Genomic DNA, 57,671 nt, shown 5'->3' on the forward strand with positions numbered 1-57,671 from the left:
GATGGTAGTGTGGAGTTTCTCCATGTGAGAGTAGGTCATCGTCAGGCACTTATACCGAACCGCCCCTGCAGCCCAGCTGCAGGGGCGGTTCTCTTTGTGAGTGAGAAAAGTCGTGCTCTCAGAAGGTTGTGCGAGAGAGGACCATGGATAAGCGAAGCCCGCTGAAACATTGACTCAAGAAGCCGCTATCATTTTCGTGATAGCGGCTTTCTTGTTTATTGATCAGTGCGGAGGGTGAAGTACGGCAGTACTCTGCTGATGATCAGTCTCATGGGCAGGCATTCCACGTTCTCGGGGGATATTCTCTCTACTGCAGAACCTGATCGATGATTGCGATGTCATTGAATACCACGCACGGGACTATTCGTGAACGCGCGCAAGGAGGCGGCATGTCGAAATACTTTTCATTTATCCCATCAAGGTCATTGCTGGCAGCGTTGATGGTGCTCTTGATAGGTCTGACGGCTTCAGGAGCAGCATCTGCTGGTGAGCGTGAAGAGAAGATAAAACGTTGCCAGTTCATCAAGAACAAGATCGAATATTATACCGCCATGCGTCGTGGCGGTGGGTCTTCAGGCCAGATGCGTAGTTGGCAGTCTCAGCGCAATGACTACAAGCAGCGTTATCGGGACGAGAACTGTACGCGGGTCCGAACGGCACTGAAGTGATCTGCATCTCGTGGCAATGGCGGTGGTTGCAGCACGACCCCTTGGCTGCAAGTCAGAACAAACGATGCCCCTCAAGAGTGCTTCTCAAGAGGGGCATCGTCGTTCCATCGATCGTTCAGGAGCGTTGGCGCAGGCGCGTCAGCCCTTCCTGAGCGCTGGACGCGACCAATTCGCCATGGCGATTGTAGAGGCTGCCGCGCGAGAAGCTGCGAGCACCGCCTGCCCACGGGCTATCCATCTCGTACAGCAACCAGTCGTTGACGCGAACATCCTGGTGGAACCAGAGTGAGTGATCCAGGCTGGCCATCTGCAGCTCCGGGGAGCCGAAGCGGACACCGTGTCCTCCCAGCGCAGTGGCCAGCAGGTTGAAGTCGGAGCTGTAGGTCAGGAGATAACGGTGCAGAGCATCATCTTCCGGCAGCTCGCCTGAAAGACGGAACCAGAGGCGCTGACGAGGTGGCGCTGATGACGCGCCCTCGCTTGTCGTAGCCGGGGCCTTCATGCGCAGGAACTCGATGGGATGGCCCTCGTAACGTTCGATGCGTGCCCCCTGTTCGATCAACTGCTCAGGGGATTCGATATCGGGCATGGCGAGCTGATGCGTGAAGCCCTCTTCCTTGCCATGGAAGGAGGCGCTGCAGAAGAAGATGGTCTTGCCGTTCTGGATGGCGCTGATGCGTCGGGTCGTGAAGCTGCCGCCATCACGTACGCCATCGACCTGGTAGACGACTGGCTTGTGAGCATCCCCCGGGCGAAGAAAGTAGCCATGCAGCGAATGCACCTTCCGTTCCGAGGGGACGGTGCGTGTCGCGGCGGACAACGCTTGGCCAAGTACCTGCCCCCCGAACAGTTGTGGAAAGCCGAGATCCTGGCTGTGACCCCGGAAGAGATTCTCTTCCAGAGTTTCCAGCCCCAGCAAGGTGACGAGTGATTCAAGCGGTGTCGGTGAAGCGTCGGTCATCGTCCCATCCTTCAGGAAAAAGAGTCACGGCAAGCGGCTTTGATACGAGCAAATGAGCGCGTTGGTATTAGTCGGTATCATGTCGCTTGCGCCAATGACATCAGGATACCGGAGAATGACGGTGAGCGACGAGAGCGTGAGGTCTGAGGCGGCGATGCCTCGCAAGGATCAGTACTACATGCACCGCGCCCTGGATCAGGCGCGGCTGGCATTGGATGTTGGAGAGGTGCCGGTGGGGGCCGTCGTGGTGAACCCACAGGGGGAGATCATCGGGAGCGGGTTCAATGCCCCGGTCGGGACTCCGGATCCGACGGCACACGCTGAGATTCAGGCACTGCGTTCAGCAGCGGCCCGGCTTGGCAACTATCGGCTTGATGACTGCACGCTCTATGTCACCCTCGAGCCCTGCATGATGTGCAGTGGTGCCCTGATCCATGCCCGTGTGGCGCGCGTGGTATATGGTGCCGCTGAGCCGAAGACGGGGATGGTGGAGTCTCGGGCCAACCTCTTCGTGCAGCCGTGGCATAACCATCAGGTACAGATAGAAGGTGGGGTGCTGGCTGCCCAGGCGAAACGCCTGCTCAAGCAGTTCTTTGCCGAGCGGCGCGCTGCCGCGTTGCCAACCGATGCGTCACCCTGACTCGGCGCTTGCCATGACCCTGCGATGAAGCCGGTGCTTCAAGGGAGCATGAGGCTTCAGGCGGCGACCTGGACCTGATTGCGCCCACTGGACTTGGCGCGATACAGCGCCTCATCCGCCGCCTGGAGCAGTGCTTCCAGTCGCAGAGGTGCTCTGGCCACGCAGGCCATGCCAACCGAGACGGTGACGACACTGTCCGTGGCAGGCTGGGGGAGACCTGCCGCCTGTACGGCACGACGCAGCTCTTCCGCGAGCGTCCGGCCGACAGCACGAGGGCATTCGGGGATGCAGACGACGAATTCCTCGCCGCCGAAACGTGCCAGAATCCCTCCTGCTGCCTCGACAGGCGCTCGCGATACCGAGGCTATCTTCTGCAGATAGCGATCGCCCTCGAGGTGCCCCAGCTTGTCGTTGATCGATTTGAAGAAATCGATGTCCAGTATCATCACCGTCAGTGGCATCTGGCCATTGAAGGTCTGCACCTGCTCGAGGAAATAACGGCGATTGGGGAGCTGGGTCAGCTCATCATGACGTGCCAGCCATTGTATCTCGTTCTGCAGTCGCTCTCGGCGCGTCATCTCTTCCTTCAGGGCATCGTTGGCTTGCTTGACGATGCCATGCTCCTGGGAGACGCGGCGGTACATGTAGACCACCAGGAAGAGCAGATACGAGAGCATGATGCCGGTCAGGAGCGTGACTTCTGGCAGGCGGCCACGGCTTGCTGCGAGGTAATGCTGCGTCGGCTGCAAGCCCAGCGTCAGGTCCGTGGCGGGAAGTTCGATGGGGATTCGATGCCCCCAGGGAGCAAGACGGCTTTCCGGGCCTACATGAATGTAGACATTACTGCGTTCTGACAACGTGATGGCAAAGGCATCATTGCGGGCGGCATCCAGTGCCTGGTCCAGCAGCGGTGCCAGATCTACCACCATGGCGATGGCGCCGAGGATGTCTCCATCACGCGGATTGCGTACAGGCAGGTAGGACACCATGCCCTTGCCGCCCTGCAGGAGATCGATGATGCCGGTGTGGCCTTCAATGCCCAGCTCCAGCGGATTGCGCAGGGGGGTATCTGGCTGGGCATCAAATAGCCTCACGCCCAGCAGATCATGGTTGCCGCCCTTGTCGGGGAATACCAGAGTCACCACGCTGTCGGGATCAATGAAGGCGATATTCTGGAAGTAATTGAAATCATTGTAATAATTTCGTGCCAGACGTTGCCATTCACCCCGTGAAGGTGTCTGCCCCATCAGGCTCCAGAAGCCGGCGAAGCGCCGCATGGCATTGAGTTGATCATCGATCTCGCGTGACAGCTGTGTCGCGATCTTGTCGCCCAGTACATAGGTCGCCTGGTTGATGCGGTTGTTCTCATCCTTGGTCTGCTGTTGCCACGCCAGAAGACAGACGAGCGTGATGGAGGCAGAGATGGCCAGGGGTAGTACGTTGCGTCGCCACATGCGAGTGAGCGCTGGCAGCAGATCCAGCCATTGTGCAGCCAGAAGCAAGCCCAGGAAGGCAAGCAGCGTGGTTCGCTCCACCCCTACCAGCGGCATGCTGGCCACGGAGAGACTCGGGTCGGCGATGATGGCGAAGATCAGTATGAGAGTCGTCTGCGCCAGCTGTATCGTGGCGCCGAAGCCCAGGCGCATCCGCAAGAGAGAACAGCAGTTGAGCCCCAGGCATGCCAGCAGAATCAGAATCGGAGGGCGAATGTTGGCGACATGCCAGTCACCGGGCAGGGCGGTCAGCAACGCGCCCCAATGATCGACACCGACCCAGCTTTCCGGCAAGAGAAAGGTGCAGGTAAGCACCAGGTTGATGAGCAGGGACATGCCGAGAAACAGTGGACTGAGGAACAGGTTTCGCCAGTGCCACGCAGTCTGCCCTGCCGCCTGCAATGTCAGCATGATCAACAGCAGTGCATTGGCTTCGTGGCCGGCGCGAGGCCAGAGGCCCAGCAAGGCGACGCCGAAGGCAAGCAGGCCAAGCAACATCAAGATGAATCTGCGTGTCATTCCCTGTCCTTAGAAGCTCCTGATGCACCACGCCCCGTGCGCGCTTTTCTCGCCTGTCACGAGTCGCCGACAGGTTTCCCACTACCTTGTTCATGGATCACAGGATCGGGGGGACGGTATCGAAGGGGTTGTTGTCCCCTTCATCATCGGTTATCTGGCGCTCATTCAGCTGATAGAACTGCTGCTGACTGCGGTAAACATAGTTGAGTATTTCATAATACCGCCGGATGTTGCGTACATAGATGACAGGCTCACCACCGCGGGCATAGCCATAACGTACCTGTTGATACCATTGGCGTTTCTGCAGCAGAGGCAATGCCTCGCGCACATCCTTCCAGTGGTCGGGGTTGCCACCTTTCATGCGCACGATGCGCCTGGCATCCAGCAGGTGCCCGAGACCGACATTGTAGGCTGCCAATGTCATCCAGGTCCGGTCCGGCTCCTGAATCCCTTCGGGAAGACGCCCCTTTATACTCACAAGATAGCGTGACCCGCCATCGATACTCTGGACGGGGTCCAAACGATTGGCCACGTTCATCTCGCGGGCGGTGGCGTTGGTCAGCATCATCAGCCCACGTACCCCGGTAGGTGACGTCGCTTTCGGTTGCCAATGGGATTCCTGGTACCCCACCGCCGCCAGCAGTTTCCAATCGATGCCGGTATCGCGAGCGGCTTGCTTGAAGGTATCGATGTAGCGCGGGAGCCGCTCTCGTGCCTGGCGGATGAAGGTGCGAGCGCCCACATATTCCAGATAGTCATCATGCCCGAAGTACTGGTCGACCAGCTGGTCCAGGGTGCCATCCTCGCTGCGTGTCTCGAGAAAATCGTTGGCAGCGCTCAGCAAGGAGATATCTCCCTGCGCCGGGAAGGCCCAGGCCAGAGTCAATGGGTCCCCCACGGTGAAACCGTTCTCCACATTGGGGAAGAACAGCCGATTGAGCTTGAACTGGTGGGCGTAGACGACCGCCACGTCCAGGCTATCTTCTTCGATGCGCTGCAGGAGGTCGGCCACCTCGAGTTCGCCGGTTTCCTTCCAGCTGAGCTCGGGAAGCTGCTGTTGAAGCTCATGCAGAATCAGGCTGGTACCGGCTCCCTTGATGACGCCGATCCGCTTGCCGACCAGATCTTCAAGCTCTCTGGGCGGTTGCATTCCGCGTCGATAGACCACCATCGCCTGCAGTTCGAGAATCGGTCGAGTGAAGCGCAGCCCCTGCTCTGACAGGTCAAGAGGGAGGGTGGCGGCGGCAAAATCGGCCTGATCATCACGCACGCTTCGGGTGAGGGATTCGATATTGTGTTCTGCATCCATCGACAGGCTGACGCCGAGGTAGTCGGCAAAGTCTCGCGCCAGCTCATACTCGAAACCGGTGGGGCCCTGACGGCCACGGTAGTAGGTGGTCGGGCTGTTGCGAGTCACCACCTGAAGGAAGTCGCGCGTGCGAACATCGTCAAGCCGGGAGGGCGGGGCGATCAGGGTCTTTTCCGGCAACAGCAGGGCCAGCGCCATCACCACGAGCGCAAGCCACCGGCGCGAATGGCGCAGCAGTGCTTGCAGGGGCGTGATGAGGGAGGAAAGCGAGGTCTTGAGCATGCGTCAGCATCATTCACGGCAGGGGTTTCACCATACCGACAGCGCTTCACACTGTCATCCAACGCATGTGACTGTCGGGCTTCGTTCACGGGCGGCTTTCACGTATGATATGCGCTTGCTGCCGCCGCTCGGCGGTTGTCCGTTCACGCTGCTTCAGAGGCTTTCCCTGACCATGCTCGAACTGCGAGGCGCGCCTGCCCTTTCCGCCTTCCGTCACTCCCGTCTACTGGCTGCATTGCGCGAGCTGGTGCCGGAGGTGGAATCCCTTCATGCCGAGTACCTGCATCTGGCCGAGGTCGATGGTGAACTGAGCAGTACCGACCGGACCACGCTCGAGCGTCTGCTGGACTACGGCCCCAGTCGCGACGAGAGTTCTCCCGAAGGTCATCTCTTCCTCGTCGTTCCCCGCCTCGGCACGCTGTCGCCCTGGTCTTCCAAGGCCACCGACATCGCTGCCAACTGTGGTCTCCCGCAAGTCTGCCGCCTCGAACGTGGCATCGCCTATCGCATCAAGCTCGACGCCCCTCTGAGCGAAGAACTCTTCGCCACGCTGTCTTCCCGCCTGCACGACCGCATGACCGAAACGGTGCTGACGCGTACTCAGGACGCGGCGCGCCTCTTCCAGCATCAGGCCCCGGCAAAGCTTGCCCATGTCGACATCCTCGGCGGTGGTCGTGACGCACTGGTGCAGGCCAATGGCTCTCTGGGCCTGGCACTGGCGGATGACGAGATCGATTATCTGGTCGAGTCCTTCAAGACTCTGGGCCGCAATCCTGCCGACATCGAACTGATGATGTTCGCCCAGGCGAACTCCGAGCATTGCCGCCACAAGATCTTCAATGCGGACTGGACCATCGACGGCGAAGCGCAGTCGCACTCGCTGTTCAAGATGATCAAGAACACCTACCAGCATCATCCGGATGGCGTGCTGTCCGCCTACAGTGACAATGCCGCCGTCATGGCAGGCCCGACTGCCGGGCGTTACTTCCCGACAGGCGAAGGTCACATCTATACCTATCATCAGGAACCGATCAACATCCTGATGAAGGTCGAGACTCACAACCACCCGACCGCCATCGCCCCCTATCCGGGCGCCGCGACCGGTGCCGGTGGCGAGATTCGTGATGAAGGCGCGACCGGTGTCGGCTCCAAGCCGAAAGCGGGTCTGACCGGCTTCAGCGTCTCCAACCTGCGTATCCCGGGCTTCGAACAGCCGTGGGAGCACGACTACGGCAAGCCGGAGCGCATCAAGACCGCCTACGACATCATGCTCGAAGGTCCGATCGGGGGCGCTGCCTTCAACAACGAATTCGGCCGCCCCAACCTCAACGGCTACTTCCGTACCTATGAGCAGGATGCCTTCGGCGCCGGTGGTATCGAGCGTCGCGGCTATCACAAGCCGATCATGCTGGCGGGCGGCTACGGCAACATCCGCAGTCAGCACGTCGAGAAGGGCGACATTCCGGTCGGTGCCAAGCTGATCGTGATGGGTGGCCCGGCGATGCTGATCGGTCTGGGTGGCGGTGCCGCCTCTTCCATGGCCTCCGGCAGCTCCAGCGAAGACCTCGACTTCGCCTCCGTGCAGCGTGACAACGCCGAGATGGAGCGTCGCGTGCAGGAAGTCATCGATCGCTGCTGGGCGCTGGATGACAAGAACCCGATCTGCTTCATCCACGATGTCGGCGCGGGCGGTCTGTCCAACGCACTGCCGGAGCTGGTCAAGGATGGCGGTCGCGGTGGTCTGTTCGACCTGCGCGCCGTGCCGAGCGCCGAATCCGGCATGAGCCCGCTGGAAATCTGGTGCAACGAATCCCAGGAGCGCTACGTGCTGGCGGTGGCGCCGGAGAATCTGGCCACCTTCGAAGCGCTGTGCGAGCGTGAGCGCTGCCTCTACGCCGTGGTCGGGGAAGCACTGGAAGAGCACGAGCTGATCGTCAAGGATGGTCACTTCGATACGCGTCCGGTCGACCTGCCGATGGACGTGCTGTTCGGCAAGCCGCCCAAGATGTCACGCAGCTTCGAGCGTCAGGCGCTGGAACTGCCGGCACTGGCACTGGACAACCTCGACCCGCGTGAAGCGATGACCCGTGTGCTGCAGCTGCCCACCGTCGCCTCCAAGAAATTCCTGATCACCATCGGTGACCGCTCGATCACCGGCATGGTCGCGCGTGACCAGATGGTCGGTCCGTGGCAGGTGCCGGTGGCGGATTGCGCCGTCACCACCAGCTCCCTCGACAGCCACGTCGGTGAAGCGATGGCGATGGGCGAGCGCACGCCGGTCGCGCTGATCTCGCCGGCCGCCTCCGCGCGTCTGGCCGTGGCCGAGGTGATCACCAACCTCGCTGCCGCGCCGATCGCCAAGCTGTCTGACATCAAGCTCTCCGCCAATTGGATGAGCGCTGCCGATCACACCGGCGAGAATCAGGCGCTGTTTGATGCCGTCCACGCCGTCGGCATGGAACTGTGCCCGGCGCTGGATCTGACCATTCCGGTCGGCAAGGACTCCATGTCCATGCGTACCGCCTGGCAGGACGAGAACGGCGAAGACAAGTCGATCACCGCGCCGCTGTCGCTGGTGATGACAGGCTTCGCGCCGGTCACCGACGCCATGCGTACCCTCACGCCGCAGCTGCGTCGCACGCTGAATGGTGAGGCCGTGGAGACGGACCTGATCCTGATCGATCTCGGCCATGGCGCTCACCGTCTCGGTGGCTCCGCGCTGGCGCAGGTCTATGGACAGGTCGGCAATGACGCGCCGGATCTTGCCAAGCCGGAAGACCTCAAGCACTTCTTCGAGGCCATCCAGCGCTTCAATGTCGAAGGCAAGCTGCTGGCCTATCACGACCGCAGCGACGGTGGCCTGTTGACCACCCTGATGGAAATGTCCTTCGCGGGGCGTGTCGGTCTCGACATCTCCCTCGACTGGACCGCCGCCGAGCCGGGTCAGGCCACCGGCGCGCTGTTCGCGGAAGAGCTGGGTGCCGTGGTGCAGGTGCGTCGCGAGCACACCGAGTCCATTCTCGCCGAGCTCAAGGCCGTGGGTCTCGAGCACAGTGGTGTGATCGCCACGCCGCGTCATGATGAGCAGATCAACATCACGCTGCTGGGCCAGAACCTGCTCTCCACCACGCGTGCCAGTGCCGAGCGTCTGTGGGCCGAGACCAGCTATCGCATGCAGGCCGCGCGTGACAACGCCGATTGTGCCAAGAGCGAATTCGAGTCCATCAACGACGTGCGTGATCCGGGCCTCTCCGTCCAGGCCACCTTCGACGTCAACGAGGACATCGCGGCGCCGTACCTGAACACCGGTGCACGTCCGCGCATGGCGATCCTGCGTGAGCAGGGCGTCAATGGTCAGCTCGAGATGGCGGCAAGCTTCGACCGCGCCGGCTTCGAGGCGGTGGACGTCCACATGAGCGACATCCTTGAAGGGCGTGTCGATCTGGACACCATGCGGGGTCTGGTCGCCTGTGGCGGCTTCTCCTACGGTGACGTGCTGGGCGCCGGCGGCGGCTGGGCCAAGTCGGTGCTGTTCAATGCGCGTGCGCGTGAACAGTTCGAGCGCTTCTTCCAGCGTGACGACAGCTTCGCGCTGGGCGTCTGCAACGGTTGCCAGATGCTCTCCCAGCTCAAGGAGCTGATCCCGGGGGCCGAGGCCTGGCCGCGCTTCGTGCGCAACGAGTCCGAGCAGTTCGAGGCGCGTGTCGCGATGGTCGAGGTCGAGAAGAGCGCCTCGCTGTTCCTCGATGGCATGGAAGGCTCGCGCCTGCCGATCGCCATCGCGCATGGTGAAGGGCGTGCCGAGTTCCGCGACAGCGCTCACCTGCGCAAGATGCAGAGCAGCGGCCAGGTGGCACTGCGCTACGTCGACAACTACGGCCAGACCACCACGCGTTATCCGGCCAACCCGAACGGCTCGCCGTCCGGTATCACCGGTCTCACCACCAACGACGGGCGCGTCACCATCATGATGCCGCACCCGGAGCGTGTGGCGCGCGCCGTCACCAACTCCTGGCGTCCGGATGACTGGGAGCAGGATGGCGCCTGGTTGCGCATGTTCCGCAATGCACGTCGTTGGGTCGATTGATCCCGCGAGAGCGCGCAATGCACAGGTGATGATTGCCTGACCGACGCCCCCATGGTGAACGCCATGGGGGCGTCTTGCGTTCTGACTGACGCGCGAGCCGATTGGCTGGCGGCATCTGGCTCCCTCAACGTGGCGTTCCACGTCGGGAGCTGGGTGTCGGACGCCGGGTGGCTTAAGGTGGGGGATGCCTCGAGGTCTGGGGCACGAATCCCTGCCTGACACATTACAAGGATGTCGTGATGAAGCTGAAATGGTCGCTGTTGCCGCGTTATTCCGTCTTTCTGCTCTGTGTGCTGGGGGCTCTCGTCTGTCTGCTTCTGACGATGCAGACCCCCTGGGTGTGGCCGCTGGCCGTGATCTTTCTGCTGTTGGTCGCCGTCGGCATCAACGACATGCGGCAGTCGGATTACGCCGTGCGGCGCAACTACCCGGTGATCGGCAACATGCGCTATCTGTTCAAGGCGCTGCGCCCGGAGATGCGTCAGTACCTGTTCGAGTCGGATACCGACCAGCTACCGTTCTCCCACAAGCAACGTGAGCTGGTCTATGCCCGCGGACGCCAGCGCAATTCCTCGCAGCCCTTCGGTACCTTGCTGGATGTCTACTCCGACAGTTACGAATTCATCGGACACTCGATGCAGACCTCCGAAGTGCCTGACTTTCGTGACTTCCGTCTGACGATCGGCAATACGCAGTGTGCGCAGCCCTACAGTGCCTCGCTGTTCAACATCTCGGCGATGAGTTTCGGTTCGCTGAGTGGCAATGCCATCCGTGCGCTCAACAAGGGCGCGATGCTGGGAGGATTCGCGCACGATACCGGCGAGGGCAGCATCAGCCCCTACCATCGCGAATTCGCCGGCGATCTGATCTGGGAGCTGGGCAGTGGCTATTTCGGCTGCCGCACCGAGCAGGGGGGCTTCGATGCCGAGAAGTTCGCCCGTCAGGCGGCCAGCGAGCAAGTGAAGATGATCGAGATAAAGCTGAGCCAGGGAGCCAAGCCGGGGCATGGCGGTGTGCTGCCAGCCAGCAAGATCAGCCGCGAGATCGCCGAGACGCGTGACATTCCGATGGGCGAGGACTGCATCTCGCCGGCCAGTCACAGCGCCTTCAGTACCCCTGTCGAGTTGCTGGAGTTCATCCAGCGGCTGAGAGAGCTGTCCGGTGGCAAGCCGGTCGGGTTCAAGATGTGTCTGGGCCAGCCCTGGGAGTTCATGGCCATCGTCAAGGCAATGCGCGAAACGGGAATCGTGCCGGACTTCATCGTGGTGGATGGCAGCGAGGGCGGCACCGGAGCCGCGCCGACGGAATTCACCGATCACCTCGGGACACCGCTGCGCGAAGGGCTGCTGTTCGTCCACAACACCCTGGTGGGCGCGGGGCTGCGTGATGACGTGCGCATCGGCGCCAGTGGCAAGATCATCAGTGCCTTCGATATCGCCTGCGTGCTGGCCTTGGGGGCGGATTGGGTCAATGCCGCGCGCGGTTACATGTTCGCCCTGGGCTGCATCCAGTCGCTGAGCTGTCATACCAACAAGTGCCCGACGGGCATCGCCACCCAGGATGATTTGCGACAGAAGTCGCTGGTAGTGGAAGACAAGGCCGAGCAGGTCCGGCACTTCCACCACAACACCCTGCATGCGCTGGCGGAAATCATCGCGGCCTCGGGGCTCTCGACCCCGTGGCAGATCACTCCAGACCATCTCGTGCATCGCGTGTCGGAGAATGAGGTGCGTCTGTTCTCGCACCTGCACCCCTTCCTGACGCCCGGCGCCTTGCTCAAGGAAGCGGATGATTTCCCCTTCTATCGCCGCGTGTGGGCGATGGCTCAGGCGGACAGCTTCCAGTCACGCTCGCTGGCAGACGTCTCGGGTGCCAAGCGCGAATAGACGTCATGCAAGAGGGTGCCGTGTGATGTCGATTGGCCGGGTGTGGACCTTCTGCGACCAAACGACCGTTTCATGATGGCGTGCGGACAGCCACACTGGACCTCGAGATTGCGCTATCTGTCAGGTGTCTCGCAGATACCTCATGTCGACATGGGCATTGGCTGCCCGTCGTGTCTCGTGAGCAATCGCTGACCGCCGTTTCATTCGCCGTTCGAGGGAGCCGCCATGAGTGATGCCGCAAAGTGCCCGTCCGCACGCCGCGTGACAGTGATGATCAATGAGCATGTCGCCGATGTGCGCCTCAATCGACCCGACAAGCACAATGGACTCGACTGGGCGATGATCGATGCCATCCTCGGTGCCCAGGCAGAGTTGCGGGCACGTGCCGAGGAGGGAGGGCTGCGAGCCATCGTGCTATCCGGAGAAGGCGCCAGTTTCTGCGCGGGGCTCGACATGGCCGCCATCATGGGAGAGGCATCGCGGGTGCCGCAGTTGCTCGTCGCGGGGGCCAATGGCTGCACGCCTGAGCGCAATACCGTTCAGCAGCTGGCACTGGGCTGGCGGGATGCCGGCGTACCGGTGATCGCGGCCCTGCAGGGCAATGTCTTCGGGGGCGGGCTGCAGATCGCGCTGGGAGCGGATGTCCGGCTGTGTGATCCGGATGCGCGCCTGGCGGTGCTCGAGATCGCCTGGGGCATCATTCCTGACATGGGCATCAGCGTCACGGCACGTGGAGTGCGTCCTGACTGGTTGCATGAACTGAGCTGGAGCGGCCGCAAGGTTGCCGCCCGCGAGGCCCAGGAAGCCGGGCTCGTGACGCGCCTGGTCTCCAATCCGCGGGAAGAGGCACTGGCGCTCGCGCGGGAGATCGCGACACGTTCTCCCAGGGCGATTCGCTGCATCACCCGGCTGTATGCCGAGGCGCTGGCGGCACCGGAGGGCGAGGCACTTGCCCTGGAGGCCAGGCTGCAATCCGGCTTGCTCGGCCAGCCGGAGCACATGGAATGTGTTGGCGCCAGGCTTGAAGGCCGCACGCCGCGCTTCTGAGCGCACCTGACCTTCATTCGGGTTATCCACACCCGGTCGCTTTACCGCCGAGGGGCGGGATCAGGATAATGGGTCTTCTGCAGGTGGATGGCTGCCTCACCCCTCATGGGCGGCCATTGCCCCTCAACCTGTGCCCCTTTTCCGTGACCCGGCGAGCTCTCATGTCTGCACCACTCTTTCTGATCATGCCGCTGCCCATGGCTGGCCCACGTGTCCTTGCAGGGAACGGCCGGCATGTTTGAGCTACGTCCCTATCAGCAGGAAGCCGTCCGGCGCACCGTGGAGCATTTCCGCAAGAGTGACGAGGCGGCGGTGGTCGTGCTGCCCACCGGTAGCGGCAAGTCACTGGTGATCGCGGAGCTTGCGCGTATCGCGCGCGGGCGCGTGCTGGTGCTGGCGCATGTGCGCGAGCTGGTCGAGCAGAATCACGCCAAGTACGAATCCTATGGCAAGGAGGCCGACATCTTCAGTGCCGGCCTCAAGCGCAAGCAGGCCGCGCGTCAGGTGGTGTTCGGCTCGGTGCAGTCGGTGGTGCGCAATCTCGCGGCCTTCACGCTGGGTGAGCAGACAGGTGCGTTCACGCTGCTGGTGATCGACGAGTGTCACCGGGTCTCGCTGGAGAAGGACGCCAGCTATCGCAAGGTCATCCATCATCTACGTGAGCAAAATCCACGCCTCAAGGTGCTGGGACTGACGGCGACGCCGTATCGCCTCGGGCAGGGCTTCATCTTCCATCGTCATTATCACGGCATGGTGCGCGGTGATGACGACTGCTTCTTCCGTGACTGCGTGTTCGAGCAACCGTTGCGCCTGATGGTGCGCCAGGGCTTTCTGAGCGAGCCGCGGCGTGTCGATGTCGCCGTGGCGCGCTATGACTTCTCGCAGCTGGCACCGGGGATCGGCGGCAGCTTCCAGGAAGCCGAGCTCAACGAGGTGGTGCAGGGCTCACGCGCGACGCCAGGCATCGTGTTGGATATCGTCGCCCAGGCACGCGAGCGACGTGGGGTGATGGTGTTCTGTTCCACCGTCGAGCATGCCGAGGAGGTCACGGGGCTCCTGCCCGAGGGTGAGGCGGCGTTGATCACCGGTGAGACGCCCGGCGATGAGCGCGAGCGCCTGATCCATGCCTTCAAGGCGCAGCAGCTCAAGTATCTGGTCAACGTGGCGGTGCTCACCACCGGCTTCGATGCCCCGCACGTGGACCTGATCGCCATCCTGCGGCCCACCGAGTCCGTCAGTCTCTATCAGCAGATCGTCGGGCGTGGGCTGCGCCTGAGTCCCGGCAAGACGGACTGCCTGATTCTCGATTACGCCGGCAATCCCTGGGATCTCTACGCGCCGGAAGTCGCCACACCCAAACCAGCAGGGGATACCGAGATCGTGCAGGTCGAGTGTCCCGTGTGCGGCAATGCCAACCTGTTCTGGGGGCGCAAGGATGGGGAGCTGGTGGTGGAGCACTTCGGGCGGCGCTGTCAGGGGCTGGTGGAGTCGCCCGACGGCGAGGGCAAGCCGCTGGTGCAGTGTGATTTCCGCTATCGCGCCAAGGCCTGTCCGCAGTGTGGCGAGGCCAATGACATCGCCGCGCGCCATTGTCACGCCTGTCAGGCGCGGCTGGTGGACCCTGATGACAAGCTGCGCGATGCGCTCAAGCTGCGTGATGCACGGGTGCTGCGCGTCAGCGGCTGGCAGCTGGAGGAGACGCGCAACGGGCGGGGACTGCCGCGTCTGAAAGTGACCTATTACGACGAGGATGGCACCGATCTGTCAGAGTGGTTCGCGCTCGAGACGTCCGCTCAGCGCCATGCCTTTCGCCTGAGTTTTCTCGCCCGGCACCTGCGGGCGCCGGGCAGTGACTGGGCGCCGAAGGACATCGCCGAGGTATTGGCCGGTGAGGAGCGCCTCAAGGCCCCTGACTTCGTCATCGGGCGCAAGAGCGGCCGCTACTGGCAGATTCGTGACAAGCTGTTCGATTACGCCGGGCGCTATCGCACCGGCATCGCGGCGGGGTGAGTCGTCTGCGTGACGCAGAGCATGACGCCCCCCGTACGAGACACGACGTCACGGGGATGCTGATCGGGGGCCGGGATTGGTAGACTGGCCGCTTCATACGTTTCAGGGAGAACTCACAAGGTGAGTGCCACCGATACCTCGGCCAGGCTGGTGTCCGGCTTACGCCCCAGCGGACACCTGACGCTCGGACACTATCATGCCGTGATCCGACGCTGGACCGAGCTGCAGTACCACCACGATGCCTATTTTCTGATCGCCGACTGGAACGCGCTGGCGGTCAGTGGGCATGCGCCCCATGAAATCGAGCAGTACAGCTGGGCCATGGTCATCGATTGCCTTGCCTGTGGGATCAACCCCAAGGTCGCCACCCTGTTCATCCAGTCCTGGGTGCCGGAGCTGACCGACGTGCACATGATCCTGTCCAGCGTGACGCCCAAGGCATGGCTGGAGCGTCTGCCCAGCTATCGTGAGATGGTGGCGGGACTCGGTGAGCAGCAGGGGGCCAGTTTCGCGATGCTGGGTGCCCCTCTGATGCAGGCGGCCGACATCCTGGCGCTGCGGGGCGAGGTCGTGCCCGCCGGACCGGAACAGCGCGCGCACATCGAGTTCACCCGCGAGGTGGCGAGGCGCTTCAACCATCGTTACGGACGCGACGCCGGCTTCGAGGAGCAGGCGGAGCGGGCCATCGCGCGACTCGGCAAGAAGAGTGGTCGCCTGTATCGCGAATGGCTGAGTGACTATCAGGAAGAGGGTGATCTTGAGGCCTTCGAGCGCGCGCGTGGACTGCTGGCCGAGACCAGCAAGCTCAACCGCAATCAGCAGGAGCGCCTGCTCGGCTATCTGGAAGGCGGCGGGCGGCGCATCCTCGGTGAGCCGGAACACTGGCAGGGGGACAGCCAGCCGCTGCTGGGCATGGAACTCAAGACCCGGCTATCGTCGCATGAGGAGGCCATCTTCCTGCGCAGTGGGCGTGCCGAGATAGATGCCAGCGTGCGCGAGATGCCCACCGACCCCGCGCGGGTGCGGCGCAGTGATCCGGGCGACCCTGAACGTTGCCCGCTGTGGAGTCTGCATGAAAGCTTCACTCCCGAAGCGGACCGCAAGTGGGCGGCCGCAGGCTGTCGTGAGGCCAGTATCGGCTGCCTGGACTGCAAGGGCTGTCTGGTCGAGCATATCGATGCCACCCTGACGCCGATCCGCGATCGCGCCGAGGCGCTGGAAGGCGAGCATGGCAAGGTACGTACCATGATGACCGAGGGTGCCGAGCGTGCCCGGGACACCGTTCGCGATACTCTGGATGAGCTGCGACGCGTGATCGGCCTCACCTATCGGTGATCGGCCTTGTACAGGGCCTCGCGAATCCGGCAGGTCCCCGCGCCACCATGACCTTCGATCCCATCGTGACTCTCGGTACCATCATGCTCTCGGTACCATCATGACTCTCGGTACCATCATGACTTGGGGGATGGGCCCTGAACGGCTAGAATGCCCGTCCCCCGGTCGCCGTGCGGCTCGATGGTGCCTCCGACGACCTGGTGCATCCTCCGCCCTGGTTCTCCCGACTTCAGCCTCCTGCAGGAGACTTCATGAGCGACCTGCTCGAAGGCGCCAGCTTTTCCCTGACCGATGGGCATCAGCCCGCTCCGCTGATCACCGCACCTGCAGCGGGATCGGCCGTGCTGGCGCGCGTCAACGACACGCCGCTCACTGAGATGCCGCAGGATCTCTACATCCCGCCTGAGGCACTGCGGGTCTTTCTCGAGACCTTCGAGGGGCCGCTGGATCTGCTGCTGTATCTCATCCGTCGTCAGAACCTCGACATCCTCGCCATCAACGTCGCGGCCATCACGCATCAGTACATCGAGTACGTCGAGCTGATGCACGCCATGCAGATCGACCTTGCCGGGGAATATCTGCTGATGGCCGCCATGCTGGCGGAGATCAAGTCGCGCAGCCTGCTGCCGCGCCAGCCGAAGGAGAGTGATGATGACGAGGAAGAGGACCCGCGCGCCGAGCTGATCCGGCGTCTGCAGGAGTACGAGCAGACCAAGCTGGCCGCCGAAGGGCTGGACGAGATGCCACGCCAGGGGCGTGACTGGTTCGTCGCCACGGCGGAGCTGCCGGAGCTGGAGACGCGTGTCGTCCACCCTGAAGTGGACCTCTCGGAGCTGCTCGGCGCGCTGTCCGGTCTCCTGCGTCAGGCGGATCTCGTCCAGGCGCACACCATCTCGCGTGAGGTGATGTCGACCCGTGAGCGCATGCTGGCGATCATGAATCTGCTGAGCCACGAGCACTTCACGCCCTTCGAGAGACTGTTCACGCTCGAAGAGGGGCGTGCCGGCGTGGTGGTCAGCTTCATGGCGATTCTGGAGCTGGCCAAGGAGGCGCTGATCGAGGTCGTGCAGAATGCGCCGCTGTCGCCCATTCACGTGCGTGCTCGTACGCCGGAGCCTGACAGCGAGGACGACGAGGACTGGCTGGCACTGGAATTCGCCGACGAAGACGAGGTGGCGGCCGACCAGGGGGCGTTCGATGACGCAGCGTACGATGACGCGGCGTTCGAGGATGCGCAGACGTCACCTTCCTTCCCCCCATCCGACGAGCAGGAGAACGCGCCGTCATGAGTTCGCGCGATGCCCCCCTCGACCAGATCATCGAAGCGGCACTGCTGGCTGCCGGTGAGCCGCTGACGCTGGAGCGTCTGGCGGGATTGTTCGATGAATATTCAAGCCCCACCAAGCCTGCGCTGCGTGAGGCACTGGGCCGGCTGGGAGAGCGCCATCCGGCCGACGCCAGTGCGTTGGAGCTGATCGAGACCGCCAGTGGCTGGCGGCTGCGTGTTCGCCAGCAGTTCTCTCCCTGGGTGTCACGGCTGTGGGAAGAACGCCCGCAGCGCTATTCTCGCGCTCTGCTGGAGACGCTGGCGCTGGTGGCCTATCGTCAACCGGTGACCCGTGGTGATATCGAGCAGGTGCGTGGCGTGACGGTCAGCTCTTCCATCATGCGTACCCTGGTCGAGCGCGGCTGGGTGCGGGTGGTCGGGCACCGTGACGTGCCGGGGCGGCCGGCGGTCTTCGCCACCACGCGCCAGTTTCTTGACGACTTCGGGCTCAAGACATTGGAAGAGCTGCCGCCGGTGCATGAACTGAAAGGCTTCGAAGGACTCGAACAGCTGGAAGCGGAGCTGTATGATGTGCCGCCCTCACAGACCTTGCCGCTGCCGGAAGACCCGGATGGCGAGGGCGACGGGGAGGCATCGGCCGATGATGCGCCGGATTCCGCTCCGTCAGGTCCTGATGCGACAGCCGTTGATGCGGCAGCCGCTGATGCGACAGCCGTTGATACGGCAGCCGCTGATGCGCCGTCAGCCGAGACTTTCTCGGACGAGACGTCTTCAGACGAGACATCGTCAGAGACGACGGGGGCTCAGGTGCCCGCCGACTGGCAGCCGCCGGAGATCACCGCCGAGCAGCTGGAGGAGGCGCTGAAGGCGCGCGCGCTCGATGTCGCGGATGATTCACCGAATACCGCAGGACCCTCCGCCTCACAGGCGGAACATGATCACGCCGGGATGGCGTCCACCGGCTCGGGGTTCGACTTCGCCACGATCGAAGCGCGCCTCAGCCAACGTTTGCGCGGTGCAGAAGATGAGGACGGGGCTGGCGATACGCCACCCAATGACTCCTCCGCTGCCGGGACCGTCGATGATGACGACCCTGCGTAAGCGAAATTCCTATTGATGAAATGGTTCATGTCATGAGCAAGACAGACACTGATAAGCGCAAGGCGTCACGCCAGAACGACGGCAAGTCGACCACTGGCAAGGCCTTCGCGGGCGGCAAGGCGACGGACAGCAAGGCGGCTGGCAAGCACGCTGCCAGCAAGGACGGCGCACAGCCGCGTCGCGACATGGGCAAGTCCACCCGTGGCAGCAAGGCCAATGTCGGCAAGAAGCCGGCCGCCGCCGAAGCCCCGGAATTGCGTCCGCTGCCGCCGCAGGCCAAGGGCGACAAGCTGGCCGACGACGAGAAGCTGCAGAAGGTGCTGGCGCGCTCCGGTCTCGGCTCACGCCGTGAGATGGAAGTCGCGATCAGCGCTGGCCGCGTCAAGGTCAACGGCAAGGTCGCCCAGCTGGGAGACCGCGTCGGCCCCAACGACCAGGTCAGCCTCGATGATCGCCCGCAGAACCTCAAGGGTGCCGAGGAAAGTGCGCGCCGCGTCATCATGTACAACAAGCCGGAAGGCGAGCTGTGCACGCGCAAGGACCCGGAAGGCCGTCGTACCGTCTTCGAGCGTCTGCCGCGCCTGAAAGGTGAGCGCTGGATCGCCATCGGTCGTCTGGACATCAACACCAGCGGTCTGTTGCTGTTCACCACCGATGGTGAGCTGGCCAACCGTCTGATGCACCCGTCGACCCAGATCGAGCGTGAATACGCCGTGCGTGTCATGGGTGAGGTCAAGCGCGAGCACGTCGTCAACATGGTCAATGGCGTCATGCTGGAAGATGGCCCGGCGCGTTTCACCGACGTGCAGGAATTCGGCGGCGAAGGCATCAACAGCTGGTTCCACGTGGTGATCATGGAAGGCCGCAACCGTGAGGTTCGTCGTCTGTGGGACTCCCAGGGGCTGACCGTCAGCCGCCTGAAGCGCGTGCGCTACGGCAACATCTTCCTCGACAAGCGCGCTCGCGCCGGTGAGTGGGTGGAGATGGAGCAGAGCGAGATCGATGAACTGTCCACGCTGGCAGGTCTCGAGCACCGCAAGGCGCCGGCCCTGACGCCGGACGAGCAGAACCGCTGGAGCCGCGACAAGCAGAAGCGTCGTCCAGTGCGCGCCATGAAGAAGCCACCGCAGCGCACACGCAAGCCGCGCTGAGGCTCTGCGGAGATCGCGTGCCTTGCGCTCGCCATCTCCGGCTGGCCTTCCGTGGGCCTGACGTGCATGTCAGCCTCGACATGCCGTCGGCAAGTCTCGCAAGCCCGCGCCTGTCGCGGGCTTGCGTGCATCTGGACGGTGGATGGCGTGGGGCTCTCGGGGCGCCATGAGCGGTCAAGCTGGTCATTTGCTTGAAGTTTTTTTGCAAAAGACTTGCGTCGTCTCAGGAATGGCGGTATCTTACGCCCCGCTTCGCAAGGGTCGTTAGCTCAGTGGTAGAGCAGTTGGCTTTTAACCAATTGGTCGAAGGTTCGAATCCCTCACGACCCACCATTTCTCGAAATGGTCTCTTGCAAAGCACCCGGCGGCGGGTCGTTAGCTCAGTGGTAGAGCAGTTGGCTTTTAACCAATTGGTCGAAGGTTCGAATCCCTCACGACCCACCATCCGCCACCCAGTTTTGGGTCGTTAGCTCAGTGGTAGAGCAGTTGGCTTTTAACCAATTGGTCGAAGGTTCGAATCCCTCACGACCCACCAGATCTTGCCCCGTGCCTTCATTGGCGCGGGGCAATTTTTGTTATGCGTCAGAAAGATTCCGCGGCGTTGCCTCGACCTCACGCCCGGGTACCTGGCGTGAGGTCGACTGGAGCGGGGAGCGTGGCAGGCGTATCCTTGTGCGCGAGCCACGGCTCATGTCCTTCAGAGGATGACGCTCGACAGGACACCGCCAAGGGCGATAGACGCCCAAGGCACCAGTTGCAGTCTGGGGAGCCCAGCTGCAGCGCAAGGGAGGGCCGCCACGCGCCGTTCGTGCTCATGGCCGGGCCCTGACCCACTCAGCACAGGGGGAGCCCCTGTGGGCTAGGTGAGAGACACATGAACAGCCTGACAAATGCCATGCCGGGTCGTGAGGCCCACGATAGCGTCCGCGAGCAGGTGCGAGAGCACCTCGCCCGTGCGTACTGCCCGACCCGTCCCGCGGCAGGGGATGCCGCGCTGATCGCCGAGATCAAGCAGCTGCTCATCAAGCGTGATGCCGTGCTGGTCGCCCATTACTATTGCGATGACGCCATCCAGCAGCTTGCCGAGGACACCGGCGGCTGTGTCGCGGATTCCCTCGAGATGGCGCGCTTCGGCGCCCGTCATGACGCCTCGACGTTGATCGTCGCCGGCGTTCGCTTCATGGGCGAGACCTCCAAGATCCTCTCCCCGGAGAAGCGCGTGCTGATGCCGACGCTGGAGGCGACCTGCTCGCTGGATCTGGGCTGCCCGGAAGACGAATTCGCCGCCTTCTGTGATGCCCATCCCGATCGCACCGTGGTCGTCTACGCCAACACCTCGGCGGCGGTGAAGGCGCGTGCCGACTGGGTGGTGACCTCCTCCATCGCCGTTGACGTGATCGAGCACCTACACGCGAAGGGCGAGAAGCTGATCTGGGCCCCGGACAAGCATCTGGGCGCCTATGTGCAGAAGCAGACCGGCGCTGACATGCTGCTGTGGGATGGTGCCTGCATCGTGCATGACGAGTTCCGCGCCCAGGGCATCACCGACCTGCTCAAGGTCCACCCGGACGCCGCGGTGCTGGTGCACCCGGAATCGCCGCAGTCGGTGGTGGAGCTTGCCGACGTGGTGGGGTCCACGTCCCAGCTGATCAAGGCCGCCGTCGAGCTGCCTCACGAGCAGATGATCGTCGCCACCGACCGCGGCATCTTCTTCAAGATGCAGCAGGCAGCACCGGGCAAGCAGTTGTTCGAGGCGCCGACCGCCGGCAATGGCGCGACCTGCAAGAGCTGTGCGCACTGCCCGTGGATGGCGATGAATGGTCTCGAGAATCTGGCCGCGGTGCTGCGCCGTGATCCCGCCGAGGCCAACGGCGAGGAAATCTTCGTCGACGACAGCCTGCGTGAGCGCGCGCTCAAGCCGCTGACCCGCATGCTGGAGTTCAATCGTGGCTGATCACGCCGACGCCTGATCGACGAGAGGCGCTGCAGGCAGGCGACGCAAACCGCCGCACCCGAGGAGTCGGGGCGGCGGTTTTTCATTGTCGGCGGGAAGGGGCGGGGGAGATCAGAACGCTTCGATGGCGTTGCGGTAGTCCTTGAAGTCCTCACGCCGCGCATTGATGCGATTGGCCAGCGCGAAGTCGTCTGCCTTGCGCGCCGCCTCATCGGCCAGTTTCAGCTGGGCGAAGGCACTGTCCATGCGTCCCTCGAGCTGCTCGAATTCCGCCCGGTACAGGAAGGCTTCGGCCTGATGCCCGCTGCGGCCACTGGCCTCGGCCGCCAGATTCCAGACCTTGGGATCATCGGGATGTTCGCGGCGCATGTCTTCCAGCTGTTGGCGTGCGCTGGCGGGGTCCTGCTGCAGCCTGACCTCGGCAAGTGCCAGGCGTGTCGGCAGGTAATCCGGCTGCAGGCGCAGCAGGCGTCTGGCGCGTTGCGTGGCCTCGTCATAGCGACGTGCATCCCGGGCGACCTCGATGGCACTGGCGCTGATCAGGGTGAGGTCGGGATGCTTGTCGTGCAGGCGGTCCAGCGCCGCGAGGGCGCTGTCGATCTCGTGACTCTCGGCGGCCGCCAGTGCCTGGTAGTAGGCGATGGCATCCGGATCGGCTGAATCCTCACGCAAGGTCACCAGCCCCTGGGAGGGCTGGCTCAGGTTGAGCGCCAGCAGGGCGCGGGCGCGTATCATCTCGTAGGCCAGCGTGCCCAGCGGATCAGGGGTCGCGGTCTCCAGGGCATCGGCACGCGCCTGGGTGTCACCGATACGTGCTTCGGTGACCGGGTGCGTCAGCAGGAATTCCGGCGCGTTGCTGCCCTGCAGGCTGGCCATGCGCTGCATGGCGCGAAACATGCGGGGCATGGCCTCGGGGTCGAAGCCGGCACGCGCCAGCGCCTCGATGCCGACACGGTCGGCCTCCTGTTCGAAGCGGCGTGAGTAGGCCAGCTGATCCGAGATCGCCGCCGCCTGGGTGCCGGCCATGGTCGCGAGACCGGCCGAGCCGCCACCGCCGGCCGCGATCACCATGCCGGCGAGAAAACCGGCCAGTGTCGGCAGGCGAGTTTCAGCCTGACGTTCCATGTTGCGGGCAAAGTGATGCTGGGAGAGGTGGCCCAGCTCGTGGGCGAGCACGGAGGCGAAGGCGTCGCGGTCCGGCGCGAAGGCGAACAGCCCCGTATTGACGCCGACCACGCCGCCGGGCACGGCGAAAGCGTTCAGCTGACTGCTGGCCACCAGGGTGATGATGAAGTCATTGCGGTCCAGCTCACTCCAGGGCGCCAGCTTGCGAACGATGCCATTGATCCAGTCCAGCGTGATAGGGTCATCCCATTCACGCACGTGGGCGCGGAACTGGCGCAGCCAGGCGCGTCCGATACGATATTCATCGTTGCTGGAAATGCCGCCGCTGGCGCTCCCCAGGTCCGGCAGTCCATAGTCGTTCTGCGCCACGGCGGGGGGGCTGGCCAGGGAGGCACCCATCAGCGTCAGGCTGAGCAGCAGGCTGGATAGGGTGACGCGTGTGGTGCGTGCGTGACGAACGCGACCGCTCAAGGGGGACAGCAACGACATGCAGGCAATCCTCTTCAATAAGGTGCAAGGCACAGTCGGCCCGCACGACACATGAAGTGAGCCGGACTGACCTGGCGACCCCTCACTCTCAGGGAGTGGCGGGGCGGAAAGTTGCTTTGTCAGGCAAGGTGCCCTTAAATCGGGGCGTTTTCAAGCTGCACCCTTCATGCGTGTGGCAGAACATCATAACGAGAACGGAAGGGCAGATGGCATTCGAACGACCTGGCGCTGAGACTGCGAATCCGACGGCTGATTCCACGGCCGATACCCACCTGACAACGCTCGATGCGCGCGGCCTGCACTGTCCGTTGCCGCTGCTGCGCACCAAGCTGGCACTGGCTGGCATGAGTGCCGGCGAGCAACTCGAGGTCCTCGCCAGCGACGCCGGCGCCTGGGGTGACATCCCCGCCTATCTGGCGCTGAGCGATCACGCGCTGGTCTCGCGTGAAGAGACGGCCGCGGGTGATTATCGCTTCGTGATCAAGGCGCTCGCGGAGGATGACCCCTCATGACCATGAAGACCCTGTTGCGTGGCTGGTTGGAGCGCTATTTCTCCGATGAGGAGGCGGTGGTGCTGTTTCTGGTGCTGGTGCTGGTCTTCGCGGCCGTCATCTGGCTGGGCAGCATGCTGGCGCCATTCTTCACGGCCTTGATCGTCGCCTTCCTGCTGCAGAGCGGCGTGAGCTTTCTGGAGCGGTTCGGCTTGCCGCGTCTGGCCGCCGTCAGTCTGATGACGCTGGTGTTCATGGGCATCATGCTGGCCAGTGCGCTGATCCTGTTGCCGCTGGTCTGGCATCAGCTGGCCAATCTGATCCAAGAGATTCCCGGCATGTTCGCCTCGGGACAGCGCTGGCTGGGCGAGCTGCAGCAGCGCTTCCCCGGCCTGATCACGCCGGAGCAGGTCCAGCAGTGGGTCGGCGCCGCCGGGCGTGAGCTGACCCAGTTCGGGCAACGTGCGGTGTCCCTGTCGCTGGCGTCGCTCGGCAACCTGATGGGCGTGGTGATCTATCTGGTGCTGGTGCCGATCCTGGTGTTCTTCATGCTCAAGGATCGCGAGCGGCTGGTGGAGTTCACGCTGGCATTGCTGCCGCGCAAGCGCCTGCTGATGAGTCGGGTGTGGAACGAGATGGATGACCAGATCGCCAACTTCGTGCGCGGCAAGGTGATCGAGATCGTCATCGTCGGTGGCGTCAGCTACGTCACCTTCGTCATCTTCGGATTGCCGTACTCGGCGCTGCTGGCCATCGTGGTCGGTTTCTCGGTGCTGATTCCCTACATCGGGGCGGCGGGGGCGACCCTGCCGGTGGCCGCCGTGGCCGGTTTCCATTTCGGGCTGGGCGATACCTTCATGTACGTGATGATCGCCTACGGCATCATCCAGGCACTGGATGGCAACGTGCTGGTGCCGTTGCTGTTCTCGGAGGCGGTCAATCTGCACCCGGTGGCGATCATTCTGGCCGTGCTGTTCTTCGGCGGGATCTGGGGCTTCTGGGGCGTGTTCTTCGCCATCCCGCTGGCCACGCTGATGAAGTCGCTGCTCTACGCCTGGCCGCGTCGTTCCCGCGCCGAGGCAGGCCTGCCCGAAGAAGAAGTGCAGGGCTGAGCGCATGCCCCGGGCCTCGTCCCGTGTCGCCTGCATGAAAAAGCCCCGCCGATCGGCGGGGCTTTTTCATGGGTGAGTGGCGGCGTTTCACCGCCATGGCCCTCCAGCAGGACCCTTGCGCACAGGCAGGCCTTGACGCTCGGGGCTTGCAGCCTTCCGGCGAGCATCACTTGCCGGCGTCGAGCTCGCGGGCGGCGTCCAGCACTTCCTCGACATGGCCCTTGACCTTCACGCCACGCCATTCGCGCGCCAGGTTGCCGTCGGCGTCGATCAGGAAGGTGGAGCGCACCACGCCGAGACTTTCCTTGCCCATGAATTTCTTCATGTGAATGACGTCAAAGATCTTGCACAGGGTCTCGTCCGGGTCGCTGATCAGCTCGAACGGGTAGCCCTGCTTGGCCCGGAAGTTCTCGTGGGTGCGCAGACTGTCGCGGGAGACGCCGAGAATCACGGTGTTGGCCGCTTCGAATTCCTTGAGGTGGTCGCGGAAGTCACCGCCTTCGGTGGTACAGCCCGGCGTGTGGTCCTTCGGGTAGAAATAGATGACGGCTTGCTTGCCCTTGAGGCTCGCCGGGGTGACTTCGGTGTCACTGGTGGCTTGTGCGGTAAAATCGGGAATTGGCTGACCGAGGCTGACGCTCATCGTGCTCTCCTGGCGATGACTGACGGCCATGTGGCGGCTGACAGTGTGGAATGAGGAAAAAAACCGGCAGTCATGGGCATCGCGCTTGCCCGGGTCTGCGGTATGTCCTGCATTACACGCAGGGCGCCCGAACTTGTCAAAGACGGGGCAGAACTCTTGTGTTTCACCGCCTTGGCGACCGGCGTCATCGGGCCCGTCCGGCGTGCATCTGTCCCGTGGACAGGCGAGGGAATCCATCGCTTTGCACAACCGGTGCAGATGGCGTCTGTACAGGCTTCGATGGTCTTTGTAACATCATCACCCTTGGCGCGACTCGCGTGTCGGCGTGCCCACGCAATCAGAGTCCTGCGTCAACCAATCTATGTCAGATGTCTGTCCCCGGGATCTGCTGTTTCAACAGCACAGGGACACGCCTGGCGCATCAGGCACCAGAGGAGAATTCGAGGGATGATCACAGGTAGCATTGTCGCACTGGCGACCCCGATGAAGGCCACCGGCGAGATCGACTGGGACGCCCTGCGCCAGCTGGTCGCCTTCCACCTCGAAAATGGCACCGATGCCATCGTCGCCGCCGGCACTACCGGCGAGCCGACCACCATGTCCTTCGCGGAGCACTTCGATGTCATCCGCTGTGTGGTCGAGACGGTCGCCGGCAAGATTCCGGTCATCGCCGGGACTGGCGCCAACGCCACCTCCGAAGCCGTCGAGCTTGCCCGTTATGCCAAGGAAGTCGGTGCGGATTACTGCCTCTCCGTGGCGCCGTACTACAACAAGCCGACCCAGGAAGGGCTCTATCAGCACTTCAAGGCCGTCGCCGAGCAGGCCGGCATTCCGGTCATTCTCTACAACGTGCCGGGTCGTACCTGCTCCGATATCTACAACGAGACGGTCTTCCGCCTCGCCGAGCTCGACAACATCGTCGGCCTCAAGGATGCCACCGGCAATCTGGAGCGTGGTCAGGAGCTGATCGACCGCCTCAAGGGCACCGATTTCGCGCTCTACTCCGGTGATGACCCCACGGCCTGCGACTTCATCCTGATGGGCGGCCACGGTGACATCTCCGTGACGGCCAACGTCGCACCGCGCCTGATGCACGAGATGTGCGCCGCCGCCGTCGCCGGCGATGCCGAGCGTGCTCACCAGATCAACACGCGCCTGATGCCGCTGCACTCCGCGATGGGCGTCGAATCCAACCCGATTCCGGTCAAGTACGCCATGCATCGCATGGCGCTGGCACCGGAAGCCGGCGTGCGTCTGCCGCTGACCTGGCTGTCCGAGCAGTATCACTCCACGGTCGATGAAGCGCTGCAACTGGCCGAGGTGCTCAACTGATGAGTCAGCGTCTTGTGCCACTGGCCCTGCTGACGGCTCTCGCGGTCGCCGGCTGCTCCAGTGATGGTTATTACTATGACCGCAACAGCGAGTATGCGGACGCCAGCATCGCGCCGCCGCTCGAGCTGCCCGAGACACGCAATCGTGCCGAATATCAGGACTCGATGCCGGTGCCACAGGCCAGCAGCGATTTCCTGGCCAGCGATGACTTCGAGGCGCCGCGTCCGCAGCCGCTGGCGACCAGCGAGAAGGGACAGCGTGAATTCGTCGCCCTGCGTCAGAGTGGCGATGCCCGCTGGCTGGCGGTGAATGCCGCGCCTGCAGCGGTCTGGACGCGCCTGCAGACCTTCGCGCGTGACCAGCAGCTGGACGTGCAGAGCATCGATGCCGGCAAGGGCGAGATCACCACCAGCCAGGGCGTGATCAGCGTCAATCAGGGCCTGCGTGCCGACGCCTCTGAAGTGCGTTGTCAGCAGGGCGGTGACGTCTCCGGCAGCTGCCTGAACGCGCTGCGTGGCTATCTGGCCGCCTCGCCTGCAGACAGCGGTGTCTCGCTGGCGGCGCAGTCGCTCAGCCGTGACGACCGGGTACGTCTGGAAGGCCGTGACGGTACCTGGCAGATCGACCTGGCACTGGATACCGAGCGCAGCTGGGCCGAGCTGCTCTACCAGCTGCAGAAGAACTTCAACACCGACTACCAGAAGCTGGTGGATCAGAACCGCTCACGTGGCGAATTCATGGTCAACTACATCCCGCGGGAAGATCGCGACGGTGGCTGGCTGGGGATCGGCGGGGATGGCGAGCCGCTGCCGATGGTGCTCACGCTGCGTGGCGAGCAGGATCATACGCTGGTCACAGCCAAGCGCGCCGACGGTGAAGAGACCACGCCTGCACTGGCCCGCGAGCTACTCGACGCCGTGGCGTCGACGCTGCGCTGAGCATGCTGCTTGATGCGTCTGCCGCCTCATTCGACCTTGCGTCGGATGAGGCGGCTGCGTTCTCGGCGCCGGCCCGCAGCGGCGTGATGTCGATGGCCTCGCTGGGCAGTGGCAGCAAGGGCAACGGCACGCTGATACGCACGCGCGAGGCGCTGGTGCTGGTGGACTGTGGCTTCACGCTCAAGGAGAGCGAGGCGCGTCTGGCGCGGCTCGGGGTGCATCCTTCGCAGCTGGATGCCGTGCTGGTCACCCATGAACATGGTGACCATCTGGGAGGCATCGGGCCGCTGGCGCGCCGTCATGGTGTGCCGGTGCATCTGACCACGGGCACCTGGCTTGCCGGCCGCGCGAAGAAGCTGGGCACGTTGCCGAGCCGTCATCTGATCACGCCGCAGCAGGAATTCGCGATCAAGGATCTCGAGATCCTGCCGGTGACCGTGCCGCATGATGCACGTGAGCCGGTGCAGTTCGTGTTCAGCCGACGTGGCGAGACGGCCACGCGGCGTCTGGGCGTGCTGACGGACCTCGGTCACGTCAGCGAGCACGTGCTGAGCTGCTTTGCCGACTGCGATGGTCTGGTGCTGGAGTTCAACCACGACCCGCAGATGCTGGCCAGTGGCCCTTATCCGCCCAGCCTCAAGCGGCGGGTCGGTGGACGGCTCGGCCATCTGGCCAACGCCCAGGCCTGTGCCGCGCTGCCGTATCTGGGGCTGGAGCGCCTGCAGCGGCTGGTCGCCTCGCACCTGTCGGAGAGCAACAATCATCCGTCATTGGCCCGGGAGGCACTGGCCCCCTGGCTTGCGGATGACGATAGCCGCCTGATCATCTCCGCGCAGGACAGCGGCTTTGGCTGGCAGGCCATCGCCTGATACTCATGACGCCCGGTCGCTTCGCGATCGGGCGTTTGTGATTCTGGATGAGCTGACCAGATGGACAGCTCTCGAATCACGCCATACACCAACGCCACGGTCCTTCTCGACTGGGCGTGACAGACTCAAGCGTGATCGATTCATCGTCGACCGCCTCAACACTCGACGCGACTAGCGTCATCAGGGGGAATCTCATGGAAAAGCGTGAAGAGCTCTACGCTGGCAAGGCCAAATCCGTCTTCGTCACCGACGATCCGGATCTTCTGCTGCTGGAATTCCGCGACGATACCAGTGCCTTCGACGGCAAGCGTATCGAGCAGCTGGACCGCAAGGGCATGGTCAACAACAAGTTCAATGCCTTCATCATGGAGAAGCTCAAGGCGGCCGGTATCCCGACCCACTTCGAGCGTCTGGTCAGCGACAACGAGTGTCTGGTCAAGCGTCTCGACATGATGGCGGTGGAGTGCGTGGTGCGTAACATCTCCGCCGGCTCACTGGTGCGTCGTCTGGGTGTCGAGGAAGGCCTCGAGCTCAATCCGCCGACCTTCGAGCTGTTCCTCAAGAACGACGAGAAGGGCGACCCGATGATCAACGAATCGCTGGTCGAGACCTTCGGCTGGGCAGAGCCCAAGCACCTGGCGCGCGCCAAGGAACTGACCTTCCAGGTCAACGACATCCTCAAGCAGCTGTTCCTCGATGGCGGCATCCTGCTGGTCGACTACAAGCTCGAGTTCGGTGTCTTCAAGGGTGAGGTCGTGCTGGGTGACGAATTCTCGCCGGACGGCTGCCGTCTGTGGGATGCCGAGACGCGCGAGAAGCTCGACAAGGACCGCTTCCGTCAGGGTCTGGGCGGCGTGATCGAAGCCTACGAGGAAGTCGGCCGTCGTATCGGGATCGATTTCACGGCGTGAGCATGGCGTGAGGCCGCCGCCTCACTCACGATGCACACATGAACGAGACGACCCTCCTGCCAGTGGCAGGAGGGTCGTCTCGTGTCAGAGGTTTGCATGTGCAGAGGTTCGCATGTGCAGAGGTGAAGCGGTACGGAGGCGTTACCCGTGGCGCAGTCTCGCCAGCTCGATCACCTGCTGTGCGACACTCGCCAGCGCGTGATCCTGACCTTCGTCATCCAGGCTGCCATCCTCGCGAAAGGCACTGCCTGCCCGGGATACCGCGATCTGCTGGGGCGCGACCAGCATGCCGAGGTTGTTCAGATAGAGTCGCACGAACGGCAGGGCGCGCATGCCGCCCATCCCGCCCGGGGACGCCGAGACGATGCCGACCGGCATGCCGCGCAAGACATCCATGCCGCTCTGGCCTTCGGTGTCCGGACGCGACAGCCAGTCAAAGGTGTTCTTGAGCAATGGGCTGAAGAAGCCATTGTATTCCGGGGTGGCCAGCAACAGCCCCTGATGGCTGGCAAACAGGGCCTGCAGACGGTCTGCACTGGCAGGACGCCCGTTGGCTTCTTCGCTGTCCCCATCGTAGAGCGGCATCGGGAAGTCGTTGAGGTCGAGCAGGTTGATCTCGGCTCCCTGATCGCCGGCCAGATGGGCGAGGCGAGTGATCAGGCGCCGATTGACGGAGGCCTTGCGGGTACTGGCGGCAAAGGCAAGCAGACGAATACTCATGCGGCGGACTCCCGGTGGAACACGTGAAGATGCTGGAATGCACGCCCAGTATGGTCAGGAGTCGTGACGGTTCGCCAATGCAATCTGGCATGGTCCTGATCTGGCACCGCTCTCTCGTTCAGCTGGCCACGATGGCGGCGACCTGCATCGTCAGGCTGCCGTCGGGTTGGGTGTACGCCGTGAAGCGCACATCCACGTCCACCAGCTGCACGCCATATTGACGCTTGCCATCGGCAGCCTTGGCGGCGTGGTAGGCGGGGCGCGGGTCCTGGGCGAGCACTTCCTCGATCAGCGCGCGCAGCGTGGCACTGTCGGAGCGCTGTTCAAGCTGCTGCTCGGCCTCGTCACTGAACATGACGGCATGGCGTGGCGGCGGGGCAGGCGCGTAACCGGCACGTGCCTGGGGCACGGCATCGACCCACGGCAGATAGGGCTTGATGTCCATCACCGGCGTGCCATCCAGCAGGTCATGGCCGCGCAGCAGCAGGCGCACGCCGCTGGCGCCTGTCTCGACGCCTGCAAGCTCGACCACCGACTGGCCCAGTCGGTTGGGACGATGGGTACTGCGCGAGGCGAACACGCCGGTGCGTGCATTGCCACCCAGGCGTGGCGGGCGGATCAGCGGCGTCCAGCGTGTGGGGCTGGCGTGGAACAGGAAGTGGATCCACAGGTGGCTGAAGCCGTCGATGTCGCGCACGCAGTCCGGGTCATCGAAGGGCGGCAGCAGGTGCAGGATGGCGGTGGCATGGCGTGCCAGACCCGGCTGGCGGGGAATGCCGAACTTGTCCGGGTAGCAGCTTTCGATGATGCCCACCGGCTGCATGGTCTGTTGCCCCAGTGTCATGGCCTGCTCACGCAGATGAGGGGGCAGCAGCGGCATGCGTCTGGCCAGTGCGGCATCGCTCATCGGGCGCTCGGTCGTGTCGGCGGTCGGATGGGGGCTGGCGGGCTGATCGGAAGAGGACATGGCAAGACCGTGGCAGAGGCTGAAGTGATGACGGGGCAGGGTGTCGTGTGACATCCCGGGCCGCCATGATGCCATGCTCGCCGTCGTACGGCATGACTGGTCTCGCCGGGCTGGCTTGTGTAGTCTGCCGCGAGAGCAGTGCCCAGCGGCACTGAGTCGTGATGCTGGCGTCGGAGCGAGAGCGCTCCACGCGATTCTTGAGGGCCAATCAGACCATGTCAGACCCCATCGCCATTGCCGCCACCGCCGATGGCCTGCAGCCGACGCTGGATCTTGATCATCTGGCGCAGGCGAGCCAGCAGTTGATCGAGGCCGGGCGCGCACTGGACGCTGCCGGTCAGGTGCCCGCCACGGGCGGCAACTTCTCCTGTCGCCTCAGTGATCGCCTGATGGCGGTGACTGCCTCGGGCTGCCACAAGGGCCGCCTGACCAGTGGCGATATCCTGGTCGGCGATTTCGCCGTCAGGTTGCTGGGCACATCACGCAAGGCCTCGGACGAGGCACGCCTGCATGGCCAGCTCTACGAGGATCTGCCGCAGGCGCAGGCGATTCTGCATACCCACTCCAGGGCCGCCACCGTGCTGTCGCTGTGTCATGAGGGCGATACCCTGAACCTGGAGGGCTTCGAACTCAACAAGGCCCTGGAAGGTATCAAGAGTCATGAGACGCCAGTACGTCTGGCGGTGTTCGACAATACTCAGGACATCGATGCGCTGGCGCTGGACGTGCGGGCCCGCCTCAAGGCGGATGTCGGCCTGCATGGCTACCTGATCCGTGGTCATGGCCTCTATACCTGGGCCAGCAGCATGACGGCCTGCCGCCGGCATGTCGAAGCGCTCGATTTCCTGATGGGCTGTGAACTGGAACTGAGGAGACAGCGATGAGCTTTCTGGCCATCTACGCCGAACAGGACGCCTCGCGTCCACAGTTGATCACGACCGATGGCGCGCGGATCGCCAGCGAACTCGAGGCCGAAGGCATCCGCTTCGAGCGCTGGACGGCGGGCTGCGAGTTGCGTGATCCCACCGACCAGGCTCAGGTGCTGGCGGCCTACGCCGACGATGTCGCGCGTCTCAAGCTGGAAAACGGCTTCGTGACCGCCGACGTGATCGGTCTGACGCCGGATCACCCCGAGCGGGAAGCGCTGCGGGGCAAGTTCCTCGATGAGCATCGCCACGCGGAGCACGAGGTGCGCTTCTTCGTGCGCGGCAGCGGCATCTTCTACCTGCATCTGGGTGAGCGGGTGCTGGCGGTCGGTTGCGAGAAGGATGACCTGATCGCCGTGCCGGCCGGTACCGCGCACTGGTTCGACATGGGACCGACGCCGGACTTCACCGCCATCCGCCTGTTCACCAATCCGGAGGGCTGGGTCGCCAACTTCACCGACAACGACATCGCCGCCCGCTTCCCGCGTCATGAAGCGCTGGCGGAACACTTCACCCAGACTGCCGCCCCGCATTCCCAGGAGTCCGCATGATTCGCGCCATCGTCACTGACATCGAGGGCACCACCGGCTCGATTCGCTTCGTGCATCAGGTGCTGTTCCCCTATGCGCGCGCCAATCTGGGCGATTTCCTGCGCGCCAATGCCGAGCGCGATGATGTCGCCGAGCAGCTGGCAGCCACCCGTGAGCTGGCCGAGGCGCCCGAGGCGGACCTCGAAACCGTGATCGGCATCCTGGAAGGCTGGATCGATGCCGATCGCAAGGCCACGCCACTCAAGGCCCTGCAAGGCATGGTCTGGGCGAAGGGCTACGCGGACGGCGACTTCACCGGCCATGTGTATCCCGATGCCGTGAAGGGATTGCGTGACTGGAAGGAACGCGGGCTGTCCCTGCATGTCTATTCTTCAGGCTCGATCCAGGCGCAGAAGCTGCTGTTCGGTCACTCGGATGCCGGGGATCTCACACCGCTGTTCGCGGGCTACTTCGATACCACGACAGGGCCGAAGCAGGAGGCCGAGAGTTATCGTCGGATTGCCGCGCATCTGGGCCTGCCGGGTGCCGAGATCCTGTTTCTGTCCGATGTGGTGGCTGAGCTCGATGCCGCCGCGGCCGCCGGCTTCCAGACCTGGCAGCTGGTCCGTGAGCCCGGCATGGTCACGGGGGATCACCCTCAGGCCAGTCGCTTCGATGAAGTGTCCTTCAGTGGGTGAGAGGCAGTCGCTGATCAGACGTCTCTCGACACCCTCTGAGCCACCGCGAGTCAGCCGCATTCCCGAAAGCGAATCGCCCCGTCCCGGGGCACAAGGAGGACCTACGATTGCACAGCCAGACCGATAGCCGCGCAGTAGCCTCGCGCATCAGCATCGTGACCGCGCAGCCGCGCCACGCCGCGGATCAGGCCGAGGTGTTCTATCAGGCCGTGATGCAGGGAGCGGCCAGTCACTATGATCTGGCGCAACGCCAGCAATGGGCGTCCCGTGTGCCCAGGGATGCCGAGCGCTGGGCGGCGCGCCAGCATCGCTTCGAAGTGCTGGTGGCCGAACGGGACGGGCGCTGCATCGCCTTCTGCGAGTATGCCCCTGAATGGCCGCTGGCCCGGATCGAGATGCTCTACGTCTACCCGGGGCTGACCGGGCAGGGGATAGGCACCCGCTTGCTGGAGGAGGCCGAACAGGACCTTCGCCGACGCAAGGTGCGGGTGGTGAGTCTGGAGGCCAGTCTGATGCTGTCGCCAGGGCTTGCACGCCGCGGCTGGGAGAGTCTGGGGCTTGAGCACGTCAAGCGAGGCGGCATCTGCCTCAAGCGCGAACGCTTCGAGAAACGTCTCGACGAGTGACGCGTGCGTCACGGTGATATCGGACATGAAGACGCCCCCACCGGTCACCCGGTGGGGGCGTCTTGCGTTCGACAGGGTAACGGACCTGGCTGGCGATCAGGCCATGGTATCGACGATACCGCCTTCCACCCGCAGCGCGGCGCCGGTGGTGGCGCTGGCCTGCTCGGAGGCCGCGTAGACGCTCATGTTGGCGACTTCCTCGGGGCTTGCCATGCGCTGGAGGATGGAGGTGGGGCGGGTCTGCTGGACGAAGTCGGCCTCGACCTCCTCAAGCGTCCTGCCTTGCTCCTCGGCGCTCTTCTTGAGCATCTCGAGCACGCCCTCGGAGCGGGTCGGCCCGGGCAGGATGGCGTTGACGGTGACCTGCGTGCCGGACAGCACCTTGGCGAGCCCGCGTGAGACGGACTGGACGGCGGACTTGGTCATGCCGTAATGGACCATCTCGCTGGGGATGTTGAGCGCCGACTCGCTGGACAGGAACTGGATGCGCCCCCAGTCGCGCTCCTTCATGCCACGCGCATAGTGGCGGGACAGACGTACTGCCGACATCACGTTGACCTGGAAGAACTGCTCCCAGGTGTCGTCGTCGGTCTCGAAGAAGTCCTGTGGGGCGAAGATGCCGACATTGTTGATCAGGATGTCGGTGTCCGGGACGGTCTGGATCAGCGTGTCGCAGCCTTCGCGCGTGCCCAGGTCCGCGGCCACGCCCTGTACCCTGCTGTCAGGGACGTCACTCTTGAGCTGGGCGATGGCGTCATCGACACGTGCCTGGGTACGGCCGGTCAGGGTGACGCTGGCACCCGCGCGGGCGAGTCCCGTCGCGATGGCAAGGCCGATGCCGGCGGTGGAACCACTGATGATGGCGCTGCGTCCGTGTAGATCAATCTGCATGCAACCTCCTTCACGGCAAGCGACGGCGTTCGCACACGATGGCCTGGCACCTGGGTGAGTGCCGAGACAACGGTCACGAATCGGCTCGCTGCTGTCATCTGGATGTCCTTGTTGCGTGGCGGTGCCGGGCGCGCAATGCAAGGGGCAGCGCCGGTGCGGATCAGATCTTGCGAAGGTGCATGTGACGCAACAGGCCGCCAGGCCCGAGGTCGCGGTCTTCCATGCGCTGTATGGCATGCCCTTCCAGCAGGCCATCGAGAGGCACGCTGAGATTGGTGGCCAGCAGGCGGGCCAGCGGATTGAGCAGCCGCCGGATCACCCCGGCTGGCTGTTGACCGCGCAAGCCCTTGTCGAGCAGGGACATCTCGCCGTCCGATGCCAGCACGCGCAATGCTTCATCGAAGGCTGTCTGCGGTTCTGGCACGACCGCGAAGATCAGGTGGGCGATCACGACGTCAAAGTGGCCATCGGGAAAGTCGAGCGCCATGGCATCGCCCAGCTTGACGTTGGCATCGAAGCCCAGCGCCTCGGCGCGCTCGCGGCAGCGGCGCAGCATGGCGGGCGAGGCATCGACCACCTCGAGTTCGATGTCACGGGGCAGGAAGGGCAGGTCGAGCCCGGTGCCGCCGCCGAGCAGCAGCACGCGAGTCCCGGCTTTCAGGTCCAGTGTCGCGATGGCGTCTCGGCGTGCCGAGCGCAGGGCACGCGCTGCCACGCGGTCGTAGATCGGTGCGTAGAGGCTCCAGCGGCGGGTCTGCCAGCGTCCGCCTGACACCGTGGAGGCGGCAGGCGGACGCTGATGAGGAGATGGCGAGGACATGGGGCGCCTCCCTGGCGGTATGGCAAGGCGTCATGAAGATGGACCGGTGTCACCGGTGGCATCAGCAGGACAGGAGCTGACCAGCAGGAAGACACTCACCTGTCATCTGGCTAGCGGGTCTCGACAGTGTAGATGCGCATCGACAGGTCGATGGCCGTCACGTCCTTGGTCAGCGCGCCGATCGAGATGCAATCCACGCCGGTGGCGGCGATGCCGGCCAGGGTGCTCTCGTTGACGTTGCCCGAGGCTTCCAGCACGGCTGGCCTGGCATGCGCCTTGTTGCGCGCGACGGCCTCGATGAGCTGATCGTTGTTGAAGTTGTCGAGCATGATGACGTCGGCACCGGCATCCAGCGCCTGTTCCAGCTCCGCGAAATTCTCGACTTCCACTTCGCAGGTCAGGTCCGAGGCGATATCGCGTGCCTCACGGACGGCGGCCGCGATGCTGCCACAGGCGGCGATATGGTTTTCCTTGATCAGGAAGGCGTCATACAGGCCGATGCGATGATTGTGGCCGCCCCCGCAGCTGACGGCGTATTTCTGGGACACTCGCATGCCGGGCAGCGTCTTGCGGGTATCCAGCAGACGCACGCCGCTGCCTTCCACGAGTGAAGCGTAGTGGTGGGCGCGGGTCGCGGTGCCGGACAGCGTCTGCAGCAGATTGAGTGCTGCGCGCTCTCCGGTCAGCAGCGAGCGAGCGGGACCTTCCAGCTCAAGGAAGGGCGTGTCGGCCTCGAGTCGGTCACCATCGCTGGCCAGCCACTTGAGACTGACACGCGAGTCGAGGCGACGAAAGAGCTCATCCACCCAGGGCACGCCGCACAGAATGGCCGCCTCACGGCTGATCACCCGGGCCTTGGCCCACTGTCTTTCGGGAATCAGCTCGGCGGTGATGTCGCCACCGCCAACATCTTCGGCGAGCAGGCGGGCGGCGCTGGTGCGGATATCCTCGGCGAGGGCGTCGTGGAAGTTCATGCGCGTCTGATCCTTGTGCAAGAAGTGCTGCCGGAGCTGGTATCGCGCCGCAGGAAGCCCCCCGACACAGACCCATGGCTGCCGAGCATGCCATAATGTGCGCCATTATAGGAAAAGCCGCGCGGGCGGTCAGTCCCTGTGTGCGATACCGGTGCGATATCTCGCCTGACGGTGCACCGGGCCGGCAGGATCACGATCAGGCCGTCATGAAACTCACGCCCCGCGTGCAATGTCGTTCCCGTCTGGAGTCATCGATGCCCCCCTCGTCTTCCTCCCCATGGTCGGGCCAGCTGGCGCGACTGGCCGTCACCCCTGAGCACTGGCTGGAAAATGCCCGTCAGGTGCCGTCGCCCAACCACAATGCGCGTCCCGAGGGCGAAGTGTCGGCATTGGTGCTGCATTCCATCAGCCTGCCACCGGGGCGCTTCGGGGGGCCGGCCATCGAGCAGCTGTTCACCAATCAGCTCGACCCCGGTGCCCATCCCTACTTTGCCGACATCCATCATCTGCGCGTCTCGGCGCATGTGCTGATCCAGCGTGATGGTCGTCTGGTGCAGTTCGTGCCCTTCGATCGTCGTGCCTGGCATGCGGGGCGGTCGCGCTGGCATGACGGAGCGCGTGAGCGCGTGGAGCTCAATGACTTCAGCATCGGCATCGAGCTCGAGGGCGATGAGGTGCACCCCTACCGCGAGGTGCAGTACCGGACGCTGGCACGGACGGTCGCCGGCCTGATGGCCCGCTACCCGGCGCTGACCCGTGAGCGCATCACCTCGCATGCGCGGATTGCGCCGTTGCGCAAGACGGATCCTGGTCCCGCCTTTGACTGGGCTTACTTCGATCGCCTGCTGGACGACATTCAGGACTAAGGTCGCAAGTGCCTCGCGATGGTGCAATGCAGCATGCAGGTGCCGGATTCCGGTCAGGGAGCGTAGCCACGGGGCGCGTTGGTAGTTTTATTACAAGACGTGCTCCAGGCGACGGCTGGCATGCGGCGGGAAATCCCGCTCGGCACTGGCCGAGACCCGCACGGCCACGGCGGTGCCAGTCCATGGCGCACGGCTGCGCGGCCATGCGCACCGAATTGGCACGGGGGGGTGTTTGCGGTATCTTTCACGCCAAATGACTGCATCTTGTGCCCTGCTTTGACGCACGAAGCACAACGCATCTGCAGCCGGAGTCTCCGGTTGCCGCGGTTTTATCGGAGACGCGGCCCACTCAGAAGGCTGTGCCCACACTGAAGAGCGCCACTGGTTCCGATGTAGCATTTCGTCGGAACAACTGACAAAAAATTTCTTCACTCGGAGAGACGTCTATGAGTCTGGAGGCAAGAGAAGATCTCGATCCGATCGAAACCACGGAATGGTTGGACTCCCTGGAATCGGTTCTGGATCGTGAGGGTGAGGATCGTGCCCAGTACCTGATGTCACGCCTGGCCGACCGCCTGCGTCGTGATGGCCATCAAGTACCCTTCTCGGTGACCACGCCCCATCGCAACAGTATCCCCGTGCACCGCGAAGCGCGCATGCCGGGCGACCTGTTCATGGAGCGTCGTATCCGTTCGCTTATCCGCTACAACGCCATCGCTCAGGTGATCCGCAACAACCGTGCCCACAAGGGCCTGGGCGGTCACATCTCGAGCTTCATGTCCAGTGCGACGCTTTATGATGTAGGTTTCAACCACTTCTTCCGTGCACCGGAAGGCGATTTCGAAGGTGACCTGCTGTATATCCAGGGCCACGTGGCACCGGGTATCTATGCACGTTCCTTCCTGGAAGGTCGTCTCAGCCAGGAGCAGATGGACAGCTTCCGTCAGGAAGTCGACGGCAATGGCCTGTCCTCCTATCCGCACCCGTGGCTGATGCCGGATTACTGGCAGTTCCCGACCGTCTCCATGGGTCTGGGCCCGATCCAGGCGATCTACCAGGCGCACGTCATGAAGTACCTCAACTCGCGTGAGTTGAAGTCCATGTACGACCGCAAGGTGTGGTGCTTCATGGGTGACGGCGAGTGTGACGAGCCGGAATCCCTGGGGGCCATCTCGCTGGCGGGTCGCGAGAACCTCGACAACCTGATCTTCGTCATCAACTGCAACCTGCAGCGTCTTGATGGTCCGGTGCGCGGCAACGGCCGCATCATGGACGAGCTGGAAGGCGTCTTCCGTGGTGCCGACTGGAACGTGCTCAAGGTCACCTGGGGTCGCTTCTGGGATCCGCTGTTCGAGCAGGACAAGAAAGGCATCCTGCAGAAGCGCATGGACGAGGCGGTCGACGGCGACTACCAGAACTACAAGGCCAATGGCGGCGCGTACACGCGTGAGCACTTCTTCGGCAAGTACCCGGAGACGGCCGATCTGGTCAAGGACATGTCAGACGACGACATCTGGCGTCTGAACCGTGGTGGCCACGACCCGTACAAGGTCTACGCGGCGTATCACGAGGCGGTCAACAACGCCAATGGTCGTCCGACCGTCATCCTGGCGCACACCGTCAAGGGTTACGGCATGGGCATGGGCGATGGCGAAGCGGCCAACGAAGCCCACCAGGTCAAGACCATGGAGCACGAAGCGCTCAAGACCTTCCGTGATCGCTTCGGTATCCCGCTGACCGACGAGCAGCTCGAGGAAGTGCCGTACTACAAGCCGGCGGACGACAGCCCGGAAATGAAGTACATGCACCTCATGCGCGAACGTCTGAACGGCTACCTGCCGCAGCGTCGCACCGAGTATGAAACGCTGGAAATCCCGCCGCTGGACGACAAGATCTTCGCGTCCCAGCTCAAGGGCTCCAACGGTCGCGAAGTGTCCACCACCATGGCATTCGTGCGCGTGCTCAACGGTCTGGTCAAGCACAAGACCCTCGGCGAGCGTGTCGTGCCGATCATTCCTGACGAAGCGCGTACCTTCGGCATGGAAGGCATGTTCCGTCAGCTGGGCATCTACACCGCGGCAGGCCAGAAGTACGAGCCGGTCGACAAGGGTCAGATCATGTATTACCGCGAGGACCAGAAAGGTCAGGTCCTCGAGGAAGGTATCTCCGAAGCGGGCGCCATGTCCGCGTGGGTGGCGGCGGCAACGTCCTACGCCAACCACAACCTGCCGCTGATGCCGTTCTACGTCTACTACTCGATGTTCGGCTTCCAGCGCATCGGTGATCTGGCGTGGGCCGCGGGCGACCTGCAGGCACGTGGCTTCCTGGTCGGCGGGACCGCCGGGCGTACTACCCTGAACGGTGAAGGTCTGCAGCACCAGGATGGCCACAGCCATATCCTGGCCTCGACCATCCCGAACTGCCGCACCTACGACCCGACCTATGCTCACGAAGTGGCGGTCATCGTGCAGGACGGCATGAAGCGCATGTTCGAGCAGCACGAGCCGGTCTTCTACTACCTGGCGGTGATGAACGAGAACTACGAGCAGCCGGAGCTTGAAACGGTGCCCGCAGACGACATCATCAAGGGCATGTACCTGCTCAAGGAAGGCGCGAAGGACGGCAAGGCACGCGTTCAGCTGCTGGGTTCCGGCACCATCCTGCGTGAAGTCGAAGCCGCTGCCGTGATGCTGAAGGACGACTACGGTGTCGATGCCGACATCTGGAGCGTCACCAGCTTCAACGAGCTGCGTCGCGAAGCGCTGGAACTGGATCGTCAGGCCTTCCTCAAGCCGGAAGAGACCCCGGCCAAGCCGCACATCACTCAGTGCCTGGAAGGACGTGACGGCCCGGTCGTGGCGGCCACTGACTACATGAAGCTGTTTGCTGACCAGGTTCGCGCCTGGGTGCCGGCTGACTATCACGTGCTCGGTACCGATGGTTTCGGTCGTTCCGATACCCGCGAGAAGCTGCGTCACTTCTTCGAAGTCGACCGCAACTTCGTCACCGTCCAGGCCCTGAAGGCGCTGGCGGATCGTGGTGAGATCGACCGCAAGGTGGTCGCGGAAGCGATCAAGACCTACGGCATCGACCCCAACAAGCCGAATCCGCTGAGCGTCTGAGCGGAGATCGCGGAACAGGCGAGCGGCACTCCATCCTCGACATCAAGATGATGCGAAGGTGATTCGGGTGTCGCTCCCCGTGCACGTTTTGGAAGGAGCACGATCTTGAGCAGCGAAATCATCAAGGTTCCCGACATTGGCGGTAGTTCCGATGTCGAGATCATCGAGATACCGGTGGCGGTCGGAGATGTCATCTCCGCCGAAGACACCATGATCACTCTTGAGTCCGACAAGGCCAGCATGGATGTGCCGGCACCGAAGGGCGGCAAGGTGGTGAAGATTCTCGTCAAGGAAGGCGACACCGTCTCCGAAGGCGACGACATCCTGGAGCTGGAAGCGGAAGGCGGTGGTGACACCTCCTCTGACGCTTCTGACGAGCAGGAAGCGCCGAAGGAAGAGGCTCCCAAGCAGGAAGCGTCTGAGCAGCAGGCGCCGAAAGAGGCCGCTGCTGCACCGAAGGCCGCTTCCGGTGGTACCCGGACCGTCGACATCGTCGTGCCGGACCTGGGCGACTCCGAGGCCGTGCCGATCATCGAGATGGCGGTCTCCGAAGGCGACGAAGTCGACGCCGAGGATGCGCTGATCACGCTGGAGTCCGACAAGGCCAGCATGGACGTCCCGAGCCCGCACAAGGGCAAGATCGTCAAGCTGACCGTCAAGGAAGGCGACAACGTCGCGTCCGGTGACGTCATCGGTCAGATGGAAATCGCCGGTGAAGGCGGTGACAGTGCGGCGGAATCAGCGCCGGCGGAAGAATCCTCCGCGTCTGCGTCTGCGTCTGAGTCTGAAGAGACCGCCTCTGAAGCGCCGGCTGCCGAAGAAGAGCAGGCCTCCGGTGAGCCGGCCTCCGGTGAGCCGGAGCGCAAGGAATTGCGTGTCCCTGATCTCTCCGGCAGCGACAGCGTGCCGATCATCGAGATGGCCGTGGCCGTCGGTGATGAGGTCAACGAGGAAGACGCGCTGATCACGCTGGAATCCGACAAGGCGACCATGGACATCCCGAGCCCCTACAAGGGCAAGGTGGTGGAGCTTTCCGTCAAGGAAGGCGACACCGTGTCCGAGGGCGACCTGATCGGTTACCTCGAGGTTGCCGGTGCCAAGCCTGCGCCGAAGGCTGCCAAGGCGGAGGCTCCGGCCGCGCCCAAGGCAGACAAGGCCGAGCAGAAGCCTGAGCCGACACCGGCCGGTACGCCGAGCCCGGAAGCCCAGATGGCGGCCCACAAGCCGAGCAAGGGTGCCAAGGTCCACGCAGGGCCTGCGGTTCGCCTGCTGGCGCGTGAGTTCGGTGTCGATCTGGCGGACGTCTCCGGCAGCGGTCCGAAGGGCCGTGTGGTGAAGGAAGATGTCCAGGCCTACGTCAAGCAGATGATGCAGAAGGCCAAGTCCGCACCGGCAGCCCCTGCCGCGCAGGCCACCGGCGGTGCCGGTATCCCGCAGGTGCCGGATCAGGACTTCAGCCAGTTCGGTGAGATCGAAGAGTCGAAGATGGGCCGCCTGATGAAGGCGGGTGCCACCAACCTGCATCGCAGCTGGCTCAACGTTCCGCACGTGACCCAGTTCGATGAAGCCGACATCACCGAGCTCGAGGCCTTCCGCAAGTCCATGAAGGCCGAGGCAGAAGCGGCAGGCGCCAAGCTCACGCCGCTGCCGTTCATGATCAAGGCGGCTGCCCACGCGCTGGCCAAGTATCCGCAGTTCAACGTCAGCCTCAAGTCTGACGGCGAGACCCTGGTGCACAAGAAATACGTGCACATCGGTATCGCGGTGGATACGCCGGACGGCCTGATGGTGCCGGTGATCCGCAATGCGGATCAGAAGAGCCTGCTGGAGCTGGCCCGCGAATCCGTGGAGCTGGCCAAGAAGGCGCAGACCAAGAAGCTCAAGCGCGAAGAGATGACCGGTGGTTGTTTCACCATCTCGAGCCTTGGCTCCATTGGGGGTACTGCCTTCACGCCGATCGTCAACACGCCGGAAGTCGCCATCCTGGGTGTCTCCAAGGCGCAGATGAAGCCGGTGTGGGATGGCGCTGCCTTCCAGCCGCGTCTGATGATGCCGCTGTCACTGTCCTACGATCACCGTGCGGTGAACGGGGCGGATGCGGCACGCTTCACGGCGTATCTGGCTCAGGTGCTGACCGACGTGCGTCGTCTGCTGCTCTGATTCGCACCTTGCATGACAAGGGCAGGTGCCAGATGGCCTGTCGACAGAACGGCCTCCTTCGGGAGGCCGTTTTTTTGTGCATGTCCGTTGGCGTGGCAGGGCGGCGACAGCTGTTGCTGCCCTGCACAACATGCGATGCTTCACGCCAACCTGCCGCGATCTGCCGCATCGTGCTGGCACTACCCGGGAAGGCCGGTTCTCGCAACACACAAGGAGCAAGACAATGGAATGGTTGATGGACCCTTCGGCATGGGTGGCTCTGGCGACCCTGACCGCGCTTGAGATCGTGCTGGGCATCGACAACATCATCTTCCTGTCGATTCTGGTCGCGCGCCTGCCCGAGGCTCAGCGCCAACGTGGCCGCATGATCGGTCTCGGCCTGGCGATGGGCATGCGCATCGTGCTGTTGATGTCGTTGTCATGGCTGATGTCACTGACGACACCGTTGTTCAGCGTGCTGGATTTCAGCTTCTCCGGGCGGGATCTGATCCTGGTCTTCGGGGGGCTGTTCCTGCTCGGCAAGAGCACCCATGAGATCCATGCCAACCTCGAGGGTGAGGACCCGGCGGAAGAGGGCGCGAAGAAGGGCGGTGCCAGCTTCATGGCGATCATGGTCCAGATCGCGTTGATCGATATCGTCTTCTCGCTGGATTCGGTGATCACGGCGGTGGGCATGGTCGACCATCTGACGGTGATGATCATCGCGATCGTCATCTCGGTGGGCATCATGATGGTGGCGGCCAAGCCGATCGGTGATTTCGTCGATCGCCACCCGACCATCAAGATGCTGGCCCTGTCCTTCCTGATCATGGTCGGCATGATGTTGATGGTCGAAGGCTTCGGCGTCCATGTGCCCAAGGGCTACATCTACGTGGCGATGGCCTTCTCGCTGGCGGTGGAAATGCTCAACATCCGGCTGCGCGGCAAGCGGGCCAAGGCGGTGCGGCTACGTCGCAGCAGCCAGGCGGAAGAGGTCGCCGAGTGAGGTCATGACCCCCAGGCCATGACGCCTGAACCCTGAAATGAGTGGAACCCTGCCATGACGCCCCTGCGACCGAGTGCCGCGGGGGCGTCATGCCATCGTGAGGCTGGATCACGAGGCGCTGCACGCGCCGATCGCCTCGTCCGTCATCAATGAGCCAAAACAGTGCCAAGGGGCGTCATGCGCGCCTTTGGTGTGCTTGTGCGATGGCCGTGTGAGCGGTATCGTCAGCCCTTGCGTTGCATAGCGATGACATAATGAGATCGTCAGTGCGTGGAGAGTGTTCGTCACGCCACCAGTCGGTCCGCTTCCTGTTTCATCCTGGTCGCAAGCCGCTCGAGGCCCCGTGGCTGTCTCCTTCACTGTCATGTCGATGGGGAGACACTGCGCAGGTCAGCGCGTGAGCCGAGTCGTCTTGAGCGCTCGGCGGCCAGAGCGCCTCGGATGGCCATCTGCCGTCGAGGGTAGGGCACACAAGCCCGGATGACCCATTTACACCCGTTTCACGCTTTTCATTTGCACACTCAAGGAGCAGTACCGATGCGTTTGATCCTGTTGGGCGCCCCCGGCGCCGGCAAGGGCACTCAGGCCCAGTTCATCTGCGAGCGTTTCAACATCCCGCAGATTTCCACCGGAGACATGTTGCGTGCAGCGGTCAAGGCCGGCAGCGAGCTGGGGCTCAAGGTCAAGGAGATCATGAATACCGGCGGGCTGGTGTCCGACGAGATCATCATCGCTCTGGTCAAGGAACGCATCAGCCAGCCCGACTGCGAAAACGGCTTCCTGTTCGATGGCTTCCCGCGCACCATTCCGCAGGCTGACGCCATGAAGGAAGCGGGCGTGAAGCTGGACCACGTGGTCGAGATCGCCGTGGCGGACGAGGAAATCGTCAAGCGCCTGTCCGGTCGTCGTGTGCACCCGGATTCCGGTCGTGTCTATCACATCGAGTACAACCCGCCGCGCGAGGAAGGCAAGGACGACGTCACTGGCGAAGCCTTGATCCAGCGTGAAGATGACCGTGAAGCCACGGTGCGCAACCGTCTGTCCGTCTACCATGAGCAGACCGAGCCGCTGGTCGAGTACTACTCCAGCTGGTCCGCCACTGGCGATGCCCAGGCACCGGCCTACCATCGCATCGAAGGCATCGGCTCCGTCGATGACATTCGTGCCCAGCTGGTCAGCGCGCTGGAGCAGTGAGTCGCGTTGCCTGAGACGGCATGAGGACTATGGCGCCGCCATGGCCCGCATGATGTGCTCTTTCGGTATCAAGCGCCTTGAAAACGCCCGCAGGCTTTGTCTGCGGGCGTTTTCTTTGGTCGCGAAAGCGAAATGGCGTGTTGCGACAGACCCCTTCTGCAGCGCAGGTTCGCGGCCTGTGGCACGACTGACGCACAGCGCCGACACCTGCCGTGGACACCCTGCGTCTTTTGCTGCTAGCGGGGGACGGGTAGAATCGCATCACATTTTTCTGATGATGAACCGCCCATGACCACGCTTCTGGCCATTGATGCATCCTCCTCCGCCTGTTCCGTTGCCCTGTGGCAGGACGGCGTTGTTACTGCCGAGCGCTGTGAAGCTCCCCGTCAGCATACCCAGCTGATGATGCCGATGATCGAGACGCTGCTGGCAGACGCCCAGCTGACGTTGAAGGATCTGGACGCGCTGGCCTATGGCCACGGCCCGGGTTCCTTCACGGGCCTGCGCATCGCGGCTGGCACCATCCAGGGGCTGGCCTTCGGGCTTGAGGTGCCGGTGATCGGTGTCTCGACCCTGGCGGCGCTGGCGCTGCAGGCCCATCGCCATCACCACGCCCGTTTCGTGTTGCCGATGCTGGATGCCCGCATGGGCGAGCTTTACACCGGCGCCTATCGTGTGGCGACCTCCGCCGAAGGTGAGGTCGAGGTCAGCCAGCTGCTGCCCGAGCAGGTCGTGGCGCCGGGACTCGTGGAGTTGCCCCAGGAGCTTCGTGAGCACGACTGGCTGGCCATCGGTTCCGGGCTGGTCATGCACGATGCGCTGCCGGAAGCCTTGCGCGCCAGCATCGTGCAGCGTCTGGAGGCACCGCAGCCGGATGCCGAGGACATGGTCATCCTGGCGGCACAGGCCTTTGCGCGCGGCGAGGCAGTCGCTGCCGTCGAGGCGCAGCCTGTCTATCTGCGCAACGAGGTGGCATGGCGCTGATGGCGCCAGGGATCGCCATCCTCTCGCGTCAGTCAGGTGGTCTGCCAAGGCTGCCGTAAGGTTTCAGCATCACACTGCGGCCCCCTGATGTCGGTCGCGCATCGGCTGACAGGGAACCGTTCTGTCATCACCGCACCTCGCAGTGCCACAGGCGATGTCTGTCGTCCGTGTGGGCCATTGAGGCCCGTTACTCTTAAAAGGATGTTTCATGGAACTCATGCACGTGGTGGCGTTGGCCGTCATTCAAGGTCTGACCGAATTTCTGCCGATTTCCTCCTCCGCTCACCTGATCCTGCCCTCCCAGGTGCTTGGCTGGCCGGACCAGGGACTGGCCTTCGATGTCGCGGTCCATGTCGGTACTCTGCTGGCCGTGGTGATGGCCTTTCGCAAGGATGTCGTCAATATCCTCGCTGGCTGGTTCGGACAGTTCAGCGGTTCTGGCGGGCTTGCGGCGCGTCAGACCGACGACAGCCGTCTGGGCTGGGCGGTATTGCTGGCGACGCTGCCGGCCGTCGTCTTCGGTGGCCTGTTGGGCGATGTGGTGGAAACGGCCGGGCGTTCGACTGCCGTGATCGGCACGACCACCATCGTCTTCGGTCTGCTGCTGTGGTGGGCGGATGCCAAGGGCACGCGCACGCGGGATCTGGCGACGCTCACGCTCAAGGGGGCGTTGATCATCGGTCTGTTCCAGGCATTGGCACTGATTCCGGGCACCTCGCGCTCGGGCATCACCATCACTGCCGCACTGCTGCTGGGCTTCGAGCGTCAGAGTGCGGCACGCTTCTCCTTCCTGCTGTCGATTCCGCTGATTCTCGCGGCGGGCTCACTCAAGGGGCTGGAGCTGATCGAGACCGGCAGTGAAGCCCAGCTGTTCGATGTCGGACTGGGTGTGGTGCTGTCCTTCGTCTCGGCGCTGGTGTGCATCAAGCTGTTCCTCAAGGCCATCGACAGCATCGGCATGTTGCCCTTCGTCATCTACCGTCTGCTGCTGGGCGTGCTGCTGTTCGGCATGCTGTTGCTGTAAGTCGCGTACGGCAGGTTCAGTCTTTCTCCGACGGCGTCGCTCTTGCGGCGCCGTCGGCGTTTCTGTCAGCCTTGCTTGCGCTTATCATGTCGCCTTTGTGCTGGTCTTTCGCGAGTCCCAGCGTCTCTTCATTTCCATAGAGCCCGTTCATGCTGCCATCCGATCCCCTCGCTCTTTCCTCTGACGCCGCTGACGCGACCCCCGTGATCGCCATCGCTCGCTCGCAGCTGGCGGTGCATCCGGAGCTCGCCATGCTGGCGGCGCACTTCGGGATCGCCATCCGGGACGATGATGCGTTGCCGGCTCTGCGGCTCGAGGTGGCGCAGGACGAGCAGGGCGTACCGCGGGTCGTGATCGCCGGTGACGAGCGCGAGTACGGCAAACCGCTGCATGTGGATTTCGTCGCTGGTCGGGCGGACCACCGCCGGCGTTTCGGCGGGGGACGCAATCAGCTGATCGCGCGGGCCTGTGGCCTGAATCGCGGCGTGCTGCCAAGCATCGTCGATGCCACCGCCGGGCTGGGGCGCGATGCCTTCGTGCTGGCAAGTCTCGGATCGCCGGTGCTGATGATCGAGCGTGTCGCCGCGACGGCGGCGATCCTGGTCGATGGCCTGACCCGCGCGCAGGGCTGTGCAGACGACGAGATACGCGAGATCGCGCTACGCATGCAGGCGCTGCAGGGGGATGCCTCGCGTGATCTGGGAGAGCTCGTCGCGCTGTGGGATCAGCCGCCGCAGGTGGTGCATCTGGATCCGATGTACCCGCACCGTGACAAGTCCGCGCTGGTGAAGAAGGAGATGCGGCTCTTCCGTGCCCTGGCGGGGGATGACGCGGATGCGCCGGCCTTGCTGGATTCGGCACTGGAGGTCGCGACCCATCGGGTGGTGGTCAAGCGTCCGCGCAAGGCTGAGCCGATCGGCGGCATCGCGCCGAGTCATGTGGTGGAGGAGAAGACCAGCCGCTACGACGTCTACGTCAAGCAGGCGCTGCGCTAGCCGCGAAGGCCGGGTGATGCACCCTGACGTGCATGACCGCTCTGAAGATGACAGGACCCCGCTCGCGTCTGCCGCGAGCGGGGTCCTGTCGTTCATGCGAAGGGATGGCGTGGCACCGTTGTCAGCGTGGCTCGTCAGCCGAGTCAGCATTGTCCTCTGGCGTGTCCGGCGTATCGCGCAGGCGCACATGCTGCAAGCGATGGCGCAATGCCGGGTCGAACAGGTCGCGCCCACGGGTCTGCAGGTCTTCCAGCGCTTCGCCGAAGCACAGGCGGTTGTCGTCCAGCCAGATGAAGTCCAGCTCCAGCAGGGTATCCAGCAGGCCGCGGAACAGTCGCTTGTCGAAGAACTCGGGCGCGTTGAGGCCCGAGAGCAGCGTCAGCCGCTCTGCCAGCGCGCCGGAGTGGGTCTCGAGGGCTTCGCGATCCAGCGTGCCGCTGCCGTGTTGCAGCAAGGCCGCGATCAGCAGGTAGCCGCGCTCCAGCGTCGGCTGGACCGGCTGGGCCAGCAGCCGCAGCTGCTCGGAGGATTCCTGGCTTGCGACCGGACGCGACCAGCGTTCGGGCGTGTTCTCGGTTGCCGGCTGGTGTTCCAGCAGGCCCTCGTCGCTGAGCAGCGCGAGGGTGGCGGCGATATCGCCTTTCAGCTCCGGGGCTTCCGGCACGAACAGTTCACGTACCAGTACGGGCCAGGCCGGGCTGATCTGCTCATCCAGCGCCTGCAGGGTGTACTGGGCGGTGTTGCGGAAGGCGAAGGCGATCAGCGCCGGCAGCGCCAGCAGATGCAGGACGTTGTTGCGGTACCAGGTCAGCAGGCTGGCCTGTTCCGGTGTGGCGATCACCAGCTCACCGAGGTGCTGGGGGCGCAGGGTGACCAGCCCCAGGTGCGCACAGTGCGCGATCCATTCTTCCGGCGTGCCTTCGGGCAGGCTGTGGTCCTGCCGGCCAGGCAGCTTGCCGGCCAGCCGCACCAGCATGGCCAGCTGGCGCTGCATCAGGCTGGACTCGATGGCGTGGTGTGCGGTGGAAAGCAGTACCAGCGCCGACAGCGAGACAGGGTTGAGGGCCGCGGCGGCATTGATGCGCGTGGCGATCTCGTTGCCCAGTCGCGGCACGGCACTGGTCAGCCATTCCGGACGCCGCTGGTGGCGACTGGCCTGCCACTCGGGAGTGGTCTCGTCCAGCCAGGCCCCCAGCTTGAGCGGCTCGCCAATGTTGAGATAGACCTTGCCGAAGGGCTGCTTGAGCTGCCCCAGCACGCGAATCAGATCCAGCGGCGACTCCTTCTTCTTGCTGGCGCCCGACAGTTCACGCTGATAGCTGAGGCTCTCGAAGACCTTCTCGTAGCCGATGTAGACCGGGACGAAGGCGACCTCGCGGCGCGTGTCACGCAGGAAGGAACGTAGCGTCATCGCCAGCATGCCCGGACGTGGCGGCAACATGCGGCCCGTGCGTGAGCGTCCACCCTCGATGAAGTATTCCACCGGGTGCCCGCGGGTGATCAGCTGGTGGACATATTCATCGAAGACCGCGCCATAGAGGCGATTGTCACGGAAGCTGCGGCGCAGGAAGAAGGCGCCGCCACGCCGGAGGATCGGGCCGATCACCGGCATGTCGAGATTCTTGCCGGCTGCCACGTGCGGCGTCATCAGCCCTTCGTGGAACAGCACGTAGGACAGCAGCAGATAATCGATATGGCTGCGATGGCAGGGCACATAGATCAGCTCGCAGTCCCCGGCGATCGCCTTGACGCGCGACATGCCGCGGATCTCGATGCCGTCATACAGCTTGTGCCACAAGCGCTTGAGGGCGTGAGCCAGGAAGCGCTGCACGGGATAGCCCATGTTGGAGGCGATCTCGCGGCCGTATCTCAACGCGCGCTTCTCGAGACGCGCGGGACGCTGGTTCTGGTCGCGGGCCAGCTCGCTGATCACGTCCTGTACGGCGGGCGCCTTCTGCAGATTGCGGATCATGGTGTGGCGATGCGAGAGGTCCGGCCCCAGCAGTCGGGTGCGCACGCGACGAAAGTGCACGCGCAGCAGACGAGCGATGCGCCGGCGCGCCAGCGCCTGATCCTCGGGACCTTCGCGCAGCACCTCGTGGAGCTTGAGCGGCTGGCCGAAGTGCACATCCACCGAGCGACCATGCACGAGGATGGCGATGGCGCGACGCAATACCCCGGTGACACGCCAGCTGTCAGCGGAGATGAACTTCCAGAAGCCGAATTCCTTGCCCGGCGCACGCCCCCAGAACACGCTGACCGGTACCAGCTGGACCTCGACCTCATCCGGGGCGTTCTCCAGTGCCTCGATCAGCTGTGCGAGTCGTCGGGAGAGCAGGCCCTTGCCCTTGCGTGAGTGACGCAGCAGGCGCAACCGCGAGTGACTCAGACGCATGTCGCCTATGCTCAAGGGCAGAGTGGGAGATGGCAGGCCACGCCCCTCGCAAAGCTGCTCGATCACCAGTTCATCGGAGAGCGCCTGATAGGGGAAGACGTAGACCACCGGCAGGTCGGGGTCGAGATTCAGGGCACTGTGGTCCAGCGCGTTGATGTCGGGTTCCACCGCGCGCAGCTCCACCCATTTGTCCAGCAGACGGCGGCTGAGGTTGCGCAGAGGGCGCAATAACAGGGTGACGGGCGACATGGCGGAGCCTCGCAGGTGTACTCGAAAAGTTCGATGGTGAGACGCTGTCACAAGCAGGATCGTTTGCGTTGACTCACAGGATGCGGGAGTGGCGATCCGAGGATATCGACGTTGGGTCGCCGCATGCATGATATTGATCATTATACGCATTCTGTTCGATGACGCCGATATCGGCTGTCATTGCCCAGTGCGGGAGCGACGGGAGGCATGTCATGCTCGGAATGTGGCGTTCAGGCAATCGATTTACCCTGCTGCCGGAGGGGGCGCGCTTTCTGCCCAGCATGCTGGAGGCGGTGGAAGCCGCACGTCACTCGATACTGCTCGAACTGTATCTGGCCGAAAGCGGTCACCTCAGTCGGGTCCTGATCGAGGCTTTGAGCGCTGCGTGCCAGCGTGGCGTCAATGTACTGGTGCTGCTGGATGGTTTCGGCTCGCTGGGGCTCGAGGAGGCGGATCGCCAGCGCATGACCGAGGCCGGCATCGCCCTGCGCTTCTACAACCCGATTCGCTGGTGGCGGTTCGGTCGCAACCTGACGCGGGATCACCGCAAGCTGCTGGTCGTGGATGGCGAGGTGGGCTTCACCGGCGGTTTCGGGGCGGTCGATGAGTTTGCCGAGGCCTGGTCAGAAGTGGCGATACGCATCGAGGGGCCCTGTATCCGTGACTGGGTCAGGCTGTTCGCGCGGGTCTGGGATTCCGCTGCCAGCGAGGGGCAGGGGCGTCGTGAGGCCGTGCGCAGCGTCAACATCAATGCGGTCAACGTCGTCACGGGATATCTGGGGATGCGCGGGCGTGTCGTCTGGGGCCATGGATTTCGTTATCAGGCGATTCGCCACTCGCTCCAGCATCAGGCCAGCAGCACCCGCAAGCGGCTGTGGATCTGCACGCCTTACTTCGTGCCGACCTTCAGCATGCGTCGACGCCTCAAGCGGGCGGCTCGGCGCGGCGTCGATGTGCAGCTGTTGATCGCGGGACAGCATCACGACCATCCCGGCGTGCGTTCTGCGGGGCAGCGTTTCTATGCGAGTCTCCTCAAGGCGGGCGTGCGGATCCATGAATTCCAGCCGCGCTTCCTGCATGCCAAGTTCTCGCTGGCGGATGACTGGGTCACGCTGGGGTCATGCAACTTCGATCACTGGAGCCTGCAATGGAATCTGGAGGCCAATCAGGAGGTGCAGGACCATCGCTTCGCGGCGGAGGTGGCGGCGCTGTTCGAGCAGCATTTCGCGCGCAGCGTCGAGATCACCCGGGCTGCCTGGCAGCGTCGCTCTCTGGCGCAACGCTGTCGCGAGTGGGGCTATGGCACCCTGGATAGCCTGGTGACGCGGCTGCGCTAGCCAGTTCACGGATGTCAGACACTGCTTCGTGACACGACAACGCCGGACGACCCCAAGGGGCGTCCGGCGTTGTCGTGTCTGGCGCTGCGCGGCGCAAAGAGGGGGATGGCGGGGGCTCAGCGCTTCTTGCCGCCACCCTTGCCAGCAGGCTTCTTCGCGCCGCCCTTGCCACTGCCCTTGCCGCCCGCATGCTTGCCACGCGGAATGCCCGCGGCGCCCGGCGTTGCGGCTCCCTTGCGGCGCGGTGATGGCTTGGGGCTTTCCGGCGGCACGCGATAGAGCAGGTAGAGATCCAACAGCAGTTCCGGCAGCTGGTTGACGAAGCGCTGGGCACCGACGGGGTCGGCGATCAGCTCGCCGATCTCCGGGTCTTCATCGTCGAATACGCCCGAGATGGCCATGAAAGGCAGCAGCAGCTCGGCCGCGGTCTCTTCCTGGGTCCCGAACCAGGCTTCCTCGTCCATGAAGACACCTTCCATGAAGCCTGCACACCAGTCACCGATCGGCGTCTCGACAGGGTCGAGGCCACCGAGTTCCAGCTCGAACAGCAGCTCAGGCAGGATGCCGTGCTCGAGGGCGTCGATGGCATTGGCGCGCATCTGCTCGAACAGCGCGACCACCTGGGCTTCCTGCTCGGGGCTTTCATAGGCTGGCTGCCCCTGGAACAGCTCCGGCAGCCACAGGCTGGAAGGCACTTCGCGTGGTGCGATGGCCAGTGCCAGCATGAAGCCATGCGCGCTGATGATGTCGAGGGCTTCCGGGCCGACAAGGTCGGATTCAAGGAACTCATCGAGGATGTCGAGGGATTCATCATCCAGCAACGGCTGGGTCTGGACAGGCTCGGCCATGGGGAAGGTCTCACATGCGGGATAGAAGTCGGGCAGGGCGTCGCGGCCACTGCGAATGTGGCTAGTGTATCATCTCGTGGCAAGGGTTTTCGTCGCCACGAAAGCCCCTGAATCGTCGAATTCTCCACTTTCTTCAGCGGTTGCCGTTCACCTCGATCGTCTGGCATCAAGGGGTCGTCTCATGTCTTGTTCCCGTGTCGCGCACGCCGTGGATGGCAGTGTCGTCAGTCGATATCGCTTTCCCGTCGACCATGTGCTGGCGTGTCTCGGTGATGCGGTCGCCGACCCCCTGCCGTTGGCCGATGAGCAGACACTGGATGCCCTCAGCGAGCCGCAACTGCATGCCATGCTGCAATCCCGTGTGCTGGCCTGTCTGGCGCGCGCACGTGCGCACTATCCCGAGATGCGCATGCCCGCCGTGTCCTGTCGTCTCAGAGGACGCACTGCCGGGACAGCCGAACCGGCGCGCCAGCGCCTGCGCTTCAACTGGCAATTGCTGTGCGAGAACCGCCATCACTTCCTGAGCCAGACCGTCCCTCATGAGGTGGCGCACTGGGTGGTGATGGAAGTGGTGGAGCGCGCGCGCGGCCAGCGGGTCAAGCCGCATGGCCCGGAGTGGCAGCAGGTCATGACGAATCTCTATGGTGTCGCACCTGAGGTGACCCACCGCATGGATGTTTCCCGCGCGAGTCCGATGCCCTGGGCCTACGGATGCGATTGCGAGACACCGCACTATCTGAGTCATCGTCGACATGCCAATGCGCTTCGTGGGCAGCGTTACCGATGCCGGCAGTGCGGGAAAGCGCTCAAGGGGCCATTGAGCGATTCCTGATGCCTGCCATCGCCTTCCGTGCTGTCCTGCCTCCCGTTTTCAATGCCGCCGTGGCGCGCTCAGTCCCTCTGGAGTGCGGGTTTTCTGCGGCGAAAGTCGCTGTGACCTTGGTGTTATTTGTTGATAAATAGTTGAAATTATTGGGAAAAAATTGTCTACCAAGGTCTAGTGTGTGGCCCCCCCATGCTTGGGTTTAAGCTGAAACGGACTAGCCATGACTCGTCCGCAGCGTACCCGTGTCGTATGAGGCAGCCCGAGGCGTGTCGCCCGCCAACTTCCAGAGGTCGAACAACAATGAGCGAAGATGCCAAGGTCCACCCGGTCAAGCCTGATGTTGCCGCCCGTGCATGGGTAGATCGTGAGCGCTATCAGGCCATGTATCAGCAGTCTGTCGAGGCACCCGAGGATTTCTGGGCCGAGCAGGCGCAGTCGCTGGACTGGTTCAAGGCGCCCTCGGTGATACGCAGTACCGACTTCGGCCCTGAGAATGTCGATGTGCGCTGGTTCGAGGATGGTCAGCTCAACGTGGCCCACAACTGTCTGGATCGTCATCTCGAGGAGCGTGGCGACCAGGTGGCGATCATCTGGGAAGGGGATGACCCCAGCGAGTCCCAGTCGATCACCTATCGCGAGCTGCATGCGCGCGTCAGCCAGTTCGCCAATGGCCTCAAGGAACTGGGCGTGGGGCGTGGTGACGTGGTCACCCTGTACATGCCGATGATCCCCGAAGCGGCCATGGCGATGCTGGCCTGTACCCGCATTGGCGCGGTGCACTCGGTGGTCTTCGGGGGCTTCTCGCCGGACGCGCTGGCAGGACGGATCGCCGATTCCAGCTCGCGTATCGTGATCACCGCCGATGAATCGCTGCGCGGTGGCAAGCGAGTGCCGCTCAAGGAGAATGTCGACGATGCGCTGGAGCGCGATGGCACCGGCTGCGTCGACCACGTGCTGGTGGTGCGGCGTACCGGGGGTGACGTGCACTGGGGGAGTCGTGATCTGTGGTTCCACGAGCTGGTCGACCGTCAGTCCAGCGACTGCCCGGCAGAAGCGATGGGCGCGGAAGACCCGCTGTTCATTCTCTACACCTCCGGCTCCACCGGCACGCCCAAGGGGCTGAAGCACACCACGGGCGGCTATCTGCTCTATGCGGCCATGACCCATCGTTACGTCTTCGACTACCACGATGGCGACATCTACTGGTGCACGGCGGATGTCGGCTGGGTGACAGGGCACAGCTACATCGTCTATGGACCGCTGGCCAACGGCGCGACCACGCTGATGTTCGAGGGGGTGCCCAGCTATCCGACTCACGGGCGCATGGGGGAGATCGTCGACAAGCATCAGGTCAATATTCTCTACACGGCCCCGACTGCCGTGCGCGCGCTGATGGCACACGGTGATGGCGTGATGGACTCCAGTTCCCGCGACAGCCTGCGCCTGCTCGGCTCGGTGGGTGAGCCGATCAATCCTGAGGCATGGGAGTGGTTCCACCGCGTGATCGGCAAGGGCAACTGCCCGCTGGTGGATACCTGGTGGCAGACCGAGACCGGCGGCATCATGATCGCGCCGCTGCCGGGTGCCACGGATCTCAAGCCGGGTTCCGCCACCTTGCCGTTCTTCGGCGTGCAGCCGGCGCTGGTCGACAACGAGGGCAACATTCTCGAGGGAGCCACCGAAGGCAATCTGGTGATTCTCGACAGCTGGCCCGGGCAGGCTCGCTCCATCTGGGGCAATCATGAGCGTTACGTGCAGACCTATTTCTCCACCTATGCTGGCATGTACTTCACCGGCGATGGCTGCCGCCGTGACGAGGATGGGTATTACTGGATCACCGGACGCGTCGACGACGTGCTCAACGTTTCCGGGCACCGCATGGGCACGGCCGAGATCGAGTCCTCGCTGGTCGCGCATGAGGCGGTCGCCGAAGCCGCGGTGGTCGGTTATCCCCACGACATCAAGGGGCAGGGGATCTACATCTACGTGACGCTCAATGATGGCATTGAGCCAAGCGATGAGCTCAAGAAGACTCTGACCCAGTGGGTGCGCAAGGACATCGGGCCGATCGCGTCACCTGATGTCATCCAGTGGGCACCGGGACTGCCCAAGACGCGTTCCGGCAAGATCATGCGGCGTATCCTGCGCAAGATCGCCGCCAACGAGACCGACGGTCTTGGGGATACCTCGACGCTGGCGGACCCGACGGTGGTGGATGATCTGATCGAGCATCGCGCCAACCGCTGAACTCGTCGGATGGCGGCCATGCAGGCCTGACGAGACACGTCGCGACATCGAAGCGCGGGAGCCTGGCTCCCGCGCTTTTTTTTCGTGTGCGTCCGGGTCATGCGCTCCTGTTTCGTGGGTACCTGTTTCGTGGGTGCCTGTCTCGTGCACATTCTGGCCGTGTCTGAAGCAGGAAAGGTTGGCCATCGATGAGCGGCTGACTTGATAATGATGCGACAACCCGCATGCGACAGGTGGGCCTGATGGCCTCCCTGAGCATTTCCTCATTCACTTCATGATCAAGGCAGCCCCCATGTCAGCAGGCAAGTCGGATGCATCCTGCGCCACGTCTCAGCCCGCCACTTCCTCACAGGTTGCATCATCGTCATCCACCGAGGGCGAGAACCGTCCACGCGCTGTCGTGCTGATGTGCCTGTCGGCGATCTCCTTCGCGTTGATGGGGGCGATGGTCAAGTTGAGCGGTGACTTGCCGCTGTTCGAGAAGGTCTTCGTGCGCAATCTCGTAAGCCTGGTGGTTGCCGTCGTGATGGTTCGCATGGCGGGCGCTCGTCTGCTGGGACACTGGCACCATCAGCCGTTGTTGCTGGCGCGCTCGCTGATCGGGCTTGGCGGCGTGATGAGCTTTTTCTACGCCATCGATCACCTGCTGCTTGCGGATGCGACTATCCTAAACAAGCTGTCGCCGTTTTTCGTGATGCTGTTTGCCGGCATGTTTCTGGCAGAGCGCCTGGGCGGCTGGCGGCTGGTAGGCATGCTGATTGCCTTCGTGGGGGCGACTCTGGTCATCAAGCCGCAGCTGGCGTTCGCCGAGGGAGGTGTGGAGGCACTGTTTCCGGCGCTGGTCGGATTGGGCTCGGCCATGTTGGCCGGTGCTGCCTACACACTGATTCGGGCGCTGCGAGGGCGTGAGGCTTCCGCGACAATCGTGTTACATTTCTCGCTGGTCTCCAGCATCGTCACCCTGGTGCCGATGCTGATGAATCCGGTGATGCCCAGTGCGCCACAGGCACTGGCCCTGTTGGGGATCGGGGTCTTCGCGGCCGGTGGCCAGATCCTGATGACCACGGCCTATCGGCTGGCGCCCGCGGGGGAAGTGTCGATCTATTCCTATCTCACCATCGTGTTCTCCGCATTGGCCGGCTGGGCGATCTGGGGGGAAGTGCCGGACGCTGCCAGCCTCATGGGTTTTTTGCTTATTGCCGGTGTGGCACTGGTCGGTTGGCATGCGAGTCGCGTTGCGGTTAGGGTGGTCTGACTCTCCATCCGCAGGATGCTGTCAGAATTCACTTGTGCATTGTCCACTCATCATTGGGCAATCCGTGCGATACTCGTGTTCCCCGAGCGAAACATCAGTATGTCTCCCGATGGTGGGCTGCTTTGTTAAACGCGCGTTCCATGGGGTAACATGCCAGAAAATAACGGCGATCATTGACCGGCCAGGAAGGTCGGTGATGATCACCATCGGGGTTTTGGAGGAGACTCAATGGCCTTTGCCCAGAAGTTCATCGTTGCAGACGATCATCCGCTCTTTCGTGCCGCACTGACGCAGGCACTCAGGCAAGTGGCCTCACAGGCAGAGATTGTCGAAGCCGACAGCATGGACGCGACCAACGATATCGTTGCCCGCCACCCCGATGCTGATCTGA

General features: G+C 63.6%; 46 protein-coding genes and 3 tRNA genes (1 of these 49 running past the window's edge). 37 read left to right on the forward strand and 12 right to left on the reverse strand.

The window, feature by feature from the left end; genetic code table 11:
• The first annotated feature begins 389 nt into the window (after window positions 1–389).
• The gene (locus OW493_RS13310; protein WP_176494292.1) at window positions 390–668 is read left to right on the forward strand and encodes a hypothetical protein; all 279 of its coding nucleotides are present in this window, start codon (window positions 390–392) and stop codon (window positions 666–668) included.
• A gap of 115 nt (window positions 669–783) precedes the next feature.
• Here OW493_RS13310 and OW493_RS13315 read toward each other — a convergent pair whose 3' ends face one another.
• Window positions 784–1,629, reverse strand: coding sequence for an acyl-CoA thioesterase II (locus OW493_RS13315; protein ID WP_077380196.1), 846 nt, complete (start codon window positions 1,627–1,629; stop codon window positions 784–786).
• A gap of 154 nt (window positions 1,630–1,783) precedes the next feature.
• Between OW493_RS13315 and tadA the strand changes: the two genes are divergently transcribed.
• Window positions 1,784–2,269 (forward strand): tRNA adenosine(34) deaminase TadA, encoded by a 486-nt coding sequence (gene tadA / locus OW493_RS13320; protein WP_217622062.1) that lies wholly within the window; start codon window positions 1,784–1,786, stop codon window positions 2,267–2,269.
• Between the two features lie 56 nt (window positions 2,270–2,325).
• Here the strand turns inward: tadA and OW493_RS13325 are convergent, their stop codons facing one another.
• The gene (locus tag OW493_RS13325; protein ID WP_077380192.1) at window positions 2,326–4,281 is read right to left on the reverse strand and encodes a diguanylate cyclase; all 1,956 of its coding nucleotides are present in this window, start codon (window positions 4,279–4,281) and stop codon (window positions 2,326–2,328) included.
• Between the two features lie 97 nt (window positions 4,282–4,378).
• A complete protein-coding gene (gene mltF / locus OW493_RS13330; RefSeq protein WP_170877505.1) occupies window positions 4,379–5,788 on the reverse strand; it encodes a membrane-bound lytic murein transglycosylase MltF in 1,410 nt (469 codons plus the stop codon).
• A 256-nt stretch (window positions 5,789–6,044) separates the two neighbouring features.
• On the opposite strand from mltF, the gene purL reads away from it, so the two are divergent.
• From purL to nadA, 12 genes are all read left to right on the forward strand, one after another.
• Window positions 6,045–9,959, forward strand: coding sequence for a phosphoribosylformylglycinamidine synthase (gene purL / locus OW493_RS13335; RefSeq protein WP_289864395.1), 3,915 nt, complete (start codon window positions 6,045–6,047; stop codon window positions 9,957–9,959).
• 239 nt (window positions 9,960–10,198) lie between these two features.
• Entirely contained in the window at window positions 10,199–11,845 is a 1,647-nt protein-coding gene (locus tag OW493_RS13340) for an FMN-binding glutamate synthase family protein (RefSeq protein WP_255303294.1), read from the forward strand.
• A gap of 225 nt (window positions 11,846–12,070) precedes the next feature.
• On the forward strand, window positions 12,071–12,892 hold the full coding sequence (locus OW493_RS13345; protein ID WP_289864396.1) for a crotonase/enoyl-CoA hydratase family protein: 822 nt from the start codon (window positions 12,071–12,073) through the stop codon (window positions 12,890–12,892).
• A gap of 234 nt (window positions 12,893–13,126) precedes the next feature.
• On the forward strand, window positions 13,127–14,902 hold the full coding sequence (locus OW493_RS13350) for a DEAD/DEAH box helicase (protein WP_289864397.1): 1,776 nt from the start codon (window positions 13,127–13,129) through the stop codon (window positions 14,900–14,902).
• A 120-nt stretch (window positions 14,903–15,022) separates the two neighbouring features.
• Window positions 15,023–16,237: a tryptophan--tRNA ligase gene (locus OW493_RS13355; RefSeq protein ID WP_169477286.1), complete on the forward strand. Its 1,215-nt coding sequence runs from the start codon at window positions 15,023–15,025 to the stop codon at window positions 16,235–16,237.
• A gap of 251 nt (window positions 16,238–16,488) precedes the next feature.
• On the forward strand, window positions 16,489–17,526 hold the full coding sequence (locus tag OW493_RS13360; RefSeq protein ID WP_289864398.1) for a ScpA family protein: 1,038 nt from the start codon (window positions 16,489–16,491) through the stop codon (window positions 17,524–17,526).
• Window positions 17,523–18,626, forward strand: coding sequence for an SMC-Scp complex subunit ScpB (scpB, locus tag OW493_RS13365; protein ID WP_289864399.1), 1,104 nt, complete (start codon window positions 17,523–17,525; stop codon window positions 18,624–18,626). The genes OW493_RS13360 and scpB overlap by 4 nt, the downstream gene beginning before the upstream one ends.
• 290 nt (window positions 18,627–18,916) lie before the next feature.
• Window positions 18,917–19,777 (forward strand): 23S rRNA pseudouridine(2605) synthase RluB, encoded by an 861-nt coding sequence (rluB, locus tag OW493_RS13370; RefSeq protein ID WP_240499734.1) that lies wholly within the window; start codon window positions 18,917–18,919, stop codon window positions 19,775–19,777.
• Between the two features lie 258 nt (window positions 19,778–20,035).
• Window positions 20,036–20,110: transfer RNA gene (locus OW493_RS13375), tRNA-Lys, on the forward strand.
• Between the two features lie 36 nt (window positions 20,111–20,146).
• Window positions 20,147–20,221 (forward strand) — tRNA-Lys (locus OW493_RS13380).
• A gap of 16 nt (window positions 20,222–20,237) precedes the next feature.
• Window positions 20,238–20,312: transfer RNA gene (locus tag OW493_RS13385), tRNA-Lys, on the forward strand.
• A 360-nt stretch (window positions 20,313–20,672) separates the two neighbouring features.
• Window positions 20,673–21,731 (forward strand): quinolinate synthase NadA, encoded by a 1,059-nt coding sequence (gene nadA / locus OW493_RS13390; protein WP_084209590.1) that lies wholly within the window; start codon window positions 20,673–20,675, stop codon window positions 21,729–21,731.
• A 111-nt stretch (window positions 21,732–21,842) separates the two neighbouring features.
• Here the strand turns inward: nadA and OW493_RS13395 are convergent, their stop codons facing one another.
• A complete protein-coding gene (locus tag OW493_RS13395) occupies window positions 21,843–23,345 on the reverse strand; it encodes a M48 family metalloprotease (RefSeq protein ID WP_289864400.1) in 1,503 nt (500 codons plus the stop codon).
• Window positions 23,346–23,551: 206 nt separating this feature from the next.
• Between OW493_RS13395 and OW493_RS13400 the strand changes: the two genes are divergently transcribed.
• Window positions 23,552–23,857 carry a sulfurtransferase TusA family protein gene (locus tag OW493_RS13400; RefSeq protein ID WP_289864401.1) on the forward strand — a complete coding sequence of 102 codons (306 nt, stop codon included), beginning with the start codon at window positions 23,552–23,554 and terminating at the stop codon, window positions 23,855–23,857.
• Window positions 23,854–24,948 (forward strand): AI-2E family transporter, encoded by a 1,095-nt coding sequence (locus tag OW493_RS13405; protein ID WP_084207883.1) that lies wholly within the window; start codon window positions 23,854–23,856, stop codon window positions 24,946–24,948. Before OW493_RS13400 ends, OW493_RS13405 begins: the two co-directional genes overlap by 4 nt.
• Window positions 24,949–25,114: 166 nt before the next feature.
• Here OW493_RS13405 and OW493_RS13410 read toward each other — a convergent pair whose 3' ends face one another.
• Window positions 25,115–25,591, reverse strand: a complete 477-nt coding sequence (locus tag OW493_RS13410; RefSeq protein WP_077380170.1) for a peroxiredoxin — start codon at window positions 25,589–25,591, stop codon at window positions 25,115–25,117.
• A 447-nt stretch (window positions 25,592–26,038) separates the two neighbouring features.
• Here OW493_RS13410 and dapA point away from each other — a divergent pair, with 447 nt between their 5' ends.
• The 4 genes from dapA (at window position 26,039) to purC (ending at window position 29,641) form a co-directional block, all read left to right on the forward strand.
• On the forward strand, window positions 26,039–26,923 hold the full coding sequence (dapA, locus tag OW493_RS13415; protein ID WP_077380168.1) for a 4-hydroxy-tetrahydrodipicolinate synthase: 885 nt from the start codon (window positions 26,039–26,041) through the stop codon (window positions 26,921–26,923).
• Window positions 26,923–27,861: a hypothetical protein gene (locus OW493_RS13420; protein WP_077380166.1), complete on the forward strand. Its 939-nt coding sequence runs from the start codon at window positions 26,923–26,925 to the stop codon at window positions 27,859–27,861. Before dapA ends, OW493_RS13420 begins: the two co-directional genes overlap by 1 nt.
• 2 nt (window positions 27,862–27,863) lie before the next feature.
• The gene (locus tag OW493_RS13425; RefSeq protein ID WP_308457352.1) at window positions 27,864–28,730 is read left to right on the forward strand and encodes an MBL fold metallo-hydrolase; all 867 of its coding nucleotides are present in this window, start codon (window positions 27,864–27,866) and stop codon (window positions 28,728–28,730) included.
• 194 nt (window positions 28,731–28,924) lie between these two features.
• On the forward strand, window positions 28,925–29,641 hold the full coding sequence (gene purC, locus OW493_RS13430) for a phosphoribosylaminoimidazolesuccinocarboxamide synthase (protein WP_077380164.1): 717 nt from the start codon (window positions 28,925–28,927) through the stop codon (window positions 29,639–29,641).
• A 141-nt stretch (window positions 29,642–29,782) separates the two neighbouring features.
• On the opposite strand, the gene OW493_RS13435 is transcribed toward purC, so the two are convergent.
• Both OW493_RS13435 and tsaA read right to left on the reverse strand, forming a co-directional pair.
• Complete coding sequence (locus OW493_RS13435; protein ID WP_284729225.1) at window positions 29,783–30,361, reverse strand: NAD(P)H-dependent oxidoreductase; 579 nt, start codon at window positions 30,359–30,361, stop codon at window positions 29,783–29,785.
• A gap of 118 nt (window positions 30,362–30,479) precedes the next feature.
• On the reverse strand, window positions 30,480–31,184 hold the full coding sequence (tsaA, locus tag OW493_RS13440) for a tRNA (N6-threonylcarbamoyladenosine(37)-N6)-methyltransferase TrmO (protein WP_289864489.1): 705 nt from the start codon (window positions 31,182–31,184) through the stop codon (window positions 30,480–30,482).
• Between the two features lie 359 nt (window positions 31,185–31,543).
• Between tsaA and OW493_RS13445 the strand changes: the two genes are divergently transcribed.
• The 4 genes from OW493_RS13445 to OW493_RS13460 all read left to right on the forward strand — a co-directional run bounded on the left by OW493_RS13445 (window position 31,544) and on the right by OW493_RS13460 (window position 34,108).
• Window positions 31,544–32,212 carry a methylthioribulose 1-phosphate dehydratase gene (locus OW493_RS13445; RefSeq protein ID WP_289864403.1) on the forward strand — a complete coding sequence of 223 codons (669 nt, stop codon included), beginning with the start codon at window positions 31,544–31,546 and terminating at the stop codon, window positions 32,210–32,212.
• Entirely contained in the window at window positions 32,209–32,805 is a 597-nt protein-coding gene (locus OW493_RS13450; protein WP_077380160.1) for a cupin, read from the forward strand. Before OW493_RS13445 ends, OW493_RS13450 begins: the two co-directional genes overlap by 4 nt.
• On the forward strand, window positions 32,802–33,482 hold the full coding sequence (gene mtnC, locus OW493_RS13455) for an acireductone synthase (RefSeq protein ID WP_084207884.1): 681 nt from the start codon (window positions 32,802–32,804) through the stop codon (window positions 33,480–33,482). The genes OW493_RS13450 and mtnC overlap by 4 nt, the downstream gene beginning before the upstream one ends.
• Window positions 33,483–33,589: 107 nt before the next feature.
• Window positions 33,590–34,108: a GNAT family N-acetyltransferase gene (locus OW493_RS13460; protein WP_289864404.1), complete on the forward strand. Its 519-nt coding sequence runs from the start codon at window positions 33,590–33,592 to the stop codon at window positions 34,106–34,108.
• A 96-nt stretch (window positions 34,109–34,204) separates the two neighbouring features.
• On the opposite strand, the gene OW493_RS13465 is transcribed toward OW493_RS13460, so the two are convergent.
• The 3 genes from OW493_RS13465 to nadC all read right to left on the reverse strand — a co-directional run bounded on the left by OW493_RS13465 (window position 34,205) and on the right by nadC (window position 36,793).
• Window positions 34,205–34,999 carry an SDR family oxidoreductase gene (locus OW493_RS13465; protein ID WP_289864405.1) on the reverse strand — a complete coding sequence of 265 codons (795 nt, stop codon included), beginning with the start codon at window positions 34,997–34,999 and terminating at the stop codon, window positions 34,205–34,207.
• A gap of 160 nt (window positions 35,000–35,159) precedes the next feature.
• Entirely contained in the window at window positions 35,160–35,819 is a 660-nt protein-coding gene (locus OW493_RS13470; RefSeq protein WP_084207885.1) for a class I SAM-dependent methyltransferase, read from the reverse strand.
• 110 nt (window positions 35,820–35,929) lie between these two features.
• A complete protein-coding gene (nadC, locus tag OW493_RS13475; RefSeq protein WP_271303326.1) occupies window positions 35,930–36,793 on the reverse strand; it encodes a carboxylating nicotinate-nucleotide diphosphorylase in 864 nt (287 codons plus the stop codon).
• A gap of 254 nt (window positions 36,794–37,047) precedes the next feature.
• On the opposite strand from nadC, the gene ampD reads away from it, so the two are divergent.
• The 8 genes from ampD (at window position 37,048) to OW493_RS13515 (ending at window position 48,123) form a co-directional block, all read left to right on the forward strand.
• Window positions 37,048–37,659: a 1,6-anhydro-N-acetylmuramyl-L-alanine amidase AmpD gene (gene ampD / locus OW493_RS13480; protein ID WP_084207887.1), complete on the forward strand. Its 612-nt coding sequence runs from the start codon at window positions 37,048–37,050 to the stop codon at window positions 37,657–37,659.
• 446 nt (window positions 37,660–38,105) lie between these two features.
• Window positions 38,106–40,781, forward strand: coding sequence for a pyruvate dehydrogenase (acetyl-transferring), homodimeric type (gene aceE / locus OW493_RS13485; protein WP_077380148.1), 2,676 nt, complete (start codon window positions 38,106–38,108; stop codon window positions 40,779–40,781).
• Window positions 40,782–40,886: 105 nt separating this feature from the next.
• Window positions 40,887–42,941: a dihydrolipoyllysine-residue acetyltransferase gene (aceF, locus tag OW493_RS13490; protein WP_289864406.1), complete on the forward strand. Its 2,055-nt coding sequence runs from the start codon at window positions 40,887–40,889 to the stop codon at window positions 42,939–42,941.
• A gap of 223 nt (window positions 42,942–43,164) precedes the next feature.
• Entirely contained in the window at window positions 43,165–43,926 is a 762-nt protein-coding gene (locus OW493_RS13495) for a TerC family protein (RefSeq protein ID WP_077380144.1), read from the forward strand.
• Between the two features lie 537 nt (window positions 43,927–44,463).
• The gene (adk, locus tag OW493_RS13500) at window positions 44,464–45,120 is read left to right on the forward strand and encodes an adenylate kinase (protein ID WP_077380142.1); all 657 of its coding nucleotides are present in this window, start codon (window positions 44,464–44,466) and stop codon (window positions 45,118–45,120) included.
• A 288-nt stretch (window positions 45,121–45,408) separates the two neighbouring features.
• Entirely contained in the window at window positions 45,409–46,104 is a 696-nt protein-coding gene (gene tsaB, locus OW493_RS13505) for a tRNA (adenosine(37)-N6)-threonylcarbamoyltransferase complex dimerization subunit type 1 TsaB (protein WP_077380140.1), read from the forward strand.
• A gap of 208 nt (window positions 46,105–46,312) precedes the next feature.
• Window positions 46,313–47,128 (forward strand): undecaprenyl-diphosphate phosphatase, encoded by an 816-nt coding sequence (locus tag OW493_RS13510; protein WP_077380138.1) that lies wholly within the window; start codon window positions 46,313–46,315, stop codon window positions 47,126–47,128.
• A gap of 251 nt (window positions 47,129–47,379) precedes the next feature.
• Window positions 47,380–48,123, forward strand: coding sequence for a class I SAM-dependent methyltransferase (locus tag OW493_RS13515; protein ID WP_077380216.1), 744 nt, complete (start codon window positions 47,380–47,382; stop codon window positions 48,121–48,123).
• 121 nt (window positions 48,124–48,244) lie between these two features.
• On the opposite strand, the gene plsB is transcribed toward OW493_RS13515, so the two are convergent.
• A complete protein-coding gene (gene plsB / locus OW493_RS13520) occupies window positions 48,245–50,767 on the reverse strand; it encodes a glycerol-3-phosphate 1-O-acyltransferase PlsB (protein ID WP_141392096.1) in 2,523 nt (840 codons plus the stop codon).
• Window positions 50,768–50,979: 212 nt separating this feature from the next.
• On the opposite strand from plsB, the gene OW493_RS13525 reads away from it, so the two are divergent.
• A complete protein-coding gene (locus OW493_RS13525) occupies window positions 50,980–52,104 on the forward strand; it encodes a phosphatidylserine/phosphatidylglycerophosphate/cardiolipin synthase family protein (protein ID WP_289864409.1) in 1,125 nt (374 codons plus the stop codon).
• Between the two features lie 116 nt (window positions 52,105–52,220).
• Here the strand turns inward: OW493_RS13525 and OW493_RS13530 are convergent, their stop codons facing one another.
• Entirely contained in the window at window positions 52,221–52,952 is a 732-nt protein-coding gene (locus OW493_RS13530) for a YecA family protein (RefSeq protein WP_077380132.1), read from the reverse strand.
• Window positions 52,953–53,133: 181 nt separating this feature from the next.
• Between OW493_RS13530 and OW493_RS13535 the strand changes: the two genes are divergently transcribed.
• The 4 genes from OW493_RS13535 to OW493_RS13550 all read left to right on the forward strand — a co-directional run.
• A complete protein-coding gene (locus OW493_RS13535) occupies window positions 53,134–53,784 on the forward strand; it encodes a SprT-like domain-containing protein (RefSeq protein WP_167592963.1) in 651 nt (216 codons plus the stop codon).
• 294 nt (window positions 53,785–54,078) lie between these two features.
• A complete protein-coding gene (gene acs, locus OW493_RS13540; RefSeq protein WP_136939662.1) occupies window positions 54,079–56,025 on the forward strand; it encodes an acetate--CoA ligase in 1,947 nt (648 codons plus the stop codon).
• Between the two features lie 292 nt (window positions 56,026–56,317).
• Window positions 56,318–57,280, forward strand: coding sequence for a DMT family transporter (locus tag OW493_RS13545; protein ID WP_240704366.1), 963 nt, complete (start codon window positions 56,318–56,320; stop codon window positions 57,278–57,280).
• Between the two features lie 228 nt (window positions 57,281–57,508).
• Window positions 57,509–57,671, forward strand: partial view of a response regulator transcription factor gene (locus OW493_RS13550; protein WP_077380128.1) — the 5' end (the start) only. It continues 500 nt past the right edge of the window; the window shows 163 of its 663 coding nt (coding positions 1–163); its start codon is at window positions 57,509–57,511; its stop codon lies beyond the right edge, outside the window.

The organism is Cobetia sp. 14N.309.X.WAT.E.A4, from assembly GCF_030397495.1.
GTDB classification, from domain to species: domain Bacteria; phylum Pseudomonadota; class Gammaproteobacteria; order Pseudomonadales; family Halomonadaceae; genus Cobetia; species Cobetia marina.

Bases quoted from the DNA above. Each gene is read 5' to 3' on its own strand.
- scpB (WP_289864399.1), top strand. From the start codon at position 17,523: ATGAGTTCGCGCGATGCCCCCCTCGACCAGATCATCGAAGCGGCACTG.
- OW493_RS13310 (WP_176494292.1), top strand. From the start codon at position 390: ATGTCGAAATACTTTTCATTTATCCCATCAAGGTCATTGCTGGCAGCG.
- dapA (WP_077380168.1), top strand. From the start codon at position 26,039: ATGATCACAGGTAGCATTGTCGCACTGGCGACCCCGATGAAGGCCACC.
- acs (WP_136939662.1), top strand. From the start codon at position 54,079: ATGAGCGAAGATGCCAAGGTCCACCCGGTCAAGCCTGATGTTGCCGCC.
- OW493_RS13495 (WP_077380144.1), top strand. From the start codon at position 43,165: ATGGAATGGTTGATGGACCCTTCGGCATGGGTGGCTCTGGCGACCCTG.
- OW493_RS13515 (WP_077380216.1), top strand. From the start codon at position 47,380: ATGCTGGCGGCGCACTTCGGGATCGCCATCCGGGACGATGATGCGTTG.
- OW493_RS13420 (WP_077380166.1), top strand. From the start codon at position 26,923: ATGAGTCAGCGTCTTGTGCCACTGGCCCTGCTGACGGCTCTCGCGGTC.
- OW493_RS13445 (WP_289864403.1), top strand. From the start codon at position 31,544: ATGTCAGACCCCATCGCCATTGCCGCCACCGCCGATGGCCTGCAGCCG.
- mltF (WP_170877505.1), bottom strand. From the start codon at position 5,788: ATGGCGCTGGCCCTGCTGTTGCCGGAAAAGACCCTGATCGCCCCGCCC.
- ampD (WP_084207887.1), top strand. From the start codon at position 37,048: ATGCCCCCCTCGTCTTCCTCCCCATGGTCGGGCCAGCTGGCGCGACTG.
- adk (WP_077380142.1), top strand. From the start codon at position 44,464: ATGCGTTTGATCCTGTTGGGCGCCCCCGGCGCCGGCAAGGGCACTCAG.
- nadC (WP_271303326.1), bottom strand. From the start codon at position 36,793: ATGAACTTCCACGACGCCCTCGCCGAGGATATCCGCACCAGCGCCGCC.
- OW493_RS13325 (WP_077380192.1), bottom strand. From the start codon at position 4,281: ATGACACGCAGATTCATCTTGATGTTGCTTGGCCTGCTTGCCTTCGGC.
- OW493_RS13395 (WP_289864400.1), bottom strand. From the start codon at position 23,345: ATGTCGTTGCTGTCCCCCTTGAGCGGTCGCGTTCGTCACGCACGCACC.
- OW493_RS13410 (WP_077380170.1), bottom strand. From the start codon at position 25,591: ATGAGCGTCAGCCTCGGTCAGCCAATTCCCGATTTTACCGCACAAGCC.
- purL (WP_289864395.1), top strand. From the start codon at position 6,045: ATGCTCGAACTGCGAGGCGCGCCTGCCCTTTCCGCCTTCCGTCACTCC.
- OW493_RS13465 (WP_289864405.1), bottom strand. From the start codon at position 34,999: ATGCAGATTGATCTACACGGACGCAGCGCCATCATCAGTGGTTCCACC.
- OW493_RS13315 (WP_077380196.1), bottom strand. From the start codon at position 1,629: ATGACCGACGCTTCACCGACACCGCTTGAATCACTCGTCACCTTGCTG.
- OW493_RS13535 (WP_167592963.1), top strand. From the start codon at position 53,134: ATGTCTTGTTCCCGTGTCGCGCACGCCGTGGATGGCAGTGTCGTCAGT.
- tadA (WP_217622062.1), top strand. From the start codon at position 1,784: ATGCCTCGCAAGGATCAGTACTACATGCACCGCGCCCTGGATCAGGCG.
- OW493_RS13525 (WP_289864409.1), top strand. From the start codon at position 50,980: ATGCTCGGAATGTGGCGTTCAGGCAATCGATTTACCCTGCTGCCGGAG.
- OW493_RS13530 (WP_077380132.1), bottom strand. From the start codon at position 52,952: ATGGCCGAGCCTGTCCAGACCCAGCCGTTGCTGGATGATGAATCCCTC.
- plsB (WP_141392096.1), bottom strand. From the start codon at position 50,767: ATGTCGCCCGTCACCCTGTTATTGCGCCCTCTGCGCAACCTCAGCCGC.
- OW493_RS13400 (WP_289864401.1), top strand. From the start codon at position 23,552: ATGGCATTCGAACGACCTGGCGCTGAGACTGCGAATCCGACGGCTGAT.
- OW493_RS13405 (WP_084207883.1), top strand. From the start codon at position 23,854: ATGACCATGAAGACCCTGTTGCGTGGCTGGTTGGAGCGCTATTTCTCC.
- tsaA (WP_289864489.1), bottom strand. From the start codon at position 31,184: ATGCAGCCGGTGGGCATCATCGAAAGCTGCTACCCGGACAAGTTCGGC.
- mtnC (WP_084207884.1), top strand. From the start codon at position 32,802: ATGATTCGCGCCATCGTCACTGACATCGAGGGCACCACCGGCTCGATT.
- OW493_RS13340 (WP_255303294.1), top strand. From the start codon at position 10,199: ATGAAGCTGAAATGGTCGCTGTTGCCGCGTTATTCCGTCTTTCTGCTC.
- OW493_RS13470 (WP_084207885.1), bottom strand. From the start codon at position 35,819: ATGTCCTCGCCATCTCCTCATCAGCGTCCGCCTGCCGCCTCCACGGTG.
- tsaB (WP_077380140.1), top strand. From the start codon at position 45,409: ATGACCACGCTTCTGGCCATTGATGCATCCTCCTCCGCCTGTTCCGTT.
- OW493_RS13345 (WP_289864396.1), top strand. From the start codon at position 12,071: ATGAGTGATGCCGCAAAGTGCCCGTCCGCACGCCGCGTGACAGTGATG.
- purC (WP_077380164.1), top strand. From the start codon at position 28,925: ATGGAAAAGCGTGAAGAGCTCTACGCTGGCAAGGCCAAATCCGTCTTC.
- OW493_RS13360 (WP_289864398.1), top strand. From the start codon at position 16,489: ATGAGCGACCTGCTCGAAGGCGCCAGCTTTTCCCTGACCGATGGGCAT.
- aceE (WP_077380148.1), top strand. From the start codon at position 38,106: ATGAGTCTGGAGGCAAGAGAAGATCTCGATCCGATCGAAACCACGGAA.
- OW493_RS13510 (WP_077380138.1), top strand. From the start codon at position 46,313: ATGGAACTCATGCACGTGGTGGCGTTGGCCGTCATTCAAGGTCTGACC.
- OW493_RS13545 (WP_240704366.1), top strand. From the start codon at position 56,318: ATGTCAGCAGGCAAGTCGGATGCATCCTGCGCCACGTCTCAGCCCGCC.
- OW493_RS13450 (WP_077380160.1), top strand. From the start codon at position 32,209: ATGAGCTTTCTGGCCATCTACGCCGAACAGGACGCCTCGCGTCCACAG.
- nadA (WP_084209590.1), top strand. From the start codon at position 20,673: ATGCCGGGTCGTGAGGCCCACGATAGCGTCCGCGAGCAGGTGCGAGAG.
- OW493_RS13425 (WP_308457352.1), top strand. From the start codon at position 27,864: ATGCTGCTTGATGCGTCTGCCGCCTCATTCGACCTTGCGTCGGATGAG.
- OW493_RS13350 (WP_289864397.1), top strand. From the start codon at position 13,127: ATGTTTGAGCTACGTCCCTATCAGCAGGAAGCCGTCCGGCGCACCGTG.
- OW493_RS13435 (WP_284729225.1), bottom strand. From the start codon at position 30,361: ATGAGTATTCGTCTGCTTGCCTTTGCCGCCAGTACCCGCAAGGCCTCC.